The 55,514-nt window shown below is 72.4% G+C and carries 44 protein-coding genes and 1 pseudogene; 20 read left to right on the top strand and 25 right to left on the bottom strand.

Annotated elements, in window-relative coordinates; genetic code table 11:
• Window positions 1–137: 137 nt before the first annotated feature.
• Entirely contained in the window at window positions 138–1,577 is a 1,440-nt protein-coding gene (locus BL253_RS01595; RefSeq protein WP_076812875.1) for an alkaline phosphatase PhoX, read from the bottom strand.
• A gap of 297 nt (window positions 1,578–1,874) precedes the next feature.
• Here BL253_RS01595 and BL253_RS01590 point away from each other — a divergent pair, with 297 nt between their 5' ends.
• From BL253_RS01590 to BL253_RS01575, 4 genes are all read left to right on the top strand, one after another.
• On the top strand, window positions 1,875–2,339 hold the full coding sequence (locus BL253_RS01590; RefSeq protein ID WP_076812872.1) for an SRPBCC family protein: 465 nt from the start codon (window positions 1,875–1,877) through the stop codon (window positions 2,337–2,339).
• Between the two features lie 342 nt (window positions 2,340–2,681).
• On the top strand, window positions 2,682–3,872 hold the full coding sequence (locus BL253_RS01585) for a sulfotransferase family protein (protein WP_241834419.1): 1,191 nt from the start codon (window positions 2,682–2,684) through the stop codon (window positions 3,870–3,872).
• A gap of 116 nt (window positions 3,873–3,988) precedes the next feature.
• Window positions 3,989–4,558 carry a hypothetical protein gene (locus tag BL253_RS01580; RefSeq protein ID WP_076812869.1) on the top strand — a complete coding sequence of 190 codons (570 nt, stop codon included), beginning with the start codon at window positions 3,989–3,991 and terminating at the stop codon, window positions 4,556–4,558.
• 141 nt (window positions 4,559–4,699) lie between these two features.
• Complete coding sequence (locus BL253_RS01575) at window positions 4,700–5,755, top strand: magnesium transporter CorA family protein (RefSeq protein WP_198946121.1); 1,056 nt, start codon at window positions 4,700–4,702, stop codon at window positions 5,753–5,755.
• 45 nt (window positions 5,756–5,800) lie between these two features.
• On the opposite strand, the gene BL253_RS01570 is transcribed toward BL253_RS01575, so the two are convergent.
• Window positions 5,801–6,193: a cupin 2 conserved barrel domain protein gene (locus BL253_RS01570; protein ID WP_076812867.1), complete on the bottom strand. Its 393-nt coding sequence runs from the start codon at window positions 6,191–6,193 to the stop codon at window positions 5,801–5,803.
• A 52-nt stretch (window positions 6,194–6,245) separates the two neighbouring features.
• Between BL253_RS01570 and BL253_RS01565 the strand changes: the two genes are divergently transcribed.
• Genes BL253_RS01565 through BL253_RS01555 form a run of 3 tightly spaced genes read left to right on the top strand, consistent with a single transcriptional unit; the run spans window position 6,246 to window position 7,800 of the window.
• On the top strand, window positions 6,246–7,004 hold the full coding sequence (locus BL253_RS01565) for a helix-turn-helix transcriptional regulator (RefSeq protein WP_076812864.1): 759 nt from the start codon (window positions 6,246–6,248) through the stop codon (window positions 7,002–7,004).
• On the top strand, window positions 7,001–7,429 hold the full coding sequence (locus BL253_RS01560) for a hypothetical protein (protein WP_076812862.1): 429 nt from the start codon (window positions 7,001–7,003) through the stop codon (window positions 7,427–7,429). Before BL253_RS01565 ends, BL253_RS01560 begins: the two co-directional genes overlap by 4 nt.
• Window positions 7,430–7,449: 20 nt before the next feature.
• Window positions 7,450–7,800: a cupin domain-containing protein gene (locus BL253_RS01555; protein WP_241834418.1), complete on the top strand. Its 351-nt coding sequence runs from the start codon at window positions 7,450–7,452 to the stop codon at window positions 7,798–7,800.
• Window positions 7,801–7,834: 34 nt separating this feature from the next.
• On the opposite strand, the gene BL253_RS01550 is transcribed toward BL253_RS01555, so the two are convergent.
• Entirely contained in the window at window positions 7,835–9,259 is a 1,425-nt protein-coding gene (locus tag BL253_RS01550; protein ID WP_076812856.1) for an FAD-binding oxidoreductase, read from the bottom strand.
• A gap of 291 nt (window positions 9,260–9,550) precedes the next feature.
• Here BL253_RS01550 and BL253_RS01545 point away from each other — a divergent pair, with 291 nt between their 5' ends.
• Complete coding sequence (locus tag BL253_RS01545; protein ID WP_241834417.1) at window positions 9,551–10,396, top strand: aminotransferase class IV family protein; 846 nt, start codon at window positions 9,551–9,553, stop codon at window positions 10,394–10,396.
• A gap of 121 nt (window positions 10,397–10,517) precedes the next feature.
• Here the strand turns inward: BL253_RS01545 and BL253_RS01540 are convergent, their stop codons facing one another.
• Both BL253_RS01540 and BL253_RS01535 read right to left on the bottom strand, forming a co-directional pair.
• Window positions 10,518–13,250: a polynucleotide kinase-phosphatase gene (locus BL253_RS01540; RefSeq protein ID WP_076812851.1), complete on the bottom strand. Its 2,733-nt coding sequence runs from the start codon at window positions 13,248–13,250 to the stop codon at window positions 10,518–10,520.
• Window positions 13,247–14,878, bottom strand: coding sequence for a 3' terminal RNA ribose 2'-O-methyltransferase Hen1 (locus BL253_RS01535; protein WP_076812848.1), 1,632 nt, complete (start codon window positions 14,876–14,878; stop codon window positions 13,247–13,249). The genes BL253_RS01540 and BL253_RS01535 overlap by 4 nt, the downstream gene beginning before the upstream one ends.
• A gap of 338 nt (window positions 14,879–15,216) precedes the next feature.
• Here BL253_RS01535 and BL253_RS01530 point away from each other — a divergent pair, with 338 nt between their 5' ends.
• The 3 genes from BL253_RS01530 to BL253_RS01520 all read left to right on the top strand — a co-directional run bounded on the left by BL253_RS01530 (window position 15,217) and on the right by BL253_RS01520 (window position 18,692).
• On the top strand, window positions 15,217–16,806 hold the full coding sequence (locus BL253_RS01530) for an APC family permease (RefSeq protein ID WP_076812845.1): 1,590 nt from the start codon (window positions 15,217–15,219) through the stop codon (window positions 16,804–16,806).
• Between the two features lie 102 nt (window positions 16,807–16,908).
• The gene (locus BL253_RS01525) at window positions 16,909–18,141 is read left to right on the top strand and encodes a TauD/TfdA family dioxygenase (protein ID WP_076812842.1); all 1,233 of its coding nucleotides are present in this window, start codon (window positions 16,909–16,911) and stop codon (window positions 18,139–18,141) included.
• A complete protein-coding gene (locus BL253_RS01520) occupies window positions 18,138–18,692 on the top strand; it encodes an HD domain-containing protein (RefSeq protein ID WP_076812839.1) in 555 nt (184 codons plus the stop codon). Before BL253_RS01525 ends, BL253_RS01520 begins: the two co-directional genes overlap by 4 nt.
• 76 nt (window positions 18,693–18,768) lie before the next feature.
• Here the strand turns inward: BL253_RS01520 and BL253_RS01515 are convergent, their stop codons facing one another.
• Complete coding sequence (locus BL253_RS01515) at window positions 18,769–19,905, bottom strand: hypothetical protein (protein WP_241834416.1); 1,137 nt, start codon at window positions 19,903–19,905, stop codon at window positions 18,769–18,771.
• 182 nt (window positions 19,906–20,087) lie between these two features.
• Here BL253_RS01515 and BL253_RS44625 point away from each other — a divergent pair, with 182 nt between their 5' ends.
• Entirely contained in the window at window positions 20,088–20,210 is a 123-nt protein-coding gene (locus BL253_RS44625; protein ID WP_274535162.1) for a hypothetical protein, read from the top strand.
• Window positions 20,211–20,335: 125 nt separating this feature from the next.
• Here the strand turns inward: BL253_RS44625 and BL253_RS01505 are convergent, their stop codons facing one another.
• The 6 genes from BL253_RS01505 to BL253_RS01480 all read right to left on the bottom strand — a co-directional run bounded on the left by BL253_RS01505 (window position 20,336) and on the right by BL253_RS01480 (window position 28,095).
• Window positions 20,336–21,700 carry a DUF4407 domain-containing protein gene (locus BL253_RS01505; protein WP_076812830.1) on the bottom strand — a complete coding sequence of 455 codons (1,365 nt, stop codon included), beginning with the start codon at window positions 21,698–21,700 and terminating at the stop codon, window positions 20,336–20,338.
• 3 nt (window positions 21,701–21,703) lie between these two features.
• Window positions 21,704–22,771 (bottom strand): hypothetical protein, encoded by a 1,068-nt coding sequence (locus BL253_RS01500; protein WP_076812827.1) that lies wholly within the window; start codon window positions 22,769–22,771, stop codon window positions 21,704–21,706.
• The gene (locus BL253_RS01495; protein ID WP_076812824.1) at window positions 22,768–24,948 is read right to left on the bottom strand and encodes a hypothetical protein; all 2,181 of its coding nucleotides are present in this window, start codon (window positions 24,946–24,948) and stop codon (window positions 22,768–22,770) included. The genes BL253_RS01500 and BL253_RS01495 overlap by 4 nt, the downstream gene beginning before the upstream one ends.
• Window positions 24,949–24,953: 5 nt before the next feature.
• Window positions 24,954–25,700: a nucleotidyl cyclase domain-containing protein gene (locus tag BL253_RS01490; RefSeq protein WP_076812821.1), complete on the bottom strand. Its 747-nt coding sequence runs from the start codon at window positions 25,698–25,700 to the stop codon at window positions 24,954–24,956.
• Window positions 25,701–26,247: 547 nt separating this feature from the next.
• Entirely contained in the window at window positions 26,248–27,447 is a 1,200-nt protein-coding gene (locus BL253_RS01485; RefSeq protein ID WP_076812817.1) for a thiolase family protein, read from the bottom strand.
• Window positions 27,448–27,654: 207 nt separating this feature from the next.
• Window positions 27,655–28,095 (bottom strand): winged helix-turn-helix transcriptional regulator, encoded by a 441-nt coding sequence (locus BL253_RS01480; protein ID WP_076812814.1) that lies wholly within the window; start codon window positions 28,093–28,095, stop codon window positions 27,655–27,657.
• A 152-nt stretch (window positions 28,096–28,247) separates the two neighbouring features.
• Here BL253_RS01480 and BL253_RS01475 point away from each other — a divergent pair, with 152 nt between their 5' ends.
• Together BL253_RS01475 and BL253_RS01470 are read left to right on the top strand one after the other, a co-directional pair.
• The gene (locus tag BL253_RS01475) at window positions 28,248–30,041 is read left to right on the top strand and encodes an FUSC family protein (protein WP_131831431.1); all 1,794 of its coding nucleotides are present in this window, start codon (window positions 28,248–28,250) and stop codon (window positions 30,039–30,041) included.
• 29 nt (window positions 30,042–30,070) lie between these two features.
• Window positions 30,071–31,366, top strand: a pseudogene (locus BL253_RS01470) (winged helix-turn-helix domain-containing protein); the annotation flags it as partial.
• Between the two features lie 167 nt (window positions 31,367–31,533).
• Here the strand turns inward: BL253_RS01470 and BL253_RS45750 are convergent.
• The gene (locus BL253_RS45750; RefSeq protein WP_076812810.1) at window positions 31,534–32,079 is read right to left on the bottom strand and encodes an LppP/LprE family lipoprotein; all 546 of its coding nucleotides are present in this window, start codon (window positions 32,077–32,079) and stop codon (window positions 31,534–31,536) included.
• A 351-nt stretch (window positions 32,080–32,430) separates the two neighbouring features.
• Between BL253_RS45750 and BL253_RS01460 the strand changes: the two genes are divergently transcribed.
• Window positions 32,431–33,534, top strand: coding sequence for a sucrase ferredoxin (locus BL253_RS01460; protein ID WP_076812807.1), 1,104 nt, complete (start codon window positions 32,431–32,433; stop codon window positions 33,532–33,534).
• A gap of 67 nt (window positions 33,535–33,601) precedes the next feature.
• Here BL253_RS01460 and BL253_RS01455 read toward each other — a convergent pair whose 3' ends face one another.
• The 7 genes from BL253_RS01455 to BL253_RS01425 all read right to left on the bottom strand — a co-directional run bounded on the left by BL253_RS01455 (window position 33,602) and on the right by BL253_RS01425 (window position 42,419).
• Window positions 33,602–34,522 carry an aldo/keto reductase gene (locus tag BL253_RS01455; RefSeq protein WP_076812804.1) on the bottom strand — a complete coding sequence of 307 codons (921 nt, stop codon included), beginning with the start codon at window positions 34,520–34,522 and terminating at the stop codon, window positions 33,602–33,604.
• The gene (locus BL253_RS01450; RefSeq protein ID WP_338013678.1) at window positions 34,444–35,409 is read right to left on the bottom strand and encodes a JmjC domain-containing protein; all 966 of its coding nucleotides are present in this window, start codon (window positions 35,407–35,409) and stop codon (window positions 34,444–34,446) included. The genes BL253_RS01455 and BL253_RS01450 overlap by 79 nt, the downstream gene beginning before the upstream one ends.
• A gap of 656 nt (window positions 35,410–36,065) precedes the next feature.
• Window positions 36,066–37,094, bottom strand: coding sequence for an acyl-CoA thioesterase (locus BL253_RS01445; RefSeq protein WP_241834414.1), 1,029 nt, complete (start codon window positions 37,092–37,094; stop codon window positions 36,066–36,068).
• A gap of 145 nt (window positions 37,095–37,239) precedes the next feature.
• Window positions 37,240–38,802 carry a SulP family inorganic anion transporter gene (locus BL253_RS01440; protein WP_076812797.1) on the bottom strand — a complete coding sequence of 521 codons (1,563 nt, stop codon included), beginning with the start codon at window positions 38,800–38,802 and terminating at the stop codon, window positions 37,240–37,242.
• Between the two features lie 277 nt (window positions 38,803–39,079).
• Window positions 39,080–39,925: a DUF305 domain-containing protein gene (locus tag BL253_RS01435; protein WP_076812795.1), complete on the bottom strand. Its 846-nt coding sequence runs from the start codon at window positions 39,923–39,925 to the stop codon at window positions 39,080–39,082.
• A gap of 186 nt (window positions 39,926–40,111) precedes the next feature.
• Window positions 40,112–41,578, bottom strand: a complete 1,467-nt coding sequence (locus tag BL253_RS01430; RefSeq protein WP_076812792.1) for an FHA domain-containing protein — start codon at window positions 41,576–41,578, stop codon at window positions 40,112–40,114.
• A gap of 583 nt (window positions 41,579–42,161) precedes the next feature.
• Entirely contained in the window at window positions 42,162–42,419 is a 258-nt protein-coding gene (locus tag BL253_RS01425) for a hypothetical protein (protein ID WP_076812789.1), read from the bottom strand.
• A 384-nt stretch (window positions 42,420–42,803) separates the two neighbouring features.
• Here BL253_RS01425 and BL253_RS01420 point away from each other — a divergent pair, with 384 nt between their 5' ends.
• Together BL253_RS01420 and BL253_RS01415 are read left to right on the top strand one after the other, a co-directional pair.
• Window positions 42,804–43,826, top strand: coding sequence for a glycosyltransferase family 2 protein (locus BL253_RS01420; protein ID WP_241834413.1), 1,023 nt, complete (start codon window positions 42,804–42,806; stop codon window positions 43,824–43,826).
• A gap of 42 nt (window positions 43,827–43,868) precedes the next feature.
• Window positions 43,869–44,894, top strand: a complete 1,026-nt coding sequence (locus BL253_RS01415) for a tryptophan--tRNA ligase (RefSeq protein ID WP_076812786.1) — start codon at window positions 43,869–43,871, stop codon at window positions 44,892–44,894.
• A gap of 67 nt (window positions 44,895–44,961) precedes the next feature.
• Here the strand turns inward: BL253_RS01415 and BL253_RS01410 are convergent, their stop codons facing one another.
• Complete coding sequence (locus BL253_RS01410) at window positions 44,962–45,576, bottom strand: YdcF family protein (protein WP_076812784.1); 615 nt, start codon at window positions 45,574–45,576, stop codon at window positions 44,962–44,964.
• Between the two features lie 122 nt (window positions 45,577–45,698).
• Complete coding sequence (locus BL253_RS01405; protein WP_076812781.1) at window positions 45,699–46,805, bottom strand: ABC transporter substrate-binding protein; 1,107 nt, start codon at window positions 46,803–46,805, stop codon at window positions 45,699–45,701.
• Between the two features lie 200 nt (window positions 46,806–47,005).
• Here BL253_RS01405 and BL253_RS01400 point away from each other — a divergent pair, with 200 nt between their 5' ends.
• Both BL253_RS01400 and rsmA read left to right on the top strand, forming a co-directional pair.
• Entirely contained in the window at window positions 47,006–47,848 is an 843-nt protein-coding gene (locus BL253_RS01400; protein ID WP_076812778.1) for a TatD family hydrolase, read from the top strand.
• Window positions 47,842–48,777 (top strand): 16S rRNA (adenine(1518)-N(6)/adenine(1519)-N(6))-dimethyltransferase RsmA, encoded by a 936-nt coding sequence (gene rsmA, locus BL253_RS01395; RefSeq protein ID WP_081437899.1) that lies wholly within the window; start codon window positions 47,842–47,844, stop codon window positions 48,775–48,777. Before BL253_RS01400 ends, rsmA begins: the two co-directional genes overlap by 7 nt.
• A gap of 105 nt (window positions 48,778–48,882) precedes the next feature.
• Here the strand turns inward: rsmA and rsmI are convergent, their stop codons facing one another.
• A complete protein-coding gene (gene rsmI / locus BL253_RS01390) occupies window positions 48,883–49,938 on the bottom strand; it encodes a 16S rRNA (cytidine(1402)-2'-O)-methyltransferase (RefSeq protein ID WP_076812775.1) in 1,056 nt (351 codons plus the stop codon).
• 169 nt (window positions 49,939–50,107) lie between these two features.
• Between rsmI and BL253_RS01385 the strand changes: the two genes are divergently transcribed.
• Window positions 50,108–51,838, top strand: coding sequence for a dolichyl-phosphate-mannose--protein mannosyltransferase (locus BL253_RS01385; RefSeq protein WP_076812772.1), 1,731 nt, complete (start codon window positions 50,108–50,110; stop codon window positions 51,836–51,838).
• Between the two features lie 592 nt (window positions 51,839–52,430).
• Here BL253_RS01385 and BL253_RS01380 read toward each other — a convergent pair.
• On the bottom strand, window positions 52,431–53,405 hold the full coding sequence (locus BL253_RS01380) for a ribose-phosphate diphosphokinase (protein ID WP_076812769.1): 975 nt from the start codon (window positions 53,403–53,405) through the stop codon (window positions 52,431–52,433).
• Window positions 53,406–53,516: 111 nt separating this feature from the next.
• Window positions 53,517–54,998: a bifunctional UDP-N-acetylglucosamine diphosphorylase/glucosamine-1-phosphate N-acetyltransferase GlmU gene (gene glmU / locus BL253_RS01375; protein ID WP_076812766.1), complete on the bottom strand. Its 1,482-nt coding sequence runs from the start codon at window positions 54,996–54,998 to the stop codon at window positions 53,517–53,519.
• Between the last annotated feature and the right edge of the window lie 516 nt (window positions 54,999–55,514).

Genomic DNA, 55,514 nt, shown 5'->3' with positions numbered 1-55,514 from the left:
GCAGTGCCGCAGTGCCGCAGTGCCGCCATGTCGCAGTGCGGCACTGCCGCGGCCGCAGGCCGCCATCAGCGTCCATGGAATCACCCACCGCGACTCGCCGGGAGTCGGTGAGCGCAACCTGACCGAACGCCGCTGGGTTAGGCGAGGGTTGACCAAGGGCCGGTGATGACGCAGGTGAGGCCCGGGTACTGCACGTTGATGACGAGGCGGTGGCCGTCGGCGGTGAAGCGGGCGCCGGAGAGTTCGCTGGCCCCGACCACGCCGGGCTCCGGGAAGTCCTCCGGTGACCAGTGGTGCAGGTCGAGCGGGGCTATGACCTTGGCTATGTCGACGATCCGGCCGGCAGGGGTCAGCAGCCGCAGGTAGTTGTCGCCGCTGTCCTCGTCCTCGCCGTCGCCGTCCTCGCAGAGCAGGACGCCGCCGTGTGGRCCGACCGTGATCGTGTCCGGCTGGTCGAGGACCTTGCCATCCTTGGACTCGTACAGCAGCGTCAGGACGCCGGTGTCCCGCCCGGTCGGCCGGTAACGCCACACCTGCCCTTCGCCGGCGTCACCCGACTCCGAGGCGACGAACGTCAGCGCGCCATCCGCCCACTCGGCGCCTTCCAGGCCGATGAACCGAGCACCGCCGCGGGCGCGGCCCTGGCTGTACACCGATCCGGGGAACGACTCGGCGTCGGCCGGGTCGGGATGGGCGATGTCTACCCAGGTGACGGGTAGGTTCTCGCCGACTTGCTGACCGGTCTCGGTGTTGTAGGTCGGCTCGCCGCGCACCGCGAGCATCTGCAGCCGTCCGCCGGCGGCGAGCCGGCCCAGGCGATCCGGCAGGAAKCGGTAAAGACCGTCGCCAGGGTCGCCGTTGTCCTCGGTCAGGTAGGCGATGCCGGTTTTCGGGTCGATCGGCGCGCACTCGTGCTCGAACCGGCCCATCGCCCGCAGCGGTACTGGCTCGACCGGCCCGCGGGCGCTCGACGGGACCTCGAAGACATAGCCGTGCGGCTTCTCGTAACCGGCATCGATCCCGTCGACCGTCTCCTCGCAGGACAGCCAGCTGCCCCACGGCGTCGGCGAGCCGTTGCAGTTCTCCAGCGTCCCGTTCAGGACGAGGAAGCTCTCCCGCAGCCGGCCGGCCGCCAGATCGTAGGTGGACGAAGTCACCCCGGCCGGGGCCGCCCTGTCGTACGCGGCCCGCTTGCCGATGCTTTGCTGCTTCACGCCTGGCAGGTCGGGGTCGATCTCGTGGTTGCGCAGGATTCGGATGGTGTCCCGGCCGGCCGCGAACAGTGCCTGCCCGTCGTGCGCGACGGGGGTGACCAGGCCGTCGGACATCCGCGTCCCGGCGGCGCCGAACGAGGTGTACCGGAACCCGCGCGGGAGGGCCAGCTCCGGCCCGGCCGGAACCAGCGGGCCAAGACCGACCGCCGTCCCGCCAGCGTCAGCGCCGGCGCCAGCCCCAGCGCTGGCGCCGGTCTGAGCCGCACCGCTCGCGGGTGTCCCGGCCCAGGCGGCCTGGCCGAGGCTCGCGCTGAGCAGGCCGAGTCCGGTCGCGGTCAGTACCTGCCTGCGTGTCGCACCCATCGCATGCCGCCGTTCGGTTGGTCGGACGGCCGGACAATCGGACGGCCGGACGGGAGGCACGCTAGGGACGAGCGGAGAGGACCCGGCGACGGATCCGGGTCCGCCAGGCCGACGCGGGGCGAACAGTTCGTGCCTTACCTGGCCTGACCAGGCAGGCAAGGGTCCGAGCGTGATCATCGATGATGGCCGTCGTCACGCCACGTGGCCGGATGTGTTGGTGGTGTCGTGACGGGGATGGTCGAGGTGTCTCGAGGTATCACCGCGACATCACCGCACCGCGACCGGCGAGGAGTGACGATGACGACGACAGTCGCCGAATCGATCGACGTCGAAGTGCCTGTCCGCACCGCCTACAACCAGTGGACCCAGTTCGAGTCCTTCCCGCACTTCATGAGCGGCGTGGAGTCCGTGCGCCAGCTCGACGACACCCACACCCACTGGCAGGTCAGCATCGGTGGGGCGCAGCGCGAGTTCGACGCGACCATCACCGAGCAGCGTCCCGACGAGCGCGTCGCGTGGAAGAGCACCGGTGGCACCCAGCACGCCGGCGTTGTGACCTTCCACCGCCTGGGCGACAGCGAGACCCGGGTGACGGTCCAGCTCGACTGGCAGCCGGACTCGGTGCCCGAGAAGGTCGGGGCGGCCGCCGGTGTCGATGACCGCCGGGTGAAGAGCGACCTGAAGCGGTTCAAGGAATTCATCGAGGAGCGCGGCCCCGGCAACCAGACCGGCGCCTGGCGCGGCGAGGTCCCGCGTTCCTGAAGGACCCCGACCCCCACCGACCCGACCCCCACCGACCCGGCCCGACCCGACCCGATCCGGCCCGACCGATCCGGCCCGACCGGATCCGGCCCGACCCGATCCGGCCGGCCGACCCGGAACGGCCCGATCGGCCGACTGACCGGCCCGACCGGCCGAGCCCAGCCATCAGGCCGTTGGGACCACAGGAGCCGGCCCGAGCCCGGGCCGGCTTCTGCCGTCCCGTTGGGCGTGACGAAGCCCACCGGACGGTTGTCACGCGATCTCGCTGGTGGCCGGCTTGTGATCGGCCAGCGCCCGTACTGTCGCCCCGTCGCGGAGCCGTCAGCTGGGCGTGGTTGTCTGGTGAGCGTGACCCCGGATGAGCTGCTCGCGTCGGCACGCGAGACCACAGGCCTCGACGACTTCGGCGACGACGAGCTGTTCGGTGGCGACGGCTGGCGCGACGGACTGGACGTCCTTCTCAAGAGCCTGGAGAACGACGGCAGACTGACCGAGTTCGGCCAGGTCGCCGTGGCGGGCGAGATGGGCGGATACCTGGCCAACCGGCTGCGGATCGTCGCCCATCACCGCGCGCGCCCGGAGATCAGAGAACGAGACGTCGCGTCGCCGGTCGTCATCATCGGGCAGGCCAGGACGGGCACCACCATGCTGTTCGACGTCCTCGCCCAGGACCCGGCCCACCGGGCGCCGTTGACCTGGGAGGTCGAGGCCCCGCTGCCACCGCCGCGAACCGAGACCTACGAGACCGACCCCCGGATCGCCCAGGCCGAGGAGCTCATCGGGCTCGTCGACCTGTTCATCCCGGAGTTCCGGTCCATCCACCAGCTCGGCGCCGGGCTCGCGCAGGAATGCGGTCGGATCACCGGCAGCGCGTTCACCAGCGCGATCTTCGCGACCCAGTACCGGGTACCCGGTTACCTGCGCTGGTGGTCGCACGACGCCGTGCGCGACGGCCATGTCGCCGCCTCGTACACCTGGCACCGCCGCTTCCTGGAGCTGCTGCAGAGCGAGCACCCGGGTACCCGGTGGCTGGTGAAGTCGCCGGCGCACGTGTGGACGCTTCCGCAGCTGATCGGCGAGTACCCGGGCGCCCTGCTGGTGYAGACCCATCGGGACCCGGCCCTCGTCATGGCCTCCACCGCCAGCATGCTGGCCTCGCTGCGCCACCTCTACACCGACGACGTGGACGTGACCGAGATCAGCGGGGAGTTCGCCGAGCTGATCCTGGACGGCCTCGAGCGGACCGTGGACGCCCGCCTCGACGGCACGGTGCCGGCCGGGCAGGTCATCGACCTGCGGTTCGCGGATCTCATGGAGGACCCGCTCGGCGCCGCGCGCGCCGTCTACGACCGGTTCGGCTTCGAGCTTTCCGACGACACGGCCGCGCGGATGACCCGCTTCGCGCGTGACTACGCCCGCGAGCCCCGCGGCCACCAGTACACCTTCGCCGACACGGGCATGGACCTGGCCGGGCTGCGCCGCCGCACCGCCCGCTACACCGAGCATTTCGCCGTCACCAAGGAAGTCGTTTAGGCGCCGCTTCCCCAGGTGCCTCTGGTTGAGGCCGCTGGACACCCGAGGTCGTGGGATTTCTGTCACCATTTACTGGGTGTCGGACAGCGCGTGGCCACGGGAGAAGAGGCTGYCTGGTGGGTGCCAAGCGGTGGGTGCTGGTCGTCGGTGTCGCCGTGGGGCTGCTGGCCGTCGGGGGCGGGGCCGGATTTCTCGCGGGGCGGATGTCAGCGCCCGAYTCCCCGCCGCCGATCCGGCCGGCCTGGGCGGGTGAGAAGGTCCAGCACGCGGCCGCGGCGCGCTACGGGAACATGACGCTGCGGCCGATCGGGCTGACCTGCGGAATGCACTGGGTGTCCGGGACGCACGCCGAGTGGGAGGCGCGCGGGCAGTACTGCCGGCTCGGCATCGTCGTCAACAACGTCGACACGGCGTTCCACGACCTCGACACCGGCGCCCAGCGCCTCGTCGACGCGGCCGGGAAGAGCTACAAGCCCAGCTTCGACGCGATGCGGATCAGACGCCAGCCCGACGTCATGACGATCGGCGCCCACGACGCCGTGGCGCTCGACATCTGGTTCGACGTGCCGAACGATGCCCAGGTCGTCGCGGCCCAGCTGAAGGGCGACGACGATCCGAGCGGCATCGACCCGGTGGCCAACACCCCCCGTCCGGCCGGCGGCGTCCGGGTGCCGCTGTCCTGGTAGTGAACTGTCCCGGTCTGGTAGTGATCCGTCCCGGTCTGGCCATGAACTGTCCGCATCGTCCGTGTTTACCGGGTCGCTCGGACGGCGAGAGTCGCTGTGGGCCGGGAATAGCCGGGGAAATCGGACAGAAAGGTGAGCCGGATGGGCGGGGAGGGCGAACCAGGGGTGTATTCGTGCCGCGTCGACCCGGACGCCGACCCCGCGAACCGGGTGGGCCGGCAGCCGCCGCGCACCCGGGTGTACCGCGGCGGCAAGGTGGAGGCCGAGGGGTTCCCGGTCGCCCGGATCAGCGAATACCTCGCCGAACCGGACACCGTCGTGTGGCTCGACCTGTGCGCGCCGCGCGGCGACGAGCTGCACGTCATCAGCGACGAGCTGAACCTTTCGGCGCTGGCCGTCGAGGACGCTGTCAGCCCGCGTGAGCGCCCCAAGCTGGACCGGTATCCCAGCCACCTGTTCCTGAACGCGTACGCGGTCACCCTCGACCAGGGCAGCGGCGAGCTGACCAGCCATGAGGTGGGCGCGTTCATCACCGAACGCGCGCTGGTCACCGTCCGCGCCGACGAGGGGTTCGACGTCGACGGCCTGATCGCGCACTGGGGCGAGGCCGACCCGGATCTCGCCCAGTTCGGCGTCAGCTACCTGGTGCACGGCTTCCTCGACTTCATCGTCGACCAGCACTTCAACGCCGTGCAGTCGCTCGACACCGAGATCGAGACCCTCGAGGACATGCTGTTCGACGAGCGCCCGCAGGACGGCGCGGTGCAGCGGCGTAGCTACCAGCTGCGCAAGAGCCTCGTGCTGCTGCGCAGGCTCGTCCTGCCGATGCGCGAGGTCGTCAACACGATCATGCGGCGTGACCTGCACGTGGTCGACGCCGAGATGGCGCCCTACTACCAGGACGTCTACGACCACGTCCTGCGGGCGACGGAGTGGACCGAGAGCCTGCGCGACCTCGTCACGACGATCCTGGAGACGAACCTGACGATCCAGGGCAACCGGCTGAACCTGATTATGAAAAGGCTGACCGCGTGGGYGGCGATCATCGCCGTACCGACGGCGATCACCGGCTTCTACGGCCAGAACGTGCCCTATCCGGGATTCGGCAAGGAATGGGGTTTCCTGGTCAGCGTCGCGATCCTCGTCGCCTGTGGCGTGACGCTGTACGCCATCTTCAAACGCCGCGACTGGCTGTAGCCCGGCTCGCTCAGCTCGTCCGCCGCGGTCCGGTCCGGGGAGTCATCAGGCACCCGGCGGCGGGGCCGATCCCACGACGAGAGCCTGGCGGCGGCGGTGGACGGTGAGATAGCGCAGGCCTTCGTGGCTGGCGGCCAGCCGGCGGCGGGAGCGCCGGGGAAGCCACAGCAGGGCGCCTGGCACGAGATCGAGACTGTCGCGTTCGGTGAAGAGCGTGCCCGAGCCGGCGAGGACGTGGACCAGCACGTCGACGTCCGGGCCGACGTGTTCCTCTATCGTCCCGCCCGGCGGCAGGGCGATGATGTTGGAATCCAGGTCGTGCTCGCTGACGGGCAGTTTCCAGACCGCGCCCGCCACGGCCGGCTCCCCGACGCCGGCCGAGAGATCGCCCGTGTTGACCAGGACGCGCGGGAGCGAGGTGGTGGGGTGCTGGGCCATGCTTGTCCTCCGTGCCCGTTTTTACAAGTTGGACTTGTGTAAATTAACCGCTGTGGCGAACGAAGGCGAACGGGACCGCCGTGACGGCTTGTCGTCGGACGGCCGGCGGCTCGAGGTGCTGCGGATCCTCAGGGCGGCGCGCACACCTCGCGGCATCGTCGAGATCGCCGACGAGCTGGGCGTCCATCCGAACACCATCCGGTTCCACCTGGAGACGCTGGTCGCGAACGGGCAGGCGGAACAGGCCCCACCCGACCGACGCCGCCCGGGCCGGCCGCGCGCGCTCTTCCGGGCGGTGCGGGGGATGGACCCGGGCGGGCCACGGCACTTCCGGGTCCTCGCCGAGATCCTCACCGAGAGCCTGGCCGCCGGCCCCGACCCGGGCGTCCGCGCGATCGAGGCCGGCCGGGCCTGGGGACGGCGGGCCGCCTCGGCAGTGCCCGCCTCGGCAGTGCCCGCCTCGGCAGTGCCCGCCCACGGCGACCGGGCCGGTGGCGTTCGTGCCGAAGCCGCGGCCAGCTGGGAGCGACCGGTCGCGCGGCTGGTCCGGCTGCTCGACGGCCTGGGCTTCGCCCCCGAGCCACCCGTTGCCGGCGCGGACGCCGACTCGGCCCCGCCGGTCCGGCTGCGACACTGCCCGTTTCTCGAGCTGACCAGGACGCGGGCAGAGGTGGTGTGCCCGATACATCTCGGCGTGATGCGTGGTGCCCTGGACGCCTGGGACGCGCCGCTCACGGTGGATCGGCTGGAGCCGTTCGCCGAGCCGGACCTGTGTGTCGCCCATCTGGCCCCCGTGGGAGGCAGGTCATGAGTGCTGGGCAGTCGGTAGCYGTCGCGGTCATCTTCGTGTGGCTGGGCATGGTACTGGCGATCTCGTTCCTCGAAGCGCCGCTGAAGTTCCGCGCTCCGGGGGTGACCGTGCCGATCGGGCTCGGTATCGGCCGGCTCGTGTTCCGGGCGCTCAACACGRCCGAGGCGGCCTTCGCCGGGGTGGTCGTCGTCCTCCTGGCGGTCGACTCCCCTCGCCTGGCCGCCCTCGTCGTTCTGGCGGTGGCCGTCGGTGTCCTCGCCGTTCAGCTGGCCGTTGTCCGGCCAAGGCTGACTCGGCGCTCCGACGCGGTTCTCGCCGGCCGGGACGCCCCCCGCTCGTCAGCCCACCATGCATACATCGTCCTCGAGGCGGCCAAGGTGGCGGCTCTCCTCGCGGGCGGCGTCCTCCTGCTCGCCGCCGCCTGACCGAACAGGCCCAACCATCCATGAAGTGGGGGACAGCGATGGAGACGACCTCGTTGACCGAGATCGCCGAGGAACAACTGACGCTGGCGCGCCAGGCCCACGCCGGCCGGGCCGCCCACACGCTGTACGGCGGGCAGGGGCACTCCCTGCGCCAGACCGTCCTCGCCCTGCTGGCGAACCAGGAGCTCGCCGAGCACGAAAGCCCCGGTGAGGCCACCCTCCAGGTGCTGCGCGGCCGCGTCCGGCTGACCGCGGGCCAGCGGGACTGGGACGGTACGGCCGGCGATCACGTCGCCATCCCGCCCGAGCGGCACGCGCTCGCCGCCGTCGAGGACTCGGTCGTCCTGCTGACCGTCGCCACCGATCGGTAGGGAATCGCCACCGATCGGTAGGGAACCAGCACGCTTAGTCGCGGGCGGCCGGGATCTCGTGGTTGGCGCGGATCAGACCGTTCGGGTCGACGCTCGCCCGGACCGCCCGCAGACGCTCGTAGACGTCCACCGGGAAGATCTCGGCCGGGTCCACCGCCTTCTCGGTGAAGTTGAGATACAGGCCGCCGGCCTGGTCGCGCAGCGACTCCTTCATCGTCGCGAGCCACTGCCGGACCGTCTGGACGCCCGCGGGGTCGGGAGCGATGCCGACGCCGAAGAGGATGTACGAGCCGGGCATCCGGGACAGGGCGCCACTGCCGCGCCGCACCCGGTCCAGCTCCCCGCCGAGGTGGCGGATCTCGACGCTGACCAGCGGCGAGCCGGAGCCCGGACCGATCGCGTCGACGAACCGGTCGATGTCGGCCTGGGTGACGTCGGTCAGCACCATGCTGTCGCTCTGGTAGGGCAGCGGCTGCGGCGGATCCATGTGCAACTCGGCGATTCCGGCGGGCGGAACCATCGCGAAGGTGTCGAGGAGCGGTCCGAGACGGCGAAGCGGCTCCATCAGCTGGGCGCCGGTCTCCTCGTCGCCGAGGTACACGCCCTCGACCAGCACGAACGCCTTGCCGCGCATCGGCTCGGGAATCTCGGGGAAGGGCGGGAACTGCATGATCCGGCCAACGGAGGTCATCTCGTCGGGCACGGTCCGGGTCCAGGCCTCCCAGGCGCGCAGCACCTCGGCTGAGCGCTCCCAGGGGAAGAACAGCACGCCGGCGTAGACCTCGGTGACCGGGTAGAGCCTGAACTCGATCGCGGTGACCACGCCGAAGGTGCCGCCACCCCCGCGCAGCGCCCAGAACAGCTCCGGCTCCACGTCCGGGTCGACCCACCGGAGCACCCCGTCCGCGGTCGCGACCTGGATGCCGGTGACGCTGTTGCAGGCCAGCCCGAGCGCGCGGGCATACCAGCCGAGGCCGCCGCCGAGCGTGTAGCCGACGACGCTCACGTCCGGGGTGGAGCCGTGCAGGGCGGCGAGACCGAGCTCGGAGGCCGAGGGGACGACGTCCTCCCACTTGGCGCCGGCGCCCACCAGCGCGCGGCGGCGCTCGGCGTCGATCCGGACCTCCCGCATCGCGTCGGTCCGCAGCAGGACCGCGCCCGCCAGGTCGCCGAGCGGCTCGGCGTTGTGGCCGGTGCGCTGCGGGACGACCCGCATCGCGCGGTGACTCGCGTACCGGATGACGGTGACGACGTCCTGGGCGTCGGCGGGTACGACGATCAGCGCCGGACGCTGGTCCACCACGAGGTTGTAGGTGCCACGCGCCTCGTCGAAGCCCTCGTCGCCCGGCTCGAGGACGGCCCCACGGACCGTGGCGCGCAGCGTCGCGACGTCCGGCTCGGCGCCCAGGGCGAGAGCGGGGTACAGCTCGATTTCCGAATCGGAGATGGTGCTCGACATCGTGACACATCCTTGGTTCTGTTCGGCTCTCAACCTCGACGAGGTTATTCGTATGCGAGCCTCGGGCAATGCATCCAGGAATGACGTCGAGCGGACATCGAACACCCCCTGAGTTGACGTGTAAACGACACTATCCCCTGGTCAAGAGCCTGCCGGAGGTGGTTTGGAGACATTGTCGCCGCGACGGACACCCTTCGTCGAACGCGCTTCCGCGTGTTTTCTTGAATGCCTTTACTCGTATTTACCTGTGCCGTCGGGTGGTGCTACCACCAATGCCGCCGTGGTAGTGGCGTGGCGGCATGGCGAGAGCCGGATGCCACACTGGTGGGCATGAAGGAGCTCGACGGCCGCGCGGTCGGCGTCGACCAGCTCGAGGCGCTCGCGCTGGTCAACTACGGGCACTTCACCTCGATGGAGGTGGCGGACGGGCGGGTGCGGGGGCTGTCGCTGCACCTGGAGCGCCTGGTGCGCGACTGCCGCCAGCTGTTCGACGCCGAGCTGGACCCGGACCGGGTCCGGTACCTGGCCCGCCGCGCCGTGACCGGGGCCGCGGCGCCCGTCGTGGTCCGCGTCACCGTGTTCGACCCGGACCTGCGGCTCGCCCGCCCCGGCGCCGATGCCGTGCCGCGCGTCCTCGTCACCACCCGGCCCGCGCCCGCGCCCCAGACAGGAGCCACCGCGGTGACGCCGACGCCCGGGCTGCGGCTGCGGTCGGCGTGCTACCGGCGAGACCTGCCCGAGGTCAAGCACGTCGGGCTGTTCGGCGCGCTGCGCCTGCGGCGGGCCGCCCAGCGCGCCGGCTTCGACGACGCGGTGTTCACCGACGCCGCCGGCGTCCTGTCCGAGGCCGCGACGTCCAACCTCGGGTTCGTCACCGGGGGCCGCGTGCTGTGGCCCAGCGCCGAATGCCTGCCGGGCGTCACCATGCGGCTCGTCGACCAGGCGCTCGGAGCGGACGCGACGACGGCCGCCGTCACCCTCGCCGACCTGCCCCGGCTGGACGCGGCGTTCGCCACCAACGCCGCGACCGGCGTGCGTCCGGTCGCGGCGATCGACGACGTCCGCTGGCCTCAGGACCACCCCGTCGTGCGCGAGCTGGCCCGGCGGTACGAGGCCATCCCCCCCGAGCCGCTGTAGCAACGGCCGTCACAGCCCGGCCGTCACAGCCCGGGCGTCAGAGCTGGGGCGTCAGAGCTGGGGCGTCACAGGCGGGGTGTGAGAGGCGGGGCGTCGCAGGCTGGGCGGTAGGGCGGGTGCGTCAGAGCCGTGGGTCCACGGGCTCGGACTCGAGGGCGAGGACCGCGAAGACGCATTCGTGGACGCGCCAGAGGGGCTCGCCGGCGGCGGCGCGTTCCAGCGCCTCCAGGCCCAGGGCGTACTCACGGAACGCCAGCGAGCGCTTGCGGCCGAGGCCGCGGGAGCGCAGGCGATCGAGATGCTCGGGGCGCAGGTAGTCCGGGCCGTAGATGATCCGCAGGTACTCCCGGCCGCGGACCTTGACGCCCGGCTGGACGAGGCCGCGCCGGCCGCGAGCCAGCCCGGCCGCGGGCTTCACGACCATCCCCTCGCCGCCAGCCTGTTCGGCCGTCAGCTCCTCCCACCAGGCGGTGGCGAGAGCGACCGACGCCGGGTCGCTCACCCGCACCGGGATCCGCCGGGTGGTCGCGACGAGGCCGCCGTCGGCCGCGGCCAGGCGGTCGGCGACCGCCAGATGCCAGTCGTGCGGCCGGTCGGCGTACGTCGTCCCGGCCGCCGCCCGGGCCGCCGGGCCGCTGGCGAGCAGCATGAACGGCGCGATCCGCACGCCGGCCAGGCCGTCGGTCGGCCAGCAGTAGCGCTGGTAGGCGCGCGTGAACGCCGCCGCGTTGTCGAGCCGGTCCTGGGTCTTGGCCAGCAGGCCGGCTACGTCGATCCCGCGGGCGGCGGTCGCCGCGAGGGTCGAGACCGCGGCCGGCAGGGCGCCGCGGGCAGCGGCCCCCGCCGCGGCGTACTGCCGGGACAGCAGCTCGCTGGCCTTGGCGCTCCACGGCATGATCTCCGCGTCGAGCACCAGCCAGTCGGCGCCCAGCTCGTCCCACAGCCCGGCCGCCGCCACGGCGGCCCGCAGCCGGCCGAGTAGTTCCTCGGCCAGCACGGGGGAGAAGAACGGCCGACCGGTGCGGGTGACCACCGCGCCGGTGGTCCCGTCGGTCGCGCCGAACCGGGCCGCCGCGACGCCCGCGTCCCGGCAGACGACCGCGACCGCGCGCGAGCCCATGTGCTTCTCCTCGCACAGCAGCTCGTCGACGCCGTCGGATCGGTAGGTCTCGAACGCCTCGACCGGGTGCTCCAGGTAGTCGGGCAGCGTGGACGTGGGCGGCGGGCTCATCGTCGGAGGCAGGTAGACCAGCCAGCGCGGGTCGACCGCGAACCGGCTCATCACCTCCAGCGCCGCCAGCGCGTTCTCCGCCTGGATCTGCACGCGCCCGCCGTGCCGCGTCTCGACCGCCCGCCGGCCGAGCACGTCGGCGACGTCCAGCAGGTCACCTTGCCGATGCGGGTCGTTCGTGACCGGGTCGACGTCGGTGGCGACGGTGGTGGCGGTGGTGACGGGTGACAGCGCGGCCAGCAGCGCCTCGGCCGACGCCGGGTCCGCGACCGTCGGGGTGGCTGTGTCCGGCCCGTCCGGGCTCGTCGCCGGCGTGGACTCTGCGAGGGGGCGGGCGGGCTCGAAGTAGACGCGGGCGGCCGGGACCGAGACCAGCTCTCGCTCCGGGTAACGCAGCGCGGTCAGCCGGCCGCCGAAGACGCAGCCGGTGTCCAGACAGAGGGTGTTGTTCGCCCATTCCGGCTCGGGCACGGGAGTGTGGCCGTAGAGGACCGTCGCCGTGCCGCGGTAGTCGTTCGCCCACGGGTAGCGCACTGGCAGGCCGTACGCGTCGGTCTCGCCGGTGGTGTCCCCGTACAGCGCGAACGAACGGACCCGGGCCGACGCGCGGCCGTGGTAGGCCTCCTTGAGCCCGGCGTGCGCGACGACCAGCCGCCCGCCGTCAAGGACGTAGTGCGCGACGAGCCCGTCGCAGAACGCCGTGGCCTGGTCGCGGAACTCGGCGCCCTCGGCGTCGAGCTGCGCGAGCGACTCGGCGAGCCCGTGCGAGACCGTCACCTTCTTCCCGCGCAGCGCGCGGACCAGCTTGTTCTCGTGGTTGCCGCACACGACGAGGGCGGTGCCGTCGGCGACCATGCCCATCGCGAGGCGCAGCACGCCGGGCGTGTCCGGCCCGCGGTCGACCAGGTCGCCGACGAACACCGCGCGCCGCCCCGCCGGGTGGCGCGCGCCGGCCGGGCGCCCCGCCTCGTCGTGGCGCAGCTTGTACCCGAGGTCGACGAGCAGTGTCTCGAGCTCGGCGCGGCAGCCATGGACGTCGCCGATCACGTCGAACGGGCCGGTCTCGTGCCGCAGGTCGCTGAACAGCTTCGTGTAGGTGATGGTCGCCGCCGCGACCTCGGCCTCCGAGCGCAGCACCCGGACGTGGCGGAAGCCCTCCCGGGCAAGGCCGCGCAGCGACTGGCGCAGGTCGGCGCGCTGGCGCCGGATCACGTGCGGGCCGAAGTCGCGGTCGGGGCGGGCGGCGTTGCGCTCCAGGCAGACCCGCTCGGGCGGGTCGAGCACGATCGCCACCGGCAGCACGTCGTGCGCGCGTGCCAGCTCGACGAGGGACTGGCGGGCGTGCCGCTGGACGTTCGTCGCGTCGACGACGGTGAGCCGGCCCGCGGCGAGCCGCTTCCCGGCGATGTAGTGCAGCACCTCGAAGGCGTCGCCGGTCGCGGACTGGTCGTTCTCGTCGTCCGCGACCAGCCCGCGGCAGAAGTCCGACGAGAGCACCTGCGTCGGCAGGAAGTGGGTGCGGGCGAACGTCGACTTTCCCGAGCCGGACGCGCCGACGAGCACGACGAGGCAGACCTCGGGAATCGCGATCACAGCTGGTGCCTCAGCCGGTGCGTCGGTCATCGCGCGTCACCGATCCTCTCCAGGACGGCCAGCTGGGTGGGCGCGCCGAGTTCCGGGTCCGCGGCGCCGACCCCACCGAGGCGGGCGGTGTAGGGGTAGTGGGCGGCGAGGTCCTTGACCCAGGCGGCGAACTCGTCCCTCGTCCACTCGAACCGATGGTCGCGGTGGCGCGGCGCGCCGGGTGCCAGCCCCTCGTAACGGACGTTGTACTCGACGTTCGGCGTGGTGATCACGACGAGCCGCGGGCGGGCCTCACCGAGGACGGCGGCGGCGAGCGCCGGCAGCCGTGGCGGGTCGACGTGCTCGACGACCTCGCTGAGCACGGCGGCGTCGAGGCCCGCGATCCGGGCGTCCCGGTATGTCAGCGACGACGCGACGAACCGCAGCCGCGCCCGCGCCCGGTCGGGCAGCCGGTCGGCCCGCAGCCGGCGGGCGGCCAGCTCGAGCGCGCGGTGCGAGACGTCGACCGCCACGATCTCGGCGAAGCGCGGGTCGGCGAGCAGGTCCCCGACGAGCTTCCCGTCGCCGCAGCCGAGGTCGGCGACGCTGCGCGCGCCGGCGGCCCGCAGCACGTCGAGGATCGCGCGGCGCCGCAGCGTCGCCAGCGACGGCGGGCGCTGGGCCGTCGCCTCGTCGGGTGACTCCGGCGGCTCGTCCCGCGCGGATCCTTCCCGCGCCGACTCGTCCCGCGCCTCAGCCGGCGGCTCGGGGCCGGTCGCCCCGGCGTTCGCGGCCCCCACCTCGTTCTCGGCATCCGGCTGGGCCTGCGCCTGCGCCTGCGCCTCCGGCTGCGCCTCCGCCTCCGCCTCGGTCTCGGAGGCGAGCAGGTCCGGTTCGAAGCCGGTGGAGACGCTCTCGTCGGGGATGTCCTCGACGCCGCCGAGGCGGGACAGCGCGGCCGAGGCGAGGCCGGCCCGGTGGGCGAGGTAGCGGCGGGCGATGAGGTGGCGCTCCGGATGGCCCGGCAGCCAGGCGGCGCCCTCGCGCACCAGCTTGTCGATCTCGTCGCGGCCGACGTAGTAGTGCTTGCCGTCGTCGAGGACCGGCAGCAGGACGTAGAGCTGGGTGAGCGCGTCGGCCAGCCTGACCGTCCCGGTGAGCGTCACGTCGTGGTGCGCGGCGGTGCCCCACTCCGGGAACAGCGGGTCGAGCGGGGCGGGAACGGCGTCCACCCGCCAGCCGAGYGGCGTGAACAGGCGCTCGGCCAGGGGCGCCCCGCCACGCCGGCAGGGGAGCGCCGGGACGTGGATCTCCAGGGGGATCGGCGTCGCGGCCAGCTCCGGCCGGGCCTTGCAGATCCCGGCCATCGCCGTGGAGAAGACGGCCGCCATCGCGACCGCGAGCAGGCTGGAGGCCGCGTACGGCCGGTCGTCGACGTAGTGGGCCTCAGGGCCGCCGCCACCGCCGCCACCGCCGCCGCGCCCGCCTCCGTCCTTGCCCCGGACCAGGCCGACGGGGTCTATGTCGAGCAGCAGCGCCGCCGTGCAACGCTCCTCGGTCGCCTCGGGGTAGAAGACATGGGCCCCGCCAGCCGCCGTGTCGAACCGCTGAGCCCGGTCGGGGTGCTTGTGCAGCAGGAACCCGAGATCGGTCGCGGGACGCGCGGTCGTGGTCAGGGTCAGCAGCATGCGGGGCATTCTTCCTGACGAGGGTGGTCCTGTCATGCGGTTTCCTGGTTGTCAAAAGGCGCGCCCAAGGGCGGGCGGAAGCATTTGTCGGGAAATCATCCCGCCGTTCCCGGGTTCTCCGGCGCGCGGCGCGCGCCGGTTAGTCGGACACTGGGCAGCGGGACTTTCTGGTGTGTTCTTCGATGGTCGCGATATCTGGAAAGTGGGGGCGGTCGGCCATTTACGAGAGACAACCGGCCACGCGTCGCGGCGGAATCGAGCTGCCGCGGCCGTCAGGCCCGGACCACCTGACCTCGCGCGGCGGCTCGTCAGATCAGGACCCGGAGGCTGTGCCGCCCATGGCCGTGCCGCCGGGCACCGGGAAGATGACGCCGCACCTGGGTCTGCTCGGGCTGACGTTCGTCTCGCTTGGGTCGATCATCGGCTCCGGCTGGCTGCTGGGCGCGCTGACGGCCGCCCGGGTCGCGGGCCCAGCGTCGCTGGTCGCCTGGGTGCTGGCCGGCGTTCTGATCATCGGCCTGGCGCTGGTACACGCCGAGCTGGGCGCCGCCTATCCGGTCGCCGGCGGCAGCGCGCGCTACAGCCAGCTGGCGCTCGGCCCGCTCGCCGGGTTCGTCGCGGGGTGGCTCGCCTGGATCCAGGCCGTGGCGCTGGCTCCGATCGAGGCCGAGGCGGCGCTGTCCTACCTGAACAACGTCTGGCCGGGGCTTGTCAGTCCGGACGGCACCCTCACCGRCACGGGCCTGGTGCTCGGGGCCGCCGCGCTCGGGGTGTGCACGGTCATCAACGTCCTGGGCGTGCGGCGGCTCGCGGACACGAACGCCGTCACGGTCGTCTGGAAGTTCCTGGTACCGGTGCTGGCCGTCGCCACGCTGCTGGCCGTCGCCTTCACACCGGGGARCTTCCACGCGGGTGGCGGATTCGCCCCGTACGGCGTGCACGGGATCTTCGCGGCGCTGCCGGCCGGCGTCGTGTTCGCGCTGCAGGGCTTCGAGCAGGCCGTCCAGATGGGCGGCGAGGCGCGTAACCCGGGCCGGGACATCCCGCGTGCCGTGATCCTGGCGACGCTGCTCGGCACGGCGGTCTACCTCGCGCTCGCGGTCGCCTTCCTGGGAGCGCTCGACCCGGCGTGGATCGCGGGCGGCTGGGGGCATCCGGTCGGCGAGGGTGACTACGGGCCCTACGCGACGATCGCGACCGGGCTTGGGCTCACCTGGCTGGCCGTGCTGCTCTACATCGACGCGGTGGTCTCTCCTGGGGGCACGGCGCTGATCTACGTGGGTACGTCGGCCCGGCTCGCGTACTCGCTTGGCCGGGGTGGCTATCTTCCGGGCGGCCTGACCCGGCTGGACCRCCGCGGCACCCCCGTGGGCGCCATCCTGCTCGCGTACGGCCTCGGACTGGTGATGTTCCTGCCGTTCCCGGGCTGGCAGCAGCTGGTGACGCTGATCAGTTCGGCGACGTTCCTGACCTATGCTTTCGCCCCGGTCGCCCTGATGGTGCTGCGTCGCACCGACGCCGAACGGCCACGCCCCTATCGGCTGCCGATGGCCGCCGTGCTGTCCCGGGTCGCGTTCGCCACGTCGAACCTGATCGTCTACTGGGCCGGGTGGGAGAACGACCAGAAGCTGGCCATCGGCATCGTCGCCGGGTTCGTGGTCTTCGCCGGCTACCGGGCTACCCAGCCGGCGGGACGCTGGCCCGCGCTGGAATGGCGCTCGGCGCTGTGGCTGGTGCCGTGGCTGGGTGGCCTGACCGTCATCTCCTGGCTCGGCCAGTTCGGCGGCGGTCTCGCCGTCATCCCCTTCTGGGTCGACCTCGCCGTCGTCGTGGTCTTCAGCACCGCGATCTTCGAGCTCGCCGTCCGCACCGCCCCGCCCGCCGCGCGCTCCCGCCGCCTGATCGAGACGGAGCTGGCCCGCCCCTGACCGTCCCTGAGCCGCCGGCTCGGGCGGAGTCGTCAGCTGGGTGTTCGCGGCAGTTCAGGATGACGTCATCATCCGGTCGCGGCGCGGGCGAATGCTGGGGCGATGAGCTTGGCGGGGCCGGTCAGCGTACTCACGATCGATGATCTGGTGTTGCCGGCGCTGTGGCTGCGCGACGCGTGCGGATGCGCCGAGTGCCGGCACCCGGGAACCGGGCAGCGTCTGGTGGGGTCGGCGCGGGTGGCACGGCTGTTCGCGGACACAGCCRTCGAGCACCACGAGCTGGCGGAGGGCAGGTTGACCGTCGTGTTCGCGCCCGACGGCCATCGGGCGACGTTCGAGCTGGACTGGCTGGCGCGCAGCGCCCCTGGGCGAGCGGCCCGGGTCGGGGACCAGTCCGAGCGCGGCCGGGTGCCGTGGACCGCCGCCGACCTGCCGGCCGGGCCGCCGCGGGTGGCCTGGGACGCCTACCTACGCTCACCGGTCGCCATGATGACGACGCTCGGCGCGGTCTCGGCGCTGGGCGCGGCGATCCTCACCGAGGTGCCCGTGCGGTCCGGGATGGTGCTCACTGTCGCCCGCACCTTCGGGTTCGTCCGGGAGACGAACTACGGCAAGCTTTTCGACGTTCGCATCGAGGCCGACCCGGAGCACCTCGCCTACACGGGTGCCGCCCTCGCGCCGCACACCGACAATCCCTACCGTGACCCCGCGCCGACCGTGCAGCTTCTGCACTGCCTGCGGGCCGCGGGCGAGGGCGGAGACACCACGCTCATCGACGGCTTCGCCGCCGCGAGCCGGCTGCGCGACGTCGACCCGGCCGCGTTCRACACACTCACCCGAGTCTGGCTTCCGTTCCGCTACGACGGGCCGACGACCATCCTCACCGCCCGCGCGCCCGTCATCGCGATCGACGACGAGGGCGCCGTGACGCACGTCCGCTGGAACGACCGGGCCCTGCAGCCACCCGAGGTCGAGCCCGACCAGGTCGCCGAGGTCTACCGGGCGCTCGCCGCGTTCGCCGCCGTGGTCGAGGCGCCCGAACTGGCTGTCACCCTGCGGCTGACGCCCGGCGACTGCCTGATCTTCGACAACACCCGGGTGCTGCACGGGCGGACCGCCTTCCGGCCGGACCCGGCGGGCGGCGGCCGCCACCTGCAGGGCGGCTACGTGGACATGGACGGGCTGCGCGGCACGCTCGACGTGCTGCGCCGCGACGGCGGTGGCGCCCGGCGCCCGGCGACGGCCGCGTCCGTCGCACCCCTGACGCCTGTGCCGGCGGCACGGACCGCGGCGGRACGGACCGCGAGGGCGACCGCGCCGGCGGTGGCCCGATGAGCGCGGCCGAGGCGCTCGCCGCCATCCACACGCTGTTCGACGCGGCGAGCTCGTCCGAGTACCTGGGCGAGTCGGTCTCGGTGGCCGGGCACTCGCTGCGGACCGGGGCCCGCGCCGTCGCCGCCGGCGCGGCGCCCGCGCTCGTCGCGGCCGCCCTGCTCCACGACGTCGGCCACATGCTGGACCGCGACTCGGCCGCCGCGCTGGCCCGCGGTGACGACATCCGGCACGAGGACACCGGGGCCGCGTGGCTGGCCCGCTGGTTCGGACCGGAGGTGACCGAACCGGTGCGCCTGCATGTCGACGCGAAGCGCTATCTCTGCGCCGTCGACCCCGGCTACTACGACATCCTGTCGCCGATCTCCCGCAGGACGCTGGCGATGCAGGGCGGCCCGCTCGACGGCGACGAGCTGGCCGCCTTCCAGGCGGGCGGACACGCCGAGGACGCCGCGGCGGTGCGGCGCTGGGATGACGCGGGCAAGGACCCGTCCGCCGTCATCCCGCCGCTGTCCGCCTACGACGATCTTCTAGCCAGCCTGGTCCGCGCGTAGGCGCTGGTCGGCGCGACCGCCCGCCTGGAAGGCGCCTGGCCGGTGCCCCGGCAGGCGCGGCCAGACCGGGGCGCCGTCACAGACGGCGTCCGCAGGCCGTCTGGAGGAAGCCGGGCAGGCGGCTGGGTGACGAGCCGGCCGGACAGGACTGGCCGGCGGGGACCAGAGCGGTGATCTGGGTGGCCAGGTCCTGGTCGGTGCAGGGGCGTCGCCGCGGCTGCGCGGACGGAATGGCGAAATAGAAGCTGCTCGTGTCGACGCAGTCCCCGACACCCGGCAGCCAGCCACCGTCCTTCGCCACGCAGAGGACCCCCTGGCCTGAGGACTGGATCTCCACGGAGTAGGTCGCCTCCGGCGGGCACTGGATCTTCGCGTCCACCCGGCCGTCGATCCTGCCGAACCACACCTTGCCGAAGCTCACGCCACCCGCGGTCCACTCCTCGTTGGTGCAGGGCACCTCGGAGAGGTCGTCCGAGTAGCTGTCGAACACCTGCAGGCAGTCACCGGCGCGGATCAGCCCTCCGCCTCCACCCGCGTCACCCGGGTGCGGCGCGGCGAGGTTGCGCAGGCAGCCCGTGCTCTTCTGGCCGCTGAAGCCGTTCGTCAGCGCGACGATCTCGTCGGTGTCCGGTGGGCAGCCGACGTCGGCCACCGAGGAGGTGCCGCCGAGCGGGTTCACGGTGCTGCCGTCGGCCACATCCAGCGCAGTGATCTTGGCGTAGGCGGTCCTGTCGGCGCACTTCACCGATCCGTACTCGGGCTGCGACTTCAACTCGCCGTTACGCGGGTTGCTCGCCAGCACCCGAGGCTGCACGGTGATCTTCACGCAGCCGCCCACGGCGAAGGAGGCCGCCGCGGAGGAGTCCGACGAGGACGGGATGACGTCGTCATGATCGTTGTGGTGGAACGCCCGCGAGATGCCGTAGCGCACCCCGCCCGCGATGGCGAGGGCGACGACTACGCCGAGCACCCGGCGGGCCACGACACCCGCGCGCCGTGGCGGCCTGCTCGGGGCCGGCGGCGAGGGAGACGAGCCGGGCACGCCCTGACCGCCGGGCGGCGGCCAGGGCGGCACGGTTCCGGCGGCGGGTAGTCCGGTAGGCGGTGCCGCCACCGGTTGTCCGGTCGGGGGTGCCCAGCTCGCGGCCGTGGGGGGTGGCGCGTCCGCTGGCCATCCGCCGGCGGCCGGCGGCCGTGGCGTCTCGTTGTCCATGGGTGCCTTCGCGGGGTCGGACCGACGGAATGCCCGCTTTGCGCGCCCGTTTCTGCCTGAAAAGCAGACGCTTCGCGCAAATAGGTGCATTGTCGGCCCTGACCGTAGACCTCCCCGCGAGTTGCCCCCTGTCGGGGGACACTGACCGGCTCCACGCGGGCAAGGCCCGTGAGATCCGGAGCATGCCCAGTTGCGCAGCGGTATGCGTCCCGGCCGCACCGCCCGACCGTTCGGGCCTCGTCCGCCAGGGCACCCTGGTGGACCTGGTCCAGATGGGCGACGAGATCTTGACCAGGATGTTCTGACCGTGGGGCCGTCTCACCCGATCGCCCGGCGGCGGCTGGCCGGACTTCCTCGCCCTGATCGACCACGACGACGCCTGCCTGCCGCGTTTGTGCCAGGCGGCCCATGCCTCGGACGGGGGCCGGTCTTAGGTGCGCCCCTCGGCCGMACGCTCGCTACGCAGCAGGCGTTCGGCCAACCGATCCACCTCGGCCATGGTGTCCGCGTCGCGGCGAGCGGATCGCCGCCGGTAGCGTAGGTCGATGTCATCCTTGTCGGCCTGAGTGCGCTGCTCGGCCTCGTGGTCATCGACACTCAGTCGCCGTTGGAAGTTGCGTTCGACGCTCGCGAGCTTCTCGTCGACGAGGCGTTCGTACCGGGTGGTTCCGCTGAGCAATTTTACCAGCACAGGCAGGCAGTCGATGATGACGAGGAACGCACGCAGGAGCCACGAGACGACCCCGACAGTGCCGTGATGGGCGGCAAGTGCACTCAGGGCCTCCACCCGCTCGAGAAACCCGATATTCCGCTGGTGCCCCTGCCGCTCGGCGACCATCGCCTCGATCTGCCGGTCCCGCTCCTTCGTGTATTCCGTGGTCGCCTGGCTGACCGTTCCCTGGAGAGTCGTTATCTGTGTGCCCAGCGACGACTGCAGGATGATCCGGTCGGCCAGCTTGCTCGTCGTGAGAAACTCGTCCGCCTTCTGCCGGTCGCGCTCGCAGTTCGGCCCCACCCCGGCCCGCCCGGTGAGCCCGGGGCCTGAAGATCCAGTGCATTCGAGGCGCGCGGTGTCGTTCAGCTGGTTCAGCTGGTTCGCGGCGGTGGTGACGGCGGGGTCGAGGGTGCTTTTCTGTGCCTGCAGAGAGGCGAGCTGGCTGAGGATGCCAGGCAGGTCACCCTTGATCGTGATCTTGAAGGTGTCGCAGGGGGCCGCGAGCGTCGCCCCCGCGGGCGTTCCGGGCACTGGATTGCAGGTGACCAGTTGGCTCCGGTAGGACTTCACGTCGTCGCTTCGCGCGTCTCGGATCTCCTGGAGAATGGCGGAGCTGAACACATGCAGGATCACCGGCTCCGCGACGACAACGCCGAAGAAGAAGGCGAGCAGCAGCCGGGGAACCAACACTGTGGCCTTGCTGCGCCATCGGGTGCCCATGGAGCTCGTGACCAGCCAGCGATCCAGATTGCAGACGAAGGCCCCCCAGACGAGCGCCGGTAGGAARCACCACCAGCGCAGGCCCCCGGCGGCCTCACCCACCGCCAGCGACATGGAGAAAGCCGCGAGCGTTGCCGTTCCCAGCACGACGCCACCGAGTGACGTGTAGCGTGCCCTCTCCTGCGGGACCTCGTCGAGAATGTCCTCGTCGACGCCGGCGAGTATCCGTAGCCGCCTGCCGGGACTCCAGCCGATCGCCGACCGTTCGAGGTGCGGGTCTGTCCGGCGTCCCGGCGAGTGACGGTCGCGTGGGGTCTGCGCCTCAGCGAGCCTCGAAAGCTCGTCGTCCGTGATCGTCATCGGCTACCGGCCGGCGCTGGAGTCATGGTCGTCGTCATCGTCGAAGTACGAGCTCACCGCGGGGCGTGAGGAGCGCCCGTCGACGTTGCCGCCGCCGTCCGCGGCGCCGTGGTCCGGACCGGGCCGCACCGCGCCGTCCGCGCCTCGGGACAACTCGGGCGTGTGGGTTGGCGCGAGCGGAGTCCGGGATCCGGCGAGCCGCTCGCTGAGCTCCTCCGCGATCCGGCGCGGGTCGAAGTTCATCCGGTCCAGCTGGCCGTTCTTGCCGAGGGTGTCCAGGACCTCCGCCATGAGGCGGATCTCGTCGTGCCGTCGGGCGCGCTCGCGGACAGCAAGATCGTGGGCGCCCACCTCGCCCTTGACGAGCGCGATCGCCTCGATGCTCTGTGGTCCGCGGGCGACAACCTCCTCGTACTTCTCGGCGCGAACGATCAGATGACCGTCCCGGGCGCTGTCCAGCTCGTACCGCTGCAGTTCGGTCCGCAACTCGCCCTTGTGGCGACGCAGGTCCTCGGGTGTCGGCACCTCGACATTGATCAGCCGCACTGCGATGCCGGCTATCTGCGGCGGCCGCACCGAGCACCACGCGGTCACCCGAGCCTGTGCCTGCTGCCGGACCTCGACGATGTCCTCGGCGTTGTCGACGTCATAGTCGTAACCGATCTCGTGGAGCTTCGGGTCCTCGCTGATGTGGTCGTGCAACTGGCCCGCCACATCCTCGACGTTGTCACGTGCCACGGCGACCGGATCCTGGACCGTGCAGGAGAAGACGACCCGAAGGTTGAAGTCGCCGGTCGCGCCGAACGAGGGTATTTCGAGGTATACGGACACCCGCCGGTTGCGCGTCACGTCGACCAGGTAGACGGCGACGGCGTCCAGCACGGCCTCCTCGCGGCCGTTGAGGTGCCGAGCGGGGACTATCTCGAACCGCCGGTCCGTCTGCAGGACGAGGACGGTCCCGGCGCCCGGCTTCGGCAGGTCCGCGGCGTTACGACGGCCGCGGCGCATCATTCGCCTCTGGACTGGGTCGAGCGTCCGGTGCTCGACGATGGGGTACGGCGGTGCGTTCATCGAAGGCTTCTCCGTTGCGTCGTGCCGCACCTGACGGCGCCGATCAGGATGTCGAGAAGGGAGATGACGTCTGTACGCGGTCCGGTGTGCTGTGCGGTGAGGTCCTCGACCAGCTCGTCGTGGAACTCGGCGGGCAGCCACGTCCCGATCGCGTCACCGAGTCGCTTGGTGAGGCCGTCGGGGTCCCCGTGGTCGGMGAGGTCCTGCAGCATGCGTGCCAGAAGCGTGATCGCCTCGCCGCGGTGCGGCCGGCTCTGGAGCACCTCCGCCCACAGCCGGCCGGCCACCTCACACCGGTTCGGCCGTCGGCGCAGGAGGGTGAGCAGTGCGGGCTCCGCGTCGCCCTGCTCCCCAGTGGAGCGCCCACCGGCCCGGAGGAGGGAGAGGATTACCTCGCAGGCGCGGTGCAGGGCCCACCAGCCATCCTTGGCGACGTCGTGCCCGTCGACCTCGCGGGCCAGGAGGGTTAGCAACTTCGCCGCGCCGGATCCGTTTTCCACGGTGTTCGCGAACAGGACGCCGAACGAGGCGGTGGCGACGTCGCCGACGGCTCCTCGCTGGGTGGCCAGGTGCCACAACCAATCACGGGCATCGGCCGGGTAGCGCAGGCCGAGTTCCCCGGCGAGCGCCAAAGCCGCGGTCATCCGGCGGCGGATGTTGGGAGCCTCGGCCCAGCGCAGGGTGAGCCGCAGTGCCTGCGCACGTAGCGTCGGGTCGTTGCACATCCACGACAGCGTGAAGACGAGGGACATCCGCTGCGTTGCTGACCCGGTCGACCATGGGACGAGAAGCTCGTTCTCGACGTCCGCGCCACTGTGCCGGTAGAGCTCCGCGAGGCCGCGTGCGACCTGGGCGCGCAGCTCCATGTCGGGYGCGCGGACGAGGAAGCGAAGCCATTCGAACACCCGATCCCAGAACCCCTGGTCATAGCGGGTCCACAGCTCGTCAAGGACAAGGCTGYGGTAGCCGTCGCGGCCGAACACGATGGTTCGCTCGGCGGGGCTGTCGACCGTGTAGCCAGGCCGCATCATGGTCGCGATGAGGCCGCCAGGGCGGACCCGTTGCGCGCGTTTCTGCTCGTAGGGCCGTGGCTCATGGGGGTTGCCGACCTGAGCCGTGGCATCCGCCGTCGCTGGCCGCGTCGTCGCCGTGGCCGCCGCCTTCTCGTGGCCCAGTTCGTCGCTGAAGTGCTCCTCGAGCTGGGCGAGGGCGTCCTCGAAGATCCGGATAGGCATGCCGTACGCGAAGGCCAGCGTCGTGACCGTCAGCAGATCAGGCAGCTGGGGGACGTTCTCGAACCAGTCGTGGACAGCGGACCGTTGCTCGGAGTCCAGCGCCGCGAGTGCCGCGTCCACTCCACCTTCGTGGAGATCGGAAGCGAATCTGGCGGCCTGGCCAGGAGAGCGACACAGCCTGACTCCCTCCGCGGCGCGGAGGCTGTCCTCGTTCGACATGGCCGGCGTGCCCAGGTATCCGAGGTAGGCGGTCAGCAGCGCGGATCCTGACGGCATGACCCAGGGGACGGTCAGGGACTCCAGTGGGCGCGAGAGCGCGGCGAAGGTCGTGGTGATCATTAGGAAGGCGCCGCGTTCGGTGAGCTCCCGGCRCAGCTCCGCGGCCTCGAAGTTGACCACCTCGGCCGCCCCGCGCTCTGGCATCCCGTCCTGGACCAGGTAGCCGTGGCCCTGCTCGGCTCGAGTGCTCGCGAACTCCCTCAGCTGGGTAAGCGTGAGCGCTGGTGAAAGGCGTATGACCTTCCTGACCCGGCAGGCACGCAGCAGGGCGAGCGCGCCGGCATGCTTGCCGACCTGAGGATCTCCCCGCAGGATCAGGACGTTGCTGCTTCGCAGCCGATCCAGGGCGTCTGTGAAGGAGCCCGGTCGGACATAGCACCTCAGCGTCTCGGTGATCTGCATCTCCGGAATGGGCCCCACGCTGGCTCGGCTGGCGCCCGCCTCGTCCGCTATTCCAAAGTTGGCACCCCCCGAAACTCCGCCGTGGATGATGTTCAGGATGTACTGCTGGCCGCGGCGCAGCTCGGCGAGATCCTCCTGGGGGAGATCCRTCGAGTCGTCGCCCGCCCGCGGTTCCTTGATTGCCTCGTCCTTGGCCCTGCCCGGGTCGCGGGGTTGGCCCGCCTTCGGCTCAGGCGCGGGTTCCGCTTTTTCGTCCGTCATCGGCGTCAGTTGGTGATGCCGAAGTTCACGCGCTCGGCGTGGATGTCCCCATAGACCGAGCTGATCGCGAGGTTGCTCACCGTCCCGGCCGGAGCCGCCGATCCGGGGGCGGCCAGGTTGGGTTGATGGGACTGCTGGGCCGTGGGCACCCGCGTCGGGTCGTCCCGGTGCGACCCCTGCGCCCGGAGCCAGGCCGTGCCCTGGAACTTTGCCGTGCGGATCTCGACCTGGACGAAGTCGACCGTGTCGAGGCCTCGGAAACCCTGCGCAACGGTGTCTTGGTACAGGCTGTCGGACAGGATGAGCGCCAGGTCCTGACCGCCATCGGCCTCGAGTGCCGCGCGGGTCGGTGGCGCGTTGACGAGGCGGGTTGTGATGATCGGAGCGTCGCCTGCGTATCCGGTACCGTCAATGATCACATCGCCGTGGTGCAGCGCGGCCCGCAGCCGCAGCCGGCCAGCGGCGTTCCGGGTCCGGTTGTAGATCGATACGGCCACACCCAGTTCACGGATCAGGTCGGCGACGACGATCGCCTTGGGTACCTCCGCCGGGATGATCGCGAGCACGCCGTCGCCGGTGTCCTGGCTGGCAGTGGCCAGGGGGTCGATGTTCGATCGTCGGAATCCTTCCGCGACTACGTCGCGTAGGCCCTGGCGGATGGCGAGGTGTGTCGGCGCGGATCGCTCGCTGTAGCCCTTGACGTCGAGGGCCAGCACGGTCGCGGGTAGGGGGTTGCGAAAGTCGACGGTCATCTCAGCGCTCCGATCGCCATAGGAGGGGGCGACCCGAGTCAACCAAAGCGTGCGTTAGCCGATCCCGTATGAATCCGGTTTCCAGCCGTAGGGATCCGAGTGTGGAAGTCGCCAGGCGCGCGCCGGCGACCGGCATTTCTTTACCATGGCCGGCCGCGCGGCGAGGTCCCCAGAATTCTGCGGCGTCGTGCCCCGTGCCGCATGGCGGCAGGTGCCGTCGCCGGTGTATCCCCCGTAGCTTCATGAGCGCGAGCGTAGCGACGACCGAAATTGTTTGCGATTCCGCAAGTGACGGTCTGGTGCATGCGCTCCGAGGCATTCCGAGGGCGTGACGAGATGACCGAAATGGGTTATATGTCCAATTCAGGGCTGGTCTCGGCCGCTCGCGGGCCGACACGGCGGCCCCGTGCCGGTGGCCGTGAGGCGGCGGCTTGGCGCGCGGTGCCGTCACCCCACGGCCCAGTCACTCGGCGGGCGGCCCACCGCTGGGAAGGCGGCGTGGCGCGGCTGGGGAAGGAGACGATGGAGCCGGTCCTCGGCGCGCGGGTCAGAGCCGCTCGACGATGGTCGCGTTCGCCATGCCGCCACCCTCACACATGGTCTGCAGGCCGTAGCGCCCGCCGGTCTGCTCCAGCACCGACAGCAGCGTGGTCATCAGCCGGGCGCCGCTGGCGCCGAGCGGGTGCCCGATCGCGGTGGCGCCGCCGTTCACGTTGACCTTGGCGAGGTCCGCGCCGGTCTCGGCCTGCCACGCCAGTACCACGCTCGCGAACGCCTCGTTGACCTCGAAGGCGTCGATGTCCTCGATGCGCAGGCCGGCGCGGCGCAGGACCTTCTCGGTCGCCGGGATCACGCCGGTGAGCATGAGCAGCGGGTCGTCGCCGACGACGGAGAAACTGTGCAGCCGGGCACGCGGGCGCAGGCCGAGCCGGCGGGCGGTGTCGCCGTCGGTGATCAGAACGGCGGCGGCCCCGTCGTTGACCGGCGAGGAGTTGCCCGCGGTGATGCGCCAGTCGAGGTCCGGGAAGCGCGCGGCCCACGCGTCGGTGCGGAACGCGGGTCGCAGGCGGGCGAGCACCTCCGCCGTCGTCGCCGGCCGGATCGACTGGTCCTGGGTGACCTGGACCGGCGAGCCCGAGCCGTCGGGCGCGGGGGCCTTGAGCGGAACGACCTCCGCGTCGAAACGGCCCTCGGTCCAGGCCGCGGCCGCGCGCCGGTGGCTCTCGGCGGCGAACTCGTCGAGCGTGGCGCGGGAGAGGCCCCATCGCTGTGCGATCAGCTCGGCGGAGATGCCCTGCGGTACCAGCCCGTCGGGATAACGGGCGGCGACGCCCGGCCCGGAGGCGTCGCGGCCGGCGGACGAGCTGCCGATGGGCACCGTGCTCATCGACTCGACGCCGGAGGCGATGGCGACGTCGTACGCGCCGCTGATGACGCCCTGCGCCGCGAAGTGGATCGCCTGCTGGCTGCTGCCGCACTGACGGTCGATCGTCACCGCTGGCACGGACTCGGGTAGGCCGGCGGCGAGCGCGGCCCATCGGGCGTTGTTGGAGCTCTGCTCGCCGATCTGCCCGACTGTTCCGCCAATCACGTCGTCGATGAGCGCGGGGTCGATTCCCGTCCGCTCCACCAGCGCGCGGATCGCGTGGGCGTGCAGGTCGACGGGATGCACGCCGGCGAGCACCCCACCCGGCTTGCCCTTGCCGACCGGGGTCCGGACGGCGTCGACGATCACTGYGTCCCGCATGGCGGCCTCCTCGTTGAGGGTTGGAGAACCCAACTCGCTGGTATTGGTGTACCGCCAGTGGGTTGGAAATCGCAACCGAGGAAGTTGTGACCTTGGATACGGGGTACGGGGTACGGGGTATGGGTCGAAGGCCGACGGTGACGTCTATGAGGTCTGGTCTGCTCTGCTCGGGTCAGGAGGGTCCGGGCGCCGGCCCGCGCGCCACGGTCAGTGGACGGTGCCGAGCCGGACGAAGTGGGTGTTCTCGCCCCAGGTGACCGGACCGCCGCAGTGCGAGCAGGCGGCCTGTGTGTGCAGCTCGGCGCCGCAGTCGTGCGCCAGGACCGTCGGCGRCTCGCCCTCGGTCGCGTAGCGGTCGCCCCACTCCCTCAGCGCGTGCAGCACCGGTCCCAGGGCCTTGCCGGCCTCGGTCGCGACGTACTCGTGGCGGGGCGGATGCTCCTGGTACGGGCGGCGCTCGATGACGCCCGCCGCGACGAGCGTGCGCAGGCGGGCGGCGAGGATGTCGCGGCTCGCGCCGGTGTTGCGGGCGATCTGGTCGAACCTGGTCGCCCCGAGGCTGATCTCGCGGAGCGCGAGCAGGCTCCACCGCTCGCCCACGATCGCGAGCGCGTTCGCGATCGAGCACTCTCGCCCGGTCTGGGCCAAGGGGACCGCCTCCCTCCACGAAAGCGGGCGACCCTGACGGCCGAAGCCGCGGGAAGGCGCGCCCAGTGAGTTCGAAAATCAAACCTACCAGTCGGGCCGGGACCGGTGAGATGCTGCTGAACATGTCCGCGTTCGCCCTTCCAAGGCGGCGCGTGACCGCTGTCGCGGCCGCGCTGCGCGGGGGCGTGCCGGCGACCGCGGTCACCATGGCCGCCGTTCTCGCGTCCTTCGGTACCGCCCTGGAGATCGAGCGCGCGGCGGACCTGAGCCTCGGCGTCGTCATCCAGGCCGTCGTGCTGGCGCTGACGCTCGCCCGGGTCGAGCGGACCCGCGCGAGCCGGGCCGTCGCGCTCGGCCGCGCGCGGGCGCCGATGGTGCTCCGGCTCGCCCTGCTGCCCGTCGTCGCGGTGGTCGCGAGCGAGGTCGGCCGGTTGATGATCGAGCACCCCGACCTCGGTGACGCCCTGTTCGTGCTGGGGATCAGCGCCGGCATCTGGGTGCGCCGCTTCGGCCCGACGGCATCCCGCCTCGGCACGCTCGCGACGCTGCCGTTCATCGCGCTGCTCATCACGCCGGCCGTCGCCGCCCCGGACGGCTCGACGCGCTGGTGGTCCGCACTGATGGCAGTGATCGCGTCCTTCTGGGTGCTCACCCTGCACGCCCTGGCCGAGCGCCTCAGACTCCTGCCCTCGCCCGCCGGCGCCGCGCCCCCGTCCATCACCACCGGCGACGACGGCGCGGCCGCCGCGACCGCGGCCACTGCCGCCACTGCCGCCACTGCCGCCGCTCCGGCGCCCGACGCCCGAAAGGCGGGGCCTCGAACGCCCGCCAGCACGAAGATGGCCGCGCAGATGGCCGTGGGGCTCGGCGCGGCGTTCCTGGTCGGGCGGCTCGTCTTCCCCGACCACTGGCCGTGGCTGGTGGTCACCGCCTACATCGTCGCCGCCGGTAACCGTGGTCGCGGCGACGTCGCGGTGAAGAGCGTCGCCCGCCTCGCGGGCGGGGCGGTCGGGACCGCGGTGGCGACCGCGGCGCTGGTCGCGGCGCCCTCGCACAGCGTCTGGACGGTCGTCGCGATCTTCGCCGTGCTCGCCGCCGCGCTGGTCCTGCGCACCGTTCACTACGCGTTCTGGGCCGCCGGCGTGACGTCGGTACTCGCGTTGCTCTACGGCTACTTCGGCCTCACCGCCGGGCACATGCTGGCCGAGCGGCTCGCGGCGATGGCCGTCGGGTCGGTGCTCGCGGTCGCCGCGAGCTGGCTGGTGCTGCCGGTCCGCTCCCGCGACTTCGCCCGATCGCGCCTGGCCAGGGCGCTCGCCGCGCTCACCGACCTGCTGCTGGCCGTCGCCAGGGCGGAGACGGGGTCCATCGCGGCTCACCGGGCGGCGTTCCTGGAGGCGCTCGGTGAGCTGGAGCTGATCGCGGGCACCCTCGCCGCGCGCCGGCTGGTGTGGCGGGCGGCGCGCCGGCCGGCGCCGTACCTGGCGGATGCCGTCGGCGCGGTGTGGGGATGCCGGGAGTCCGTGGACGCGCTCGCGCTGGCCGTGGCCGATGCTCCGGCCGCCCTCGCGGCCGGCGCGGCGCGGCGGCGGGCCGGCGGGCTCGCGCGCCAGATCGGTTCGGTCCGCCGCTCCATCGCCGGCCGGCCCGAGCCGGCGAACGCCGTTCCCGTCCAGCGCACGCGGCCCGCGGCCGGCGAGCCGGGGCCGCTCGACGCCACGTTCGACGAGCTGGCGGCGGCCGTCGCCGTCCTGTCGGCTGTGTTCCCGCCGTTGGCAGCCCCGTCCGAGCCGGATGACTCGGTCGAGCTGGCCGGCCAGGGCCCGGCCGGTTCCTCGGCGCGGGCGCCAGCGTCCCCGCCGGCGCCGGCGGTTCCGGCTGTTCCGGCGGCGCCGGCGGAGAACGGCGCGCCGAGCGGCTCCGGGGCAGGCTCCTCGGCCGGCTGAATGTCGGATCCGCGCCGTACTGTGCGTCCATGACGCTGGGCGAGACGCCCGCTGGCGGGCCCATGGAGCGGTCGACGGCAGAGCGGTCGACGGCAGAGCGGTCGACGGCAGAGCGGTCGACGGTGGAACGGCTGACGGCAGAGCGGTCGACGGTGGAACGGCTGACGGCGGCGCAGGCGCGGCGGCTGGCGCTCGCGGTGCAGGGCTTCACGCGGGCCCCGGCGTCCGYGGTGCCGGGACCGCGGGCGGACCAGCGGCGGCTGCGGTGGCTGTTCGAACGCGTCGGTGTGCTGCAGATCGACTCGGTGAACGTGCTGAGCCGGTCGCACTACCTGCCGGGCTGGTCACGGCTCGGCCCCTACGCGCGGCCGGCGCTGGATGACTATGTGCACCGGGATCGCCTGGCCTACGAGTACTGGGCCCATGAGGCGTCGTTCGTCCCGATCGAGTGGGAGCCGCTGCTGCGCTGGCGGGCCGCGGCCGCCCTGGCGGGCGACGGCATGTGGCGCGGGGTCGCGCGGTTCGGCCAGGAGCGGGCGGACTACGTCGCCAGGGCGCTCGCGGAGGTCGCCGAGGGCGGCCCGGTCACCGCGTCCCAGCTGTCCGAGCCGGGGCGCGGCCGGGGCTCGTGGTGGGGCTGGACGGACGGGAAGCGGGCGCTGGAGTACCTGTTCTGGACCGGCCAGGTCTGCGCCGCCGGCCGGCGGACGACCTTCGAGCGCACCTACGACCTGCCCGAGCGGGTGATCCCGGCGGCGGTACGCGCCGTCCCGACACCCGACCCGGCGCAGGCGCACCGCGCGCTGCTGCTGCACGCCGCGGACCGGCTCGGGGTGGCGCTCGCCGCGGACCTGCGTGACTACTTCCGGCTGCCCGCGGCGGCCGTCCGCCCCCGGCTGGCCGAGCTGGTGGAGGCGGGGGAGCTGCTGGAGGTCGCGGTGGACGGCTGGCCGTCGCCCGCCTACCTGCGCCCGGGCCTCGTGATCCCGCGCCGCGTCGAGGCGGCGGCGCTGCTCTCCCCGTTCGACTCCCTGATATGGGAGCGGGCGCGGACGCGGCGGATGTTCGGCATGGAAGTGAAGCTGGAGGTCTACACGCCCGCGGACCAGCGCCGCCACGGCTACTACGTGCTGCCGTTCCTGCTCGGCGACCGGCTCGTCGCCCGGGTCGACCTGAAGGCCGACCGGGCGGCCGGGGTGCTGCGAGTGCCGGCCGCCTGGCTGGAGCCGCCGGAGAACCAGCCCGACGCGGGGACGCGCGCCGCCGCGAGGTCCGTCCCCGCGCCCGGAGCGGTCGCGGCGGCGCTCGCGGCCCAGCTTGTGGCCATGTCGGCCTGGCTGGGCCTCGGCGAGGTCGAGGTGGCGCCCCGCGGCACCCTCGCCGCCGCGCTCAGCCGAGCGCTGGCGGCCGGGATGGAGGCCGACCCGGTCATCGTGCCCGCTCCGCCGGCCCCCGTGGCGGTCCCGGGTACCGAGGCTGGGACGGCCCCCGCTCACCGGCGGCTGGTGGGCGCGTCCCAGTCAGATGACGGCAACGGGTCGATCGGGGCCACCGCTGAGCCGGCCCAGACGAACCGGACTGTGGCGGCGCCGGCGGTCGGGCAGCACATCGGGTCGTCCGGGCGGTAGAGCTGGTACTGGAGGGCGACGGTGTCGTCGGTGGACCAGATCCAGCCGACGGTCGCGCTCGGCAGTGCCGCGTCCGTCGCGACGTAGCGCCCGTCATGGAAGAGAAACGCCCGCTGTGGGTGGCCGTCGGCCGAGGTGGCGAGCATGCCGAGGATGACGCTCAGCGTCCGGTCCGGGTCGTAGCCGGAGGTGTCGGTCGGGGTGTATCCGCTCGCCCGCACGACCGCGGCCGCGTCGGCGGCGGACAGTCTGCCGCCGGGCGCCGCGGTGGCGGCTGGGCCCGGAGCGGTGGCGGCCGGGCTCGCGGCGGTGGGGACCCGGCCGGGCGTGGTTGAGGTGGCGGGTGCCGCCGCCGCCGAGCCACCGCCGGTCAACAGCGCCGCGAGAGCCGCGAGCGGGAGCGCGAGCATGAGCCGCCGCCCGCCAGCACCCCGCCCAATGCGCCGGGCGCCCTGAGGGGTGTCGCGGCCAGCACGGCTGTCGGCAGGCTTACAGGCCGCGGCGCTCTCGGCGACGCCTGACGGCTGTGACGGTGGGCTCGTCGACCTTCCAGCGGTCATGTCCGCCCAGCTACCCGCCCACGGGCCGGCTTACCCCTTCGGGCCGGCGTGAGGTGAGGTTCGTCCCGACCGACCGGACGGTGGCCCGCGTCACCAGTGCTTCCGCGCGCGCGCAACGAGGGGGGTGGGGTAAGGTTAGGTGCACCTAAGAAGGTTAGGTACACCTAAGTGGCGCGATTTGACGGACTTCGGAGGTTCCTGGTGGCAAAGGCTGACAAGGCCCAGCACTTCCCGGGGCCGGAAGCCGCGCCCGGGGACGTGAGCGCGGCACTGAGCGATCATACCTTCGCCCGGTGTGGCGCGCAGTCGCGCCTGGTTGACGAAGAGCTGMGCGGAACCATCCCGAACTTCGACGCCTTTCACTTCCTCCCGGTCGCGGGGCCGTGGCCGCAGGCGGTGCGCCCGGCGGAACCGGACGGTTTCCGRCTGCCGCCGTCTACCCGCCTCAAGACGCTCTACTACCGCCCGTACCCGGGCCGTCCGACAACCGAGAGCCCGATCGTCTGGGACACGTACAGCAGGCAGATCAGCACGCGCTCGGCGGACGGTTCCTGGCACGCCGCCGCACCCACCACGGTGCCGCAGTTCATCGGCGTCTGCATCCACGGCAGGCACGACACCTGCTGCGGTGTGCGGGGCGGCGGCTTCATCCGCCGGGTCCAGCAACTCGTCGCCGACGTGCCCATCTACGGCGTCAGCCATCTCGGCGGGGATCGTTTCGCGCCGACGGCCGTCCTGCTGCCGAGCGGCTACCTGCTGGGCCGGCTCGACGAGATGGCCGACGAGGACCTGCGCGAGCTCGTCGAGGAGGGGCTCCTTCCGCTCGCCCACCTGCGGGGACGCCTCGGCGTCACGCCCGCCGAGGCGGTGGCGGAGATCTGGTACCGGGAGAGGTTCCACCGGCGCGACCCGGCGGACCTGCCGGCCATCAGCGTCGTCGGCCCGATCGTCGGCCCGGTCGTCGGCCACCACCTCACGGCCGGAGCGCTCCCCGCGCTCTCCACGGGCGCGGAGACCCTGCTCTCCGGGCCGGCGGCCGGGCTGGCATCGACGATCCGGAAGGGATTCCAGGGGGTCGCGGCGGCGTCGATGGCGACGCCCGCGCGGCCGGAGCCTGCCCCTCGGTACGACGTACTGGTGGATGACGGCATCCGGCGCTGGCGCCTCGAGCTCCGCCGCGAGCAGCGGGACGACGCCGCCATCCAGTACACCTGCACGGCGGCGCTGTCCAAGCCGGTCTACCACTGGGAAGTCGACGTGACCGAGGAGACGGAAAGTCTCCTGGTCGCCGGCCCCGTCCACTGACGGGCCGGTTCACTGACGGCCCGGTTCACTGAGGCCGGCGCCGCGCGCCCGAACGGCGAAGAAGTCCTTACGACGCGTCGACGAGGCGTTGGCGGCTCTCCAGGAGAGTCCGGTATCGCTGGACCCGTGCGTGGTCGACGTCCAGGCACGCGGCGTCGGCGAGCTGCGCCAGATGGGTGGGGTCGCTCGTGCCGACGGCCACCCGGGTGACCGGCGGCAGCTCGTAGGCGAGCCGGAACGCGGCCTGCGCCGTGCCGACGCCGGCCGGTGGCGGTTCGCCGAGCAGGGCGGTGACCCGCAGATCCGCCCAGAAGGACTGGCGGGTATCGCCGTTGAACGGGCTCATCGCCCAGCGCCCGCCGACGTCCACGCCCAGCAGCCGCGCGAGGATCTCCGCCGCCGTCAGCGCGTCGGGCCCGACGAGCACGCCGGCACGGTGCATCAGATGCTCCGGCCGGGGTGGCGTCGCGGTGCCGCCGGCGCGCAGCGCGTCGATGAGTGGCTGGGCGTCCCAGGTCGAGACTCCCCAGGCGCCGCAGAGCCCGGACCGGGCCGCGTCGGCGAGCATCTCCGAGGCCGCCAGGAAGAGGTCATGGCCCTGCTCGGGCCCGGCCGCCCGCAGGGTCCGTTCCGGGTTGTGCAGGAAGACGACATCGGGCGCTCTGCCCAGCTCGTCGGCGCTCGTCTCGAGCGCGGTCCGCAGCCGGGCCGGGTCCAGGGAGTGCTCGCGCCGACGCGCCGTGTCGGGCGGCTCCTGCCCGGGGCCCGCGCCGGCCGGCGCGGGGAAGAACCCGACCTTTGTCGAGAGGTGGAACTCGGGCAGCAGGTCGGCGGCCGCGGCCGCGAGTCGGGCGTGGGAGGTGAAGCCGGCGTAGTTGAAAGCGGTGTCCAGGTCCCGGACGCCGTGCGCTAGGGCAGCTTCCAGGAGGTCCCGCCGGTGACGAGTCCGGTATAGGCCGAGGACGACTCGTCGGTCAGGCCTGTGCATATCCCCTCCTGGATGAGGATCTGAGCGAGCGGCCTGACGTTGATCCCGCACTCCACGCCCGCCTGCTCCAGGTCGATCGGGCGGCCGCTGAGCAGCAGCGTCAGCGCCTGCTCGGCCCGCTCCCGCACGGTGATCTTTCGACCTCCGGCGTAGATCACGAGGTCACCGCCAGCGCGCTCGACGTGGGGGGCGAACTCGGTGACGCAGACGACGACGTCCGGCTCGTGCGTGGCCGGCAGCGCCGGCGCGTGCCGCGCGGGGGGCCGCGACCGTTCTCGGTCGATCAGGAAGGCGGCCGGTGGCCGGGAGCGCAGCAGCTCCACGGCCGCCGCCTCGAGCCGCGCGCGCTCGGCGTCCAGCTCCTCATCGGAACCGGAACGGACCAGGTCGCGCCGGAAGATCTCCAGCTCACGCGCCTGATCGGCGATCCAGGCCAGCCAGTCGATGCCGGTGCGTTTGACGAAGCCGAAGGTCAGATGCAGGCTCAGCGGCTCATCGTGGGCCGCGTGCGTCGCCTGGTGCCAGTGCCCGCGCGGGATGTGCAGGACGTCGCCTGGCGTGAGGGTGCCCCGCCAGACCACGTCCTCGCTCGGGACCGAGTTCGGCGCGGCGTCCCGGTACATCGGGACCAGCCGAGAATGGCTTCGGACATCCCAGGTCTTGTTTCCCGCGAGCTGGACGACGACCACATCGTGGTCATCCCAGTGAAGGGGAAAGCCACCGGTTGAGCGGGTGGTGAGGTAGGCGTTGACCTGCACCACCTCATGGGACCACCAGCGCAACGCGCGGGTGGCGACCTCCAGCGCGGAGTCAAAGATTTCAACCGCGTCGAGAACCAGCGTCACGCCGGCGTCGAGGAGGTTTTCCACCGCCGGGGTGTCCACCATGCGCAGCGTCTGGCCCCGCCGGTTCACCTGGGGACGAAGAAAAGCATTTGGATGGAGTTCGCGACCGTCTTGGAAGAGGCGCAGCTGGGGTGGCTCGAGACGGCGTCTCGTCACAATGTCGAGAAGCCGCGACGGGGTCATCAACCGGTCACAAAGCGATGGGTCCTCGAGCCGTCCCCGCCCGAACTGGCGCCCAAGCGGGGCGGCGTCGGACCAGCCGAGCGCGCCCTCGAGACCGCGTACCAGAAGATGCTCCGTCGCGAGTGTTCCCTTTTCCGCGGCAGAAGATCCCGAGGTCGGTTCGGGGCGCGTCGACCAGCCGTCCTCGATCGGAATTTCGCTGAGGTCAGCCGTCGCTTCCGTCWCTGTCGGAGTGCTCGGCGTCGTGGCGGTCCTGGACCTCGGAGAGCCTTTCGACGGCTACCACGAGATCGTCATCGTCAGTGTGCATGTCGAGCGGGGGCATGTCGGATCCTCCCTGTGGCGACGTTCCTGTCGCGACGTTCCTGTCAAGCAGTTCCGTCACTCAGTTCCGTCGCTCAGTTCCGCCACGAAGGTGGCTCGGCGCCTGGCTGGAAAATAATAGGTTCCCGGCGTCCGTTGGCGCAACCATGTGATGACGGAAAGCACCAGCGGCGGGCCGGAAGTGACCCGTTCTACGTGATCGCCGTCGCGCGCAGCATGCCCAGGCATTCGAAGACGGCGCAGAGCCGACCGTCCGCGGTGTGGACCCGACCGTGGCCGAGATACCGCCCGCGGCCCGCGTGCGGGGACTCCACGCGCAGCAGGTGCCACTCCCGGACGTCCAGGTCCTCGACGAAGGTCACCGTCTCGGCGAGCACGGCGGCGGCCAGCCGCTCACCTGGCGCCAGGGTGGCCGTACCCCGCTGGACGTGGCTGTTCGCCACGTGGTGTCCGGTCCACGGCTCGCTCGCGAAGGCGAGCAGCCCACGGGCCAGGGCAGGGTCCGCCGAGACGCCGGGAATCCGTTGCCACACATCCAGGCTGTAGGGCCGAGGGCCGGGCGCGAGCCGCACCTCCCACGGGAGCAGCGGGTAGTCGACCGGTCGGGCGGCGGCCGGGCCGTCGATGGGCGCGGGCGGCGTTGCCTCGTGCCGCACGAAGTCGGGCTCGTCGGCTCCGAGTAGTACGTCGCCACGGCTGATCGCCCGGCCGGCCTGGCGGAACGTCAATGCCAGGTTCGCGAACGTGCGGCCCGACTGGAGCCACTCGACATCGACGTCGAGCGGCGCGTCCCAGCGGCTGGGGTTGGGAAAAACGGTGTGCAGCGTCTGGGTCGACTTGCTCGGCGCGAGCCGCTCGGCGAGCACGATCTGCTGGGCGAGCTGCTGGGCGGCGAGGACTCCGCCATGGAGACTGCGCAGGGTGCGCACCGGAAGCGGTGGCGTCGCGTCGCCCGCGAGGTCGAGCACCGCCAGCACGTCGTCGAGGCCGAACGGCTCGAACTCGGCTCCGGGGAAGGCGTCGGGCGGGAGTCCTGTCTGAGCGGGCGGGCCCGCGAGGCCGCCGTCCGGTCCGGCGATCGCCGTGTCCCGCGCGCCGGCCGTGCTCGCGCCCACCGCACCCCCAAGGCGTGCTCGCTGCTCTGGATGCCCTGGCCCGCGGCGTGCCGCGTGGCCGGGGAGGCCATGCCTGGTCTCGGGCGCGACCAGCGGATCTTTCATGTGCCGACCGATGCCGAGACCGCTTTGCCGAGACCGCTTCCACTATCGGTGCCGGAGGCCGCGTGAGACGCGTCCAGTGACCCACCCCACGGGTCGGCTCGGCTCGCGGCGGTACCGGCGGGGAACCACGACCGGGTCGTTCGGGCTAGGAGTTGGCGGCCTTCTCGTTCTTCAGGCCGCGCAGGAGGACCGCGCTGGTGTGGCTGACGCCGGTGATCTCGGCTGTCTGGCCCCGGGCCGCGTAGCGGTGCAGGATGTCGTCGATCGCCGCGGCCGCCGCGGAGTCCAGCACGTCGGCATCGGAAAGGTCGATCACGACCCGCTGCGGGTCGTGGGCGTAGTCGAACGCCGTCACCAGTTCGCCCGTCGACGCGAAGAACAACGGCCCCTGTACCGCGTAGATCCGCACGCCACCCTCCGGGTCGAGCACGCTGGTCACGTTCGCCAGGTGCGCGGCCTTGCGGGTGAACATCAGCGCGGCGAGGATCACGCCGACGACCACGCCGTACGCGAGGTTGTGGGTCGGCACGACGACGGCGACCGTCGCGATCATCACGAGCGTCTCGCCGACCGGCATCCGGCGCAGCGTCTTCGGGCGCACGCTGTTCCAGTCGAACGTCATCGCCGCCACGACGACCATCACGGCCGCCAGCGCGGCCATCGGGATCACCCCGACGATCGCGTGCAGCGGCAGCACCAGCAGCAGGAGGAAGCCGCCCGCGGCGAAGGTGGACAGCCGGCCGCGCCCGCCGGACGACACGTTGAGGATCGTCTGGCCGATCATCGCGCAGCCACCCATCCCGCCGAACACCCCGGCGACGAAGTTGGCGATGCCCAGCCCCCATGCCTCCCGGTTCGGGTCATGGCGGGTGTCGGTCATCCGGTCGACGATCTGCGCGGTGAGCAGGGTCTCCAGCAGGCCGACCGCGGTCAGCGCCAGCACGTACGGCAGCAGGATCCGGACGGTCTCCCAGGTCATCGGGACGTCCGGCAGGCCGGGCAGGGGCAGGCCGGTGAGCAGCGCGCCCTCGTCGCCGACCGTCGGCGCGTCCAGGTCGAACGTCGTCGTCACGAGGGTCAGCAGGGCGATGGCCGCGAGCGGCGCGGGCACGGCCTTCGTCACCCGGGGAAGGATCAGCAGGATCGCCAGTCCCGCCGCTACCAGCGGGTACACCCGCCAGCCGTTGCCGAAGACGTGTGGCATCTGAGCCAGGAAGATCAGGATCGCGAGCGCGTTGACGAAACCGATCATGACGGTCCGCGGCACGAAACGGATCAGGCGGGCGACGCCGGCGAGACCGAGCAGGAACATCAGGATGCCGACGGCGATCGTCGCGGCCATCAGGTACTGGAAGCCATGCGCGCGTACCAGCGGAGCGGCGACGAGAGCCATCGAGCCGGCCGCCGCGGAGACCATCGCCGGCCGGCCGCCGGTGAAGGCGATCACCGCGGAGATGACGAACGAGGTGGACAGCCCGACGGCCGGATCCACACCGGCGACGACGGAGAACGAGATGGTCTCCGGGATCAGGGCCAGCGCCGTGACCAGCCCGGCGACCAGCTCGATGCTTGCCTGCCGTGGCCCCGGCAGGACTCCGCGTAGCCCTGGCAGGGCGCGGCGTAGCCCTGGCACCGTGATTGCCAGACGGGTGGCGCCGCCGCGCGTCCGAGGGGACGGCACTGGGACAGGGCCGGGCAGTGCGGACATGACGAACCTCACACGAGCAGGGACACCGGTAGCCCGGGTGCCCCCGGCGACTGTCCGGTGCCTGGCGAGCCAGCGCGATGGTGCCGGCGGGCAAAGGCGGTCCCGGCGGGCGTATCCGGCCGACCTCCCCGGAGCACCTGGCGGCTCGGGCTGCCCGCCGAAACGGAGGAAGCCTACCGAATCCGCATAATATGATCTTCCGGCGGCATGGTGGGACTCGAGATGCGGTGGACTTTCCGCGATGGTCGCGGCGAGGGCGGCCCTCGGCGGGCGCGCGTCAGGCCGGCGGAGCTCCTAGTCGTTGTAGATCGAACTGCATCTGCGAGATGTCCTTGGACTGCACGGTGACCATCGCCTTGGCCAGCGTGCGCACCTTGTTGTCACCCGCGTGCTGGGAGGCGTACTGCGCCATCATGATCCCGCCGCGGTGATGGTGGATCATCAGCGTGAGGAACCGGACGTCGCTGTCCCGCCCCCGGGAGGAGGCCAGCTGGGTCAGCTCCGTGTCGCTGGCCATGCCCGGCATCCGGACGCCGTCCGTGCCGACCGGTGTGCCCAGCGAGCCGGATCCGTCATGCATGCCCGCCATGTCATGCCCGTCCGTGCCGGCGCCGGTGCCGCCCATCCAGCGCATCGGCTCGCCGATGGTCGACTGACCGAGTCCCCAGTCGGCGAGCCAGGCTCCCATCACCCCGGCCTCGCGCTGCTGGCTGAGCGCGATGTCCTGGCTGATCGCGATGGTGTCCTTGTCCGCGCCGTGGCTGAACTCGAGCATGCTCATCTGCACGGCCTGCGCGTGGTGGTCGGACATGTCGCGCAGGAAGCCCGCGTCGACCGAGCCGTCGCCCGGGGCACCGCCGGCCAGCCCGCGCAGGCCGAAGCCCGCCGCGACCAGCGCGGCCGCGGCCAGAACGACCAGAGGGGCCCACAGCAGCCGTGGCCGCGGTCGCCGCGCCGGGGCGGCCTCAGGCTCGAGCTCGGCCTGATCGGGCGCTGGCGGCTCCGGTACGGCTGACGCCGAGGCGGCGTCGCCGGGCTTCACCGCCCCGGAGGCGGCGGACGTCCGCGTGGCGGCTCGCGCTTCCTCGGTCACGGTCGGCGGGGTAGCGGTGGGCTCCGGCAAAGCGGCTCCTAGTGGTCCGGTTTGTTGACCGGGATCGCCCCAGGCTAACCCCGGCCCCGCGGCGCCGGCCTAGGAGACTGCTGAATAACTCGAGACCGCGTCGGGATCGTCCCGGTTTGCCCAGATCGACATATGAGCCTAAAACCGGATGAGTCGGGCCGCCGGCGCCACTTGTTCAGCAGTCTCCTAGACGTTCACCTGGCTGTTGAAGACGAACGTGCGCTTGCCGACCTGGACCCGGGTGCCTGAGGTCAGCGGCGCTGGCTGGTGCGGGTCCAACGCGGTCCACACGGTCGCCTCGGGCGGCGCGATGTAGGTGCCGTTGGCCGAGCCGCGGTCGGTGATCACCGCGTCCCAGCCGTTCAGGGTGATGACGGCGTGCACCCGGGAGACAGCGCTCTCGCCGTCCTCCACCGGCAGCGGCCGGGCGGTGCCCGCGCGCACCGCGTCGTCACGGTCGGGCTGGCGGCCGATCACGAGGTCGATGTCGACGGGCACCGTCTGCCCGTCGTCGAAGACCAGCACGCCGATGGGCGGCCTGGGCCGCCATACCGACTGGCTCTCGGTCGAGGACAGCGACGCGCCGCACTGCGCGCAGTAGGGCGCCTGCGGGTGGTTGAAGTGGCCGTTCGGGCAGAGCACGCCCTCGACCTGCTGCTCCTGGTCGCCGCCCGGCAGCATCGTCGGGGCGTCGTCATCGGGGTCGATGAGGTCCGAGACGGTGAACGTCTGGCCAGGCAGCTGGGTCAGCGCCTCGCTGTCGTCCTCCTCGGTGAGCTCGCCGTGCGCCCGGCCGTCCGTCTGCCCGTTCGCGCTCGGCACCGGCCGGGCGAGCTCGGTGGGCGGGTCCTCGTCGAAGTAGTCCAGCTCGTTGAGCTCGTCGAAGTCGGCCGCCTGGGTCGGCTCGGCGCCGGACTGCGCCCGGTGCGCCTGCTCCTCCTTGGTCAGCAGCGGGGCAAGGACCGGCGGGGCGATGGACTGCTGCTCCGGGATGCGCTCGGCCGGCGCGGGGATGCGCTCGGCGGCGGTCGCCGGCTCGCGCGGCGGGCCGTAGCCGGCCAGCAGGTCGTCGGTCGCGGACCTCGGGATCGGCGGTGGCGCGTCCCGGGACGGCAGCAGGCTGGCGCCGATGCCGGGAACCGCGCCGATGCGCAGGTCGAGCGGGAAGCCGAGGCCGGTCCCCGTCATTTCCGCCTCGTCGTCCGGGGCTCCATGAAGGCCGAGAGAGCCGGACGGGGCGATGTGCAGATGGGTGATGCCGTCGGGGAGCAGCCGGTCTACCCAGGTCGCCGAATCGATGCCGGAGAGGGTGAGCGGGGTCGGACCGGCGGCGACGACGTCCATTCCGCCGTGGACCAGCGCGGCGATACGGTCCCCGACCGCCGTGAGCAGCGAGAAGTCGGGTACCTCCTCCGGATCCGCGGCGGCGAGCAGCCCAGCCACGCGGCGCACCAGCCGGCGGCCGGTGCTGGCCGAGTCACCCGGCTCGGCCACGACCTCGGCGCACAGGTCCAGCAGCCGTCGCGCGGTGTCGGCCGTCTGCGGCCGGCCGGCCCTGGCGACGATGAGGACGCCGGGCAGCCGGACCACCACACCGGTCTCGTGGCCACGGCCCGCCTCCACGACCACCCGGAAACGGTCCAGTCCCGCCATTGCCTCGCCCTCCGCGCCCGTCGGCTCGGTTGTGTAGCCCCGGTCCGTGTGGCCCGGGCCAGGGGCGGCCGCGGGCCATGCTGTGGTCCGATCGGCTGTGGTCCGATCGGCGCTCGCCCGCTCGGCTCCCGCGCCGACGACCCACCCCGGGCCACGGCGCGCGGCGCTGGCCGCGTGCGATCTTCGGGGTTAGGTTATCGGGCCGACGAGCGGATTTCCGTATCTTCCACTGTCGACGGCCCGGTCGGGAGCTGTCGGCTACCCGGCAGCCGCGCCTCGTGGCCGTCCCAGCGCACCACGTGCCCGCGCCACCTCACGGAGACCCGCCCCACGAGCGAAGCGTGGTGCCCGCGGTGCGGGCCTCAAACCGGGTCCCGTAGCGGTCCAGCGGCGGGCAACCACGCTGGGCGCGGAGGCGCGCCTCGCGGAGGCCTGCCTACGAGCGAAGCGATGTAGGCGGGCCGCAGCGAGGTCGCCGGAGCGCCCGTGAGCGCAGGAGGACACGGCGCGGAGGTCCCTTGGGAGCGAAGCGAGTAAGGGGCCGGAGCGCCGTGCCCGGACGGAGCGAACCAGAGAACAGAGATCAAGCGCCGCCGTAGGGGCCGGGCCGGACGCCGGGCGGGTAGGCGCCGGTGCCGTTCAGACCGCCGTTCAGCCCGCCGGTCATGCCCGCGGGCATCGAGCCGGTCATCGGGCCGCCCATCTGGCGAGGCTGCTCGGTCATGGCCTGGCTCACCTTGGACGCGATCGCCTCCGTCAGCCGGATCGCCTGGGTCAGCGAGAGGTTCAGCACGATCTCGCTGTCGTCGGTCATCGCGAAGCGCACCGACACATCCGCCATGGTGGTTCCTCTCGATCGCCGTCCCCGCACCGGAGCGGCCGGACTGGCCCTCCGAATGCCCGATGCCCCGGAGGCGCGGCAGGACTCGCCGCGCGTTCCCTGGCCATGCCGCCGGCGCCCGCAGACACGCGGAACCTGACCGCGGCTGCCGCGCCCGCCGCGGGACGTGGTTACTCCACGATCCCTGACCGGGCCGCTCCGCTTCCAGTCACCCCCCTGCACCTCGCGATCATGTGATGTGACGTGATCTACCGTTGTCCACTCATCGTCATCAGGCGACTCCGTTGTCTCCTTCCGACCCTGGTCACCGCCCAGAAATGGTGACACTTAGTGCCAGGTCAGGCGCTGTGCGTTCTCCGTCTCGGAGGGGGTAGACGAATCTGCGTGACCGAGCACACCTCGAGGCCGGAGCGACGCCCGGCCGCCAGACGTAGCCAGCAGGCCGGCCGAGTGGCACCGACCGCGACCAGGACCGCGCTCCCGCCGGTTCGGGTGGCGCCGCCCACGCGCGCGGCGGCCGGCGCCGCCTCTCCCGCCCCGAGCCCGCCGGCGGGCCGTACGCCCGCGGCGGCGCGCCGTACGCGCCTGGCCACGCGGCACGCTCAGCCCGACCCCTGGCGCCTGACCGGCCAGTCACCGCCGGCGGTCATCTCGCCGGCGCGCGGCCGGCCCATGGTCTCCGTCGTGATGCCATGCCTGAACGAGCAGGAGTCCGTGGGCCGCTGCGTGCGCGCGGCCCTGGCGGGCATCGCCGCGACCGGCCTGCCGGGGGAGGTCATCGTGGCCGACAACGGTTCGGAGGACGACTCACGCCGGGTCGCCGCCGAAGCCGGAGCATGGGTGGTGCGTGAGCCCCGCCGCGGATACGGGAACGCCTACCTCGCCGGGTTCGCCGCGACGCGCGGCAGATACCTCGTCATGGGCGACTCGGACTGTTCGTATGACTTCGGCCAACTTCCCGGCCTGCTGGCGCCGCTGCGCACCGGTGACGCCGACTACGTCCTGGGCTCCCGGTTCGCCGGTGAGATCCTGCCGGGAGCGATGCCGTGGACGCACCAGTACATCGGCAACCCGGTGCTCACCCGGATGCTCAACCGGCTGTTCGGGCTGCGGACCTCCGACGCGCATTCGGGAATGCGGGCCTTCACCCGGGCCGCCTACGAGCGGATGGCGCCGCGTCACGGCGGGATGGAGCTGGCGTCGGAGCTGATTGTGGCGGCGGCGACGAGYCAGCTGCGGGTCGAGGAGGTACCCATCACCTACCACCCGCGGTCCGGTGTCTCGAAACTGCATTCACTGCGGGACGCTGGCCGGCACGTCCGCTTCATGCTGGCCTATGCCGCCCGCCACCGCCGCACCGCGGCTGTTTCTTCTTCCTCGCCTGACCAGCCGGTCTTCGGGCCCTGACGGACCCGTGGGGCGGCCCGCCGCGTCCGTAGACTGAGGCGCATGGCACCCGAGGGCCAGAAGGTCTCGCTCACCGGCATCAAACCGACCGGTGACGCGCATCTGGGCAACTACATCGGGGCGATCCGGCCGGCGCTGGAGATGGCGTCGAGGTTCGAGTCGCTCTACTTCATCGCCGACTATCACGCGTTGACGTCGGTGCGTGACCGCGCCCAGATGACGAGCTGGACCCGCTCGGTGGCGGCCACCTGGATCACGCTGGGTCTCGACCCGAAGCAGACGATCTTCTACCGACAGTCCGACGTGCCCGAGGTCTTCGAGCTGCAGTGGGTGCTGTCGTGCGTCACCGGCAAGGGCCTGATGAACCGGGCGCACGCCTACAAGGCCGCCCGCGACCGCAACGCCGAGGCGGGCCTGGCCGACCTCGACGCGGGCATCAACATGGGGTTGTTCAGCTATCCCGTCCTGATGGCGGTGGATATCCTGATCATGAGTGCGGACGTGGTGCCGGTCGGCAAGGACCAGGTCCAGCACGTGGAGTACGCGGCCGACATCGCCGGCTCGTTCAACCACCTGTTCGGCGACGTCTTCTCGCTGAAGATCCCCGAGGCGGTCACGCCGCCCGGCGAGTCGGGGCGGGTGCTGCCCGGCCTCGACGGGCGCAAGATGAGCAAGTCGTACCAGAACACGATCCCGCTGTTCGCCCCGGAGGCCCGGCTGCGCAAGCTCGTGCGGTCGATCAAGAGCGACAGCACCCCGGTGGAGGCGCCGAAGGACCCGGACAGCTCGGCGGCGTTCCACCTGTACGAGAACTTCGCCGCGCCCGAGGATGTCGCCGAGATGCGCCGGCGGCTGGAGGCGGGCGGCACCGGCTGGGGTGAGCTGAAGAACGCCCTGTTCGAGGAGCTCAACACCCAGCTGGCCCCGTTGCGGAAGCGCTACGACGACCTGATGGCGCCGGACAGCGAGATCGACGCGATCCTGGCCGAGGGCGCCCAGCGGGCCCGCGAGCGCGCGCGCCCGGTCCTCGCCGGCGTCCGCCGCGCCGTCGGCGTCGACGGGCTCTGACCAGCAGGCGACCCGCCGCGGGCAGCGCGCCGCGGGCAGCGGCGGGTGGAAGGGCGCGCCGCGGCGGTCAGCAGCCGCGCTGGAGGACGAGGGCCTTGACCATCGCGGCCCATTCGTAGGTGATCATGTAGGCCCAGGTGGCCCGGTTCGGCGGGTCGACAGGGATGATCCTGACGTGGCCGTCATAGCAGCGGCCCAGCCGCAGCCGCGCCCGGCTGTCCTGCGTCGTCGACGTGATCACGATGATGGACCGCCAGCCGCGGGCCGCCGCCGCCGCGCCCACCCAGCGCGACTCACCCTGGGTGGTCAGCGGCTGGGGGTGGAAGCAGATGACCTCGACCGCCGGGATCGTGTCCGGCGGGCAGATGCTGTCCGGGTTCGGCTGGGAGACCGCGAGCACCGGGGCATACCCATAGCGGGCGAGCGACACGGCGAGCTCCAGGCGCCCGGGGCCGCCGGCGAACATCACGATCGCGTCGACGGGGGCCGGCACGTCCCGTTTCGGGAACACGAACAGCTTCGCCGTGGTCAGGATGAACGCGACCGCGAGCAGCCCGGCGGCGCTGCGCAGCAGCCGACGCCGGCGCAGCCCGCCGGGGCCGGCCTGCCCCAGAGGTCCGCGTTCCGCGGGGGCGCGACCCGTGGCGGGCGGAGCCGGCGACGCGGCGGACTCTGTCGCCATCGAAACCTCCCGCCGCGCGGCCCTCGGCCGATCTTCGCTCCCGGCGGCGCCGTACGCGGGGCGCCTCGCCGGCTCAGCCTGTCACCCGCCCGGTATTCCAGCCACAAGGCCTCCGCGCGGCCTCAGCGGTATGGGCGCGGGGTGAGGCCGGGGTTCGCCGTGCGGGCCTGCCAGCGGGGATGCGCGAACCGCGCCCGTGCGCCATCCCGGGGCCACACCGTCCAGGACGTGCCCGACTGCCACTGCACGATCGGGATCTGGTGGCCCACCTGCAGGCCGGTCGTCTCGTCGAGACGGAACCGGCCGAGCAGCGTCGTGGTGTCCAGGCCGCGGGCCGCGGCGAGCACCGCGGTGTCGTCGGCGCTGCCGGAGCGGCGGATGCACGCGCCGAGAATCAGCCCGGCCACGAACGTCCAGGCGGCGGTCGCCGTGGGCGGTGTGCCGTGCAGGGCGCTGAAGTCGGCGGTGAACGCCCAGGCGTTCGGGCCTGTGGTCGTCTCGGCCATGCTGTCCGGCAGCCAGCTGCCGGGCGCGAGGAGGCCGTCGCTGGAGTCGCCGAAGGTGGCGGCGCCCTGGACGCTGACCGCGGTGGAGAAGGCGGCTGCCTTCCACGGGCGGCGCAGCAGGGCGTTGGCCGCCGTCAGCTCGTCGTCCGGGTCGCCATGCACGATCAGCACATCGGCGGTGGGCAGCCGGCTGGCCGCGATCGCGGCCTGGCCCGGGCCGAACGTGCTGGTGGTGACCTCGAACCCGAGCGAGCGGGCGGCAGCCTTCGTACTGGCCGTCGCCTCGATCGCGAAGTCGCCGACCGCCAGCAGCAGGACGGCCTTGCGAGCGGTCCGGTCCACGGACCGGACCAGGGTCAGCACCTGTCGCGGCCAGGTCGACGACGGGGCGGCGATGTTGATGACCTTGGGGTAGGTCTGGCGCATGAAGCGAGTGGTCGGGGCACCGGCGTTGAAGACCACCCGGTCGGTCGCCGAGGCCGCGGCGAGCGCCGCGCGCCGGCCGTACGGGCCGATGATCGCCGCGGGCCTGGCGGCCACCGCGGACCGCATCGCCGCCGCCGGGTCGGGGTAGGCGTCATAGGCCGTCACGCTGATCTCGGTCCACGGCGGGGGCAGATACTCATCCCGAGCCCACAGGGTCAGCCCGCGCACGCTCGCCAGACCCTGCGTCGCGTCGGGACCGGCGAGTGGAGTGACAAGGGCGACGTTCAGAGCGGTCATCGGCATCCGTGTAGCAAGCGACCCATGGAGTGGCATCCCCGATGCTGGCAGGGCGGCCAGACCCCCAGATCTGGCCACACGAGGACCGCCATCCGCGAGCCATAGGATCTGGAACTACGCGAACAGCGTCCTGCCGCAGCGTATCCGGGTGCCAACAAGCCCGTGAAGGTAGGTGTGAGGTCTTTGGTAGGGGTGGACCGGTGACGGCCGAAAACGCGCGCGCTAAGGACACGGGACGCAAGGGCGGGCCGCCGCCCGCGCCGGACCCGCTTGACGTCGAGATCATCGACAGTCATTGCCACCTCGACCTGATGGATGGCTCCCCGGCGGAGGCGGTGGCGGCGGCGCGAGCCGTCGGTATCCGCCGGATGGTCACCGTCGGGGTGGACCTGCCGACCAGTCGCTGGCAGGCCGACGTCGCGGGCCAGTTCCCGGACGTCTACGCGGCCGTCGCGATCCATCCCAACGAGGCCGCGCGCGGCGTCGACGAACGGACGTTCGCCGAGCTCACGGCGCTCGCCCGGCTGCCCAAGGTGCGGGCCGTGGGCGAGACCGGCCTGGACTACTACCGGACCGCACCCGAGCAGCACGCCGCCCAGCAGGCGAGCTTCCGCCGCCACATCGCGATCGCGAAGGAGACCGGGCGGCCGCTGATGATCCACGACCGCGAGGCGCACGCCGACACGCTGCGGATCCTGGCGCAGGAGGGCGCACCGGAGACGGTCGTCTTCCACGCGTTCTCGGGCGACGCCGAGATGGCGAAGACGTGCGCCGACGCCGGCTACGTGATGTCCTTCGCCGGAAACGTGACCTTCAAGAACGCCGACGGGCTGCGTGCCGCCGCGGCCGTCGCGCCCGCGGACCTGCTGCTCGTCGAGACCGACTCGCCGTTCCTGACCCCGATGCCCTACCGCGGCCGGCCCAACGGGCCATACCTGGTGCCGCTGACCCTGCGCGCGATCGCCGAGGTCCGCGGCACGCCGGTCGACGAGCTCGCCGCCACCGTCGCCACGACCGCCGAGCGAGTGTTCGGGCCTTGGTAGGCGATGCGATCGGCGAACGGGTGGGCGGGCTGCTGTCTGGTGCTGACATCCGGGCGATCGCGGCGGCACTCGACCTGCGGCCGACCAAGAAGCGCGGGCAGAACTTCCTGGTAGACCCGAACACGGTCCGCCGGCTGGTACGGCTGGCCGGCGTCGGGCCGGACGACGTGGTGCTCGAGGTGGGGCCAGGGCTCGGGTCGCTGACCCTCGGCCTGCTCACCGCCGCGCGCCGGGTGGTCGCCGTCGAGGTCGACCCGCCGCTCGCGGCGGCGCTGCCGGCGACCGCCGCCGCCCGGCTGGGCACCGCCACGGCCGGGCGGCTCACTGTTCTCACCCAGGACGCGCTGCGGCTCGGCCCCGCCGACCTGTCGTCCCCATCCGGAGGGGCGACCGCGTTGGAGGGGGCGGAACCGGCCGCCGAGGACGCACCGGGCGTGCTCGCGGCGAACCTGCCGTACAACATCGCCGTGCCGTTGCTGCTCGGGCTGCTGGCTCGGGTCCCCTCGATCCAGCGCGGCCTGGTGATGGTCCAGGCGGAGGTGGCTGACCGGCTGACCTCCCCGCCGGGCAGCCGGGTGTACGGCGTGCCGAGCGTGAAGCTCGCCTGGTACGCGGAGGCACGTTCCGCCGGCCCGGTGCCGCGGTCGGTGTTCTGGCCGGTGCCGAACGTCGACTCCGGGCTGGTGGCGTTCGCCCGCCGGCCGGCGCCGGCGCCCGACGCGCTGCGCCCCGACGTGTTCGCCGCGGTCGACGCGGCGTTCGCCCAGCGCCGCAAGACGCTGCGCACGGCGCTGGCCGGCTGGGCCGGCTCACCCGCCGCCGTCGACCGGATCGCCGCCGCGGCCGGCGTCGACTCCGGCGCCCGCGGCGAGACCCTCGACGTGGCCGCCTACTGCCGCCTGGCCGCCGCCCGCGCCGCGCGGCCCTGACCGTCGCCCTGACCGTGCCCGAGCTTGTCCGTGCCCGAGCTTGTCAGGAGCGGGCTTGTCAGGACCGGGCTTGTCGGGACCCGGGCTTGTCGAAACCCGGGCTTGTCAGGCTGAGCCGCCGGTGGAGTTCCTCGGGCGGGCGGCGAGAAGGGCCGCGTAGACGTCGGCACGGGAGACGTTGTAGGCGGCCATGACGGCCCGGCGGGCATCGGCACGGGAGAGGCCGGCGGCCTCATGGCCGGCCACCGCGTCGGCGAGCTCGGCCGGTGTCAGGGGAGCGGGCGGCCCCAGCGGCTCGTCGTCGTCCACGGCATCCTCGTCATCCACGGCGGCCCCGCCGACCACGGAGCGGCCGCGGGTCCCATCCGCGCCCTGGCCGTTCGCGGCCGTCGCGACGGCCCCGCCGGCCGCGTCCGCGGGCGTCGACGGGGTGGCGGCGCCGGTGAGGACCGTCGTGGTGGGGCGGCGCGGGCCGGCGGGGGCGCCGCCGATGACCAGGGTGAGCTCGCCGCGGATCTCGCGGCCGTCGGTGGCCCAGCCCACCAGCCGCCCGAGGTCGCCGCGCACGATCTCCTCCCAGGTCTTGGTCAGCTCCCGGCACAGCACCGCGGGGCGGTCGGCGCCGAAGACGGCGGCGAGGTCGGCCAGGCCCGAGGCCAGCCGGTGCGGAGCCTCCAGAAAGACCATCGTGCGCCGCTCGGCCCCGAGCTCGCGCAGCCGGGAGCGGCGCTCGCCGCCGCGGCGCGGCAGGAAGCCCTCGAACGTGAACCGGTCACTCGGCAGCCCGCTCACGGCCAGCGCCGCGGTCACCGCGGACGGCCCGGGTACGACGGTGACCGCCACGCCGGCGGCGGCCGCCGCCGCGACCACCCGGAAGCCGGGGTCGGAGACCGCGGGCATCCCGGCGTCGGTGATGAGCGCGACCGTCCGGCCCGCGAGCAGCTGCTCCGTCAGGGCGGCGGCCCTGGCGCCCTCGACCGCGTCGTAGCACGAGATGACCCGCCCGGTGATGGTCACGTCGAGCGCGTGCGCGAGCCGGCGGACTCGCCGGGTGTCCTCGGCGGCCACGACGTCCGCCGTCGTCAGCACCTCGGCCAGTCGGGGACTGGCGTCCCGCGGGTCACCGATGGGCGCCCCGCACACGATCAGCACCCCGGTCATCGTCGTCGCCCCTGTCTCGTCTCGCCTGGTCCTACCCCGTCTGGACGGGCATCCCAGCCGGCCGGCTGACCATCTGTCCGGAGGTCTCCGGATTCACACGGGAAGATCATGATCGTGCATCGTTCGGCCACTGCGCAGTCTTTCAGCCCGGACGACCTACGCTGATGGCGTGACCGTGACGACGACGGCCGATCCGACCCTGGCCGATTCCGGCCCGGCCGTGCCCTCGGCCGCGGGGCGCGCGCGCGAGGCCGACCATGCCGGTGTGCGGCGCGGGCGGGGACCGCTGCACGACCGGCTCTGCCCACCGATGCCATCCGACCGGGTGGCCGGCTGGCTGGCCGCGTTCGCCGTCACGCTGGTCGCCGGCATCCTGCGGTTCTGGCGGCTGACGGAGCCGAAGGGCATCTACTTCGACGAGGTCTACTACACCAAGGACGCCTGGGGCCTGATGACCCACGGCTACGAGGTGGACAGCAAGAACTGCGTCGGCCCTGGCTACGTCGTGCACCCGCCGCTGGGCAAGTGGTTCATGGCGGCGTCGGAGAAGCTCTTCGGCTACACGGACTGCTCGGGCGCGGTACACGGCAGTMCCGAGCTGGGGTGGCGGTTCGCGTCGGCGCTGTTCGGGACGATCGCGGTGCTCGTGCTGACCCGCACGGCGCGGCGGATGTTCCGGTCGACGATCCTGGGCTGCTTCGCCGGGCTCCTGCTGGCGTTCGACGGGCTGGAGTTCGTCCAGAGCCGGATCGGCATCCTCGACATCTTCCTGATGACGCTGCTGCTCGCGGCCCTGGCCTGCCTGGTTCTCGACCGCGACCACGGGCGCTCGAAGCTCGCGGACCGGATGGCCGCGCTCGCGGCCGCGCCGGTGGACGAGGACGCGTCCTCGCCCTCCGCCGCCGGCGACGGCATGGCCACGGCCGTCGAGGAGACTCCTGACGACCGCGACCGCGACCGCGCCAGGGCCGCACGCGAGCGCGACGTCCGCTACGGGCCGAAGCTGGGCCTGCGGCCCTGGCGGCTCGCAGCCGGGTTCTTCCTGGGCGCGTCGATGGGCGTGAAATGGAGCGGCCTGTACACGCTGCTCGGTTTCGCGGTGCTGGCGATCGCCTGGGACGCGGGTGCCCGGCGGACCGCGGGGGCGCGGCAGCCGATCCTGGGCGCGTTGCGCCGGGACGTGCCGGCCTGGTTCGGCTGCTATGTGCCCCTGCCGGTCGCGACCTTCCTGGCGACGTGGACGGGCTGGTTCGTCACCGACGGGGGCTATGACCGACACGCCTACGGCAACGGGTTCGTGGCGATGTGGCGGGGCTGGTGGGCTTACCAGGACGCCATCTTCAACTTCCACGAGCATCTGACCACCAAGACCTCGCCGCACCCGGCGCAGTCCGCGCCGTTCAGCTGGCTGGTGCTCGGACGGCCCGTGCCGTACTACTACGACGGCCCGGCCTACGGCCAGAAGGGATGCACCGCGACCGGCGGCTGCTCCCGCGAGGTGCTGGCGATCGGCAACCCGGCTGTCTGGTGGGTCGGCACGGCCTGCCTGGTGGTGATGCTGGCGCTGTGGGTGGTCCGGCGGGACTGGCGGGCCGCGCTGGTGCTGGTCGGCTTCGCCTCGTCGTTCCTGCCCTGGGAGCTCGTCCCGAGCCGGACGATGTTCTTCTTCTACGCGCTGCCGCTGCTGCCGTTCCTGATCCTCGGCATCACCGCGACCGCCGGCCTGGCCCTGGGACCACGAGAGGCATCCGACACCAGACGACTAGTGGGCGCACTGTCAGTAGGCGTCTACCTGATAGCCGTCGTCCTGCTGTTCGCCTACTTCTACCCGATCCTCGCCGCCCAGCAGATCCCCCTCTCCGGCTGGCGCGCCCGCATGTGGTTCCCGGGTTGGATTTGATCTTGCTGGTTCGCTCCGTGCGGGCACAGTGCTGCGGGTCCGTAGTTACAAGCCCCGAGCCAGCGTGAAGGTTGTTGTTGGTTCGCTCCGTGCGGGCACGGCGCTTCGGCGCCGTCCTCGCCTGGCGGCTCGGACGACACCTCCGCGCCGTGTCCTCCTGCGCTCACGGGCGCTGCGGCGACCTCGCTGCGGCCCGGCCCACGTCGCTTCGCTCGTGGGTCGGGCCTCCGCGAGGTGCACCTCCGCGCCCAGCTCGGTTGCGTGCCGCTGAACGTCGCCATCCAGGACCGGGGCCCGGTTCGGACAGCTCCTTGCAGGAGCCACCGGTCAGGCGTGAACGCTGCCGAACGAGCGCAGCGAAGTGGTCCCCGCGTCAGGGCTGGCCTGCTCTTGCGCGGTCGAGCGAGAGGTGACCGTGCTGGCGCGGAGGCGCGCCTCCGCGGAGGCCCGGCCACGAGCGAAGCGATGTGGTTGGGCCGCAGCGGAGGTCGCCGGAGCGCCCGTGAGCGGAGGAGGACACCGCGCGGAGGTCCCTCGGGAGCGAAGCGAGTGAGGGGCTGGAGCGCGGTGCCCGGACGGAGCGAACCAGAGATTAGGCGTCTCCGCCGAAGAGGCTTGTGACGGAGCCGTCCTCGAAGACCTCCTTGATCGCGGCGCCGAGCAGCGGCGCGATCGACAGCTCGGTGATCTTGTCGATGCGCGCGTCGGCGGGCAGCGGCAGGGTGTTGGTCAGCACGACCTCGCTGATGTCGGAGTTCTTCAGCCGGTCGATCGCCGGGCCTGACAGGACTCCGTGGGTCGCGGCGGCGATGACCGCGCTGGCGCCGTTGGCCTTCAGCGCCTCGGCCGCCTTGGTGATCGTGCCGGCTGTGTCGATCATGTCGTCGACGATGACGCAGGTGCGCCCGGCCACCTGGCCGACGACCTCGAACATCTTGACCTGGTTCGGGACGTCCTTGTCGCGGCGCTTGTGGATGATCGCGAGCGGGCAGTTGAGCCGGTCCGTCCAGCGCTCGGCGACGCGGACCCGGCCGGAGTCGGGCGCGACCACGGTCACCTCGGAGGCGTCGACCTTGCTCTCGATGTAGTCGGCCAACAGCGGCAGGGCGAACAGGTGGTCGACCGGGCCGTCGAAGAATCCCTGGATCTGCGCGGTGTGCAGGTCGACCGACATCAGCCGGTGCGCGCCCGCGGTCTTGAACAGGTCGGCGACCAGCCGGGCGGAGATCGGCTCGCGGCCGCGGTGCTTCTTGTCCTGCCGGGCGTACGGGTAGAACGGGGCGACGACGGTGATCCGCTTGGCGCTGGCACGCTTCAGCGCGTCCACCATGATCAGCTGTTCCATCAGCCAGGTGTTGACCGGCGCGGAGTGYGCCTGCAGGACGAAGGCGTCGCAGCCGCGGACGGATTCCTCGAACCGCACGAAGATCTCTCCGTTGGAGAAGTCGTACGCGCTGGTCGGCACCGTCCGCACGCCCAGCTGCTGGGCCACCTCGGCCGCGAGGTCGGGGTGGGACCTGCCCGCGAAGAGCATCAGGCTGCGCCGGTTCTCGGTCTGGTAGCCCACCGTGTCTCCTTGACGTCTCCTGGCGCCCATGCCGGCCCCAACCAGCCCCCTAGGTTCCGTGGCCCCGGTCGCGAATGCCAGCGATGCGGGGCGGTGAGGGAGTGATGTGGCCTAGTTCACGGCTAGACGCTCAGATGTCGGCTGTGCGTCATCTGTCGGGGAGGTCTCACTCGCCCGATGGGCGGCGGCGGCCGCGGCCGTTCCCGGCCGGGACCGCTCGACCCACCCTTCAATGGTGCKCTGCCGGCCCTCGGTAATGGCCAAAGCACCCGGCGGGACATCGGACCGGACCACGGCACCGGCACCGGTGTACGCGCCGTCGCCGATCACGACCGGCGCGATGAGCACCGTGTCGCTGCCGATCTTCACGTCCGAGCCGATCACGGTCCGGTGCTTGTGGACGCCGTCGTAGTTGGCGAACACCGTGGAGCAGCCGATGTTGGACCGTTCGCCGATGGTCGCGTCGCCGACGTAGGCGAGATGCGGCACCTTGGTCCCGGCGCCGATGTCGGCGGCCTTGGTCTCGACGTATGCGCCGATCCGGCCGTTCGGGCCGAGACGGGTCCCCTGCCGCAGGTGCGCGTACGGGCCCACACCGGCGCCCGGGCCGATCCACGACTCGGTGACCGTGCTGCGCTCGACGGACGCCCCGGACTCCACGACGGTGTCGGTCAGGGTGCTGTCCGGCCCGACCACGCTGCCAGCGGCCAGGTGGGTGGCGCCGCGTAGGTGGGTGTTCGGCAGCACCGTGCTGTCCGGCTCGAACGTCACGCCCGCGTCGATCCAGGTGGTCGCCGGGTCGACGATCGTGGTGCCGCCGAGCATGGCCGCCCGCGTGAGCCGGTCACGCAGTACCGCGCCGGCCGCGGCGAGCTGCACCCGGTCGTTGACGCCGGCCGTCTCACCCGCGTCGGGGGCGATGTGCGCCGTGACGGGCTCGCCGTCGGCCACCAGCAGCCCGATCGCGTCGGTGATGTACTCCTCGCCCTGCGCGTTGTCCGTCGTCAGCCGGGCCAGTGCCGAATGCAGCATCCCGACGGTGAAGACGTAGACCCCGGCGTTGACCTCCGGGATCGCCGCGGTCGCCGCGTCGGCGTCCCGCTGCTCGACGATCGCCCGTACGGACCCGCCGGCCGGTTCGCGCACGATGCGCCCGTAGCCGGTCGGGTCGGGCACCACCGCCGTCAGCACGCTCGCCGCGGCGCCGCGTTCGGCGTGCAGCGCGAGCAGCGCCGTGAGCGTCTCGGAGGTCAGCAGCGGAGTGTCGCCAGGCAGCACGACGACCCAGTCGTCGGGACGCAGGCCATCCAGCGCGCCGAGCGCGACCCGCACCGCGTGCCCGGTGCCACCCTGCTGGTCCTGCACGACGGTGCGGACCCCGTCACGGTTCCGCAGCGACGCGGCGACTTCCTCACGTCCGTGCCCGATGACGACCACCGTGTGCCGCGCGCCCAGCGGGYCCGCGGCGGCGAGGACGTGATCGAGCAGAGACCGCCCGGCGACGCGATGCAGCACCTTCGGCGTGGCGGACCGCATTCGGGTCCCCGCGCCCGCAGCCAAGACGATGGTGGCCGCCAGACGTGTCTGGGTCACGACCGCTCCCCTTGTGATCCGCGCTGGGCCTGGACCGCGTCCAACCCGCGCTCCCCGCCGACGCCCACACCCTACCCGGCCACCTTCCTCCGTCGTCCCATCGCCATCGTCATTTCCGCGCGGCATGCGGAGAGACCCGCGGCGGAAACCACTCCACGGAAAACCGCGACGAGAAGAACGAGGGGCGGGTGACCACGGGCGCGGCCCGGCCCGTGCACCCAGTGGCAGGTTGACCGTGGTGAGTTCGCGCTGACCGTCCCGTCCGGCTCGGGACCGGGGCGAGGAATTCGACGGCGAGCAAGCTGGCGATGGTAGACTTCTGCTGCTTTCGCGGTCCGCCGTGGTGTAATAGGCAGCACAGGAGATTTTGGTTCTTCTAGTCCACGTTCGAGTCGTGGCGGCGGAGCGGACGCGATCGGGCGACTCCTGTTCGCAAGCCTGCGGCTTGCTCCCGGGCTCCCACGTGATGTTGCCCCGGGGCCGAGCCCCGGACCCCACGCGATCGGGTGACTCCTG

This window comes from Pseudofrankia asymbiotica (assembly GCF_001983105.1).
GTDB classification, from domain to species: domain Bacteria; phylum Actinomycetota; class Actinomycetes; order Frankiales; family Frankiaceae; genus Pseudofrankia; species Pseudofrankia asymbiotica.
Note: the sequence above shows the minus strand (reverse complement) of the source record. Positions and strands in the feature narration are given on the sequence as shown.

Coding starts and splice junctions, on each gene's coding strand:
- BL253_RS01590 (WP_076812872.1), top strand. CDS start 1,875: ATGACGACGACAGTCGCCGAATCGATCGACGTCGAAGTGCCTGTCCGC.
- BL253_RS01570 (WP_076812867.1), bottom strand. CDS start 6,193: ATGGCCCAGCACCCCACCACCTCGCTCCCGCGCGTCCTGGTCAACACG.
- BL253_RS01555 (WP_241834418.1), top strand. CDS start 7,450: ATGAAGTGGGGGACAGCGATGGAGACGACCTCGTTGACCGAGATCGCC.
- BL253_RS01550 (WP_076812856.1), bottom strand. CDS start 9,259: ATGTCGAGCACCATCTCCGATTCGGAAATCGAGCTGTACCCCGCTCTC.
- BL253_RS01540 (WP_076812851.1), bottom strand. CDS start 13,250: ATGACCGACGCACCGGCTGAGGCACCAGCTGTGATCGCGATTCCCGAG.
- BL253_RS01520 (WP_076812839.1), top strand. CDS start 18,138: ATGAGCGCGGCCGAGGCGCTCGCCGCCATCCACACGCTGTTCGACGCG.
- BL253_RS01515 (WP_241834416.1), bottom strand. CDS start 19,905: ATGGACAACGAGACGCCACGGCCGCCGGCCGCCGGCGGATGGCCAGCG.
- BL253_RS44625 (WP_274535162.1), top strand. CDS start 20,088: ATGCCCAGTTGCGCAGCGGTATGCGTCCCGGCCGCACCGCCCGACCGT.
- BL253_RS01500 (WP_076812827.1), bottom strand. CDS start 22,771: ATGAACGCACCGCCGTACCCCATCGTCGAGCACCGGACGCTCGACCCA.
- BL253_RS01490 (WP_076812821.1), bottom strand. CDS start 25,700: ATGACCGTCGACTTTCGCAACCCCCTACCCGCGACCGTGCTGGCCCTC.
- BL253_RS45750 (WP_076812810.1), bottom strand. CDS start 32,079: ATGCTCGCGCTCCCGCTCGCGGCTCTCGCGGCGCTGTTGACCGGCGGT.
- BL253_RS01455 (WP_076812804.1), bottom strand. CDS start 34,522: ATGCACAGGCCTGACCGACGAGTCGTCCTCGGCCTATACCGGACTCGT.
- BL253_RS01450 (WP_338013678.1), bottom strand. CDS start 35,409: ATGGTGGACACCCCGGCGGTGGAAAACCTCCTCGACGCCGGCGTGACG.
- BL253_RS01445 (WP_241834414.1), bottom strand. CDS start 37,094: ATGAAAGATCCGCTGGTCGCGCCCGAGACCAGGCATGGCCTCCCCGGC.
- BL253_RS01440 (WP_076812797.1), bottom strand. CDS start 38,802: ATGTCCGCACTGCCCGGCCCTGTCCCAGTGCCGTCCCCTCGGACGCGC.
- BL253_RS01430 (WP_076812792.1), bottom strand. CDS start 41,578: ATGGCGGGACTGGACCGTTTCCGGGTGGTCGTGGAGGCGGGCCGTGGC.
- BL253_RS01425 (WP_076812789.1), bottom strand. CDS start 42,419: ATGGCGGATGTGTCGGTGCGCTTCGCGATGACCGACGACAGCGAGATC.
- BL253_RS01415 (WP_076812786.1), top strand. CDS start 43,869: ATGGCACCCGAGGGCCAGAAGGTCTCGCTCACCGGCATCAAACCGACC.
- BL253_RS01410 (WP_076812784.1), bottom strand. CDS start 45,576: ATGGCGACAGAGTCCGCCGCGTCGCCGGCTCCGCCCGCCACGGGTCGC.
- BL253_RS01405 (WP_076812781.1), bottom strand. CDS start 46,805: ATGACCGCTCTGAACGTCGCCCTTGTCACTCCACTCGCCGGTCCCGAC.
- rsmI (WP_076812775.1), bottom strand. CDS start 49,938: ATGACCGGGGTGCTGATCGTGTGCGGGGCGCCCATCGGTGACCCGCGG.